Origin of the sequence: Rhizobium rhizogenes NBRC 13257 (assembly GCF_000696095.1) — a bacterium.
Taxonomy (GTDB): domain Bacteria; phylum Pseudomonadota; class Alphaproteobacteria; order Rhizobiales; family Rhizobiaceae; genus Rhizobium; species Rhizobium rhizogenes.
This window is the reverse complement of sequence record NZ_BAYX01000004.1, coordinates 229,174-285,135: the sequence shown is the minus strand read 5'-3', so window position 1 is coordinate 285,135 and position 55,962 is coordinate 229,174. Positions and strand designations below refer to the sequence as shown.

Below are 55,962 nucleotides of genomic sequence, written 5' to 3'. Positions count from 1 at the left end.
GATGATTTCGAACTGGTCAGCGAGTGTCATGGCAATCTCTACGCAATGTTGGGAAATTGCCTGCCTATCAGACACGCGTGAACCATCAATGAACACGGAGGCTCTTGCGAGCCAGCCATTTTTCAGGTGCTAATGACGACATGGACATGTCTCATGTATCGGAGCGAAGATGCCTGGCAGAACCGGAAAAAGCTTTCTCGAATTCCACGATCTGCCATCGGACATCATTCTTTCGCTTCTCGACCGCGCCAACGTCCTGGCCGGCGCATGGGCGGATCGCCGTATGCCGCAAAGCCTGGAGCGCAAGCATGTCGCGCTGATCGCCGATGACAGCGGCTGGCGGAACACCACGGCTTTCAGCCTTGGCGTCCAGGCGATGGGCGGCATCTGTGTGCAGGCGCCGATCAGCTTTAATGCGCGTGAGGAAACCGCCGACCTCGCCGGCTATCTCGACAATTGGTTCGATGTCCTGATTGTCCGCACAAAGCTGCTGACCGCCCTGCGCGAACTGGCGGCGACCGCGGACGCGCCTGTCATCAATGCCCGGACCAAATCGAACCACCCTTGCGAAACGCTGGGCGACCTCGCCTATGTCAAAAGCCGAAGGGGCAGTATCGGTGGCCTCAAGGTCGTCGGCGTCGCGCCCGATGCCAATATCCTACGGTCATGGGTCGAGGCTTCGCTCGCCTTGCCGATCAAGGTCACGCAGGTCTATCCGGAAAAATGGCACGTCCGCGACCGGGATCTTTCGAACGCGAATTTCAGCACCAGCATCGATATGAAGGAGTTGCTGGACGCCGACGTCATCATTACGGACTGTTGGTTGGATGATACCGCACAAGCCCAGCTACGCGACTACCGGATATCGGCCGCCACACTCGACCGGTGCCGCCCCGACACGATCTTCCTCCCCTGCCCGCCCGTCGCCAGGGGGCAGGAAGTCACCACGGACGCGATGACCCATCCGGCCTGCCAGAGCAGGGCGGCAAAGGCTTTTCTCCTGCATGCGCAGAATGCATTGCTGGAATGGATCGTCGTTTGAGGTCTTTTGACACCGACACCAAATTCGACATAGACAGCCACCTCTTGGCATTTAAGTCGCCCGGGGCGCCGCGCGCATAGCGAAAACCCGGAAAAGCCGCCTTCCGCGCACGAAATTCCCCGCCAAGGGGTGACAAAGGCGCAGCAATAGGGTATGTGCGCGCCCGGCATGGGAAATTTCCCATCAACCACCAAAGAAAAGCAGACGCATTCGCCCCTGCCTTTATAGGCATATATCCAAGGCGAGATCTTAAGGATCCAACCAAGGATAGAGCACTCAGGGCGCTCTGGCTGTTGAAGCAACAACGAGGTTGATAACATGAACATCATTCAGCAGTTGGAAGCCGAACAGGCTGCCAAGATCGAAGCCAAGCGCACGCTCCCCGACTTTTCCGCTGGCGACACCCTTCGCGTCAACGTGAAGGTCACGGAAGGCACCCGTACCCGCGTGCAGGCCTATGAAGGCGTCTGCATCGCTCGCTCCGGCGGCGGTCTGCAGGAAAATTTCACCGTTCGCAAGATCTCCTACGGCGAAGGCGTCGAGCGCGTATTCCCGGTTTACTCGCCGATGATCGAAAGCGTCGAAATCGTTCGCCGCGGTAAGGTCCGTCGCGCCAAGCTCTATTACCTGCGCGACCTGCGCGGCAAGGCTGCCCGTATCGTTGAAAACACCGGCACGCGCGCCCGCAAGCTCAACGACGCCGAGCGCCAGGCGCTTCTCGCTGAAAAGGCTCGCATCGAAGCCGAAAAGGTTGCTGCAGCCCAGGCTCTCGCAGCCGAAAAGGCAGCAGCTGAAGCCGCCGAAGCAAAGGCCGCAGCCGAAGCAGCAGCTGCTGCAGAAGCAGCCGCAGCCGCTGAACCGGCAGCAGAATAAGTCTCGATCCTTTCGGATTGTGGAAATCAAGGCGGCCTTCGGGTCGCCTTTTTTTGTTGGGGGCGACCAAGGGCGGCTGGGCGCGAAGAAAAATTCTCCATAAGCCGACGGCTTTGGAGCTGCTTTTCTGTTTTTATCGTGACGACCATGGCAATAGCCTTGCCATCGGCTTTAAAAATATGACAATTTTCCAACACACTATAAGGGGAATTTCCATGGCATTCCGTCGTTCTTTTCTTCTGGGTCTCACGGCCCTGGTGCTTGCACCTTTCGCCTCTTTCGCCGCCGACCTGCCGAACCTCAACGGCAAGACCGTCGTCGTCGTCACCGAGAATGCCTATCCGCCGCTGCAGTTCGTCGACCCCAAGTCCGGCAAGGCGATCGGCTGGGAATATGACGCGATGAACGAGATCGCCAAGCGACTGAACTTCAAGGTCGAGTACCAGAACACCAGCTGGGACGCGATGATCCAGGCCGTCTCCCAGGGCCAGTACAACATCGGCATGACCGGCATCACCATCAAGGAAGACCGGAAGCAGAAGGTCGACTTCTCCGACCCCTATATGCGCTCGCAGCAGTTCATGCTGGTGCGCAGCGACGAGAAGCGCTTTACCGACGCCAAGAGCTTCTCCGCCTTCAAGGACGGGCTGGTCGGCGCGCAGCCGGGCACGACCCCCTTCTACACCGCCGTCTACGAAGTACTCGACGGCAACGAGCAGAACCCGCGCATCAAGCTGTTCGAGACCTTTGGCGCCACCGTGCAGGCGTTGAAGACCGGCGACGTCGACACTGTTCTGACCGACGGCACCGCCGGCAAGGGCTATGTCGATGCTTCCAACGGCGGCCTGAAGATGATCGGCGGCCCGCTCGGCACCGAGGACTTCGGCTTCATCTTCCCGAAGGGCTCCGATCTCGTTGCCCCGATCAATGCCGCGATCGCCAGCCTGAAGGCCGACGGCACTTTCGAGGCGCTGAACAAGAAATGGTTCCTCGACTACAAGATGGGCCAGTAAGCCAGATGCGGTTTGAAACCGGAAGCCCGCTTTAATGGCGCTGCAAGCAGGCCCGAGCGGACACTATAGCAAGGACGACTTTCCCTGGTGGCTGGTCGTCCTTGTTCTCATCGGTATTGCCACCGCAATCGCCATCGTCACCAGCGATCTTTACGCCCAAGTCTTCAAGACCATCGTCCAGGGCATCGGCACCACCATCTTCGTCACGCTCGTCGCCTTCGCGCTGGCGATGGCGCTCGGCCTCGGCATTGCGCTGCTGGGCCTCTCCGACAGCCTGATCCTGCGCCAGATCGCCCGCTTCTATGTCGAAGTCATACGCGGCATCCCGATCCTGGTCCTGCTGTCCTACATCGCCTTCGTCGGCGCGCCGGCTTTCGTCGCGCTCTACAATACCGCCACATCGCCGCTCGCCTCCGCCGGCTGGACTGAGCCTCTGCTGGTGCGCGACGTGCCGCTGATGTGGCGGGCGATCGTGGCCTTGATGATCGCCTATGCCGCCTTCATCGCCGAGGTTTTTCGCGCCGGTATCCAGGCAGTCGATCCGGGCCAAATCGAAGCGGCGAAGGCGCTCGGCCTGTCGCGCTACCGGCGTTTCCGCCATGTCATCGCGCCGCAGGCGTTTCGCGTCATCTTCCCGCCGCTCTCCAACGATTTCATCGCGATGGTGAAGGACAGCTCGCTGGTCTCGGTGCTCGGCGTCGCCGATATCACCCAGCTTGCCAAGATCTATTCGTCCGGCTCCTTCCGCTACTTTGAAAGCTACTCGATCCTCGCCTATATCTACCTGATCCTGACGATTGGGCTGTCGCTGGTGCTGCGAAAGTTCGAAAAGCGGATGCGGGAGCGGCATATGCGCTGACGCGGGGTATCATCGCAATCCTTTGCGGCCAAACGTCAGCATTGCCGAGACTTCGGAAAATTGATATGAGCAACGCCATGACTAGGATCATGAGCAAAGACGGACAATTCGTCACGATTTTTGTGCTGCAGGACCACAAGCGCCTGCCGGCACGATTCTTTGCGATGATTTCGGGCGCGCTCAACAGCCGACTTCGCTGATCACACCCGAGGCCGGCGGTCCTGATCCGTCACCCCCTATTTCGACAATGCCAATATGGATCTGTAGCCATGAGCGCTCCACGTACCCTTTACGATAAAATCTGGGATGACCATCTCGTCGACAGCCAGGACGACGGCACCTGTCTTCTCTACATCGACCGTCACCTCGTCCATGAAGTGACGTCGCCGCAGGCATTCGAAGGCCTGCGCATGACCGGCCGCAAGGTCCGCGCCCCGGAAAAGACGCTTGCTGTCGTCGACCACAACGTTCCGACCTCACCCGATCGCCATCTCGGCATCAAGAACGAGGAAAGCCGCATCCAGGTCGAGGCGCTCGCCACCAACGCCGCCGAATTCGGCGTCGAATATTATTCGGCAAGCGACAAGCGCCAGGGCATCGTCCACATTATCGGCCCGGAACAGGGCTTCACCCTGCCCGGCATGACCATCGTCTGCGGCGACAGCCACACCTCGACCCACGGCGCCTTCGGCTCGCTGGCGCACGGCATCGGCACGTCTGAAGTGGAACACGTTCTGGCGACCCAGACGCTGATCCAGAAGAAGGCGAAGAACATGCTCGTGCGCGTTGACGGCCAGCTGCCGGCCGGCGTCACCGCCAAGGACATCATCCTTGCCATCATCGGCGAAATCGGCACTGCCGGCGGCACCGGCTACGTCATCGAATATGCGGGCGAAGCCATCCGCGCACTGTCGATGGAAGGCCGCATGACGATCTGCAACATGTCGATCGAAGGCGGTGCCCGCGCCGGCCTCATCGCCCCTGACGAGACCACCTTCGAATACATCAAGGGCAAGCCGCGCTCGCCGACGGGCGAAGCCCTGGAGCAGGCGATCGCCTACTGGAAGACGCTGCAGACAGATGAAGGCGCACATTACGACCGCGTCGTCGTGCTCGACGCCGCCGCCCTGCCGCCGATCGTCTCCTGGGGTTCCTCGCCCGAAGACGTCGTCTCCGTTCAGGGCATCGTTCCGAACCCGGACGAGATCCAGGACGAGAACAAGCGCACCTCCAAGTGGCGCGCGCTGGACTATATGGGCCTGAAGCCGGGCACGCCGATGACCGAGATCAACATCGACCGCGTCTTCATCGGCTCCTGCACCAACGGCCGCATCGAAGACCTGCGCGCCGTTGCCAAGGTCGTCGAAGGCAAGACCGTGGCATCCACCGTCGACGCGATGATCGTTCCGGGCTCCGGTCTGGTCAAGGAACAGGCGGAAGCCGAAGGCCTCGACAAGATCTTCAAGGCCGCCGGCTTCGACTGGCGCGAGCCTGGCTGTTCCATGTGCCTGGCCATGAATGACGACCGCCTGAAGCCGGGCGAACGCTGCGCCTCGACCTCGAACCGCAACTTTGAAGGCCGCCAGGGCTTCAAGGGCCGCACCCATCTGGTCTCGCCCGCCATGGCAGCGGCCGCGGCAATCGCCGGCCACTTCGTCGATATCCGCGAATGGAATTGATCGGTATTAACTGATCGACTGCAAAAGGCGGCCTCCGGGCCGCCTTTTTTGTTGGGCTTGAACAGACCTTATCGCTTCGACGTAAGTGTGGAAGGCTCGGTGACCACCGATCTTTCAACAGATGGAGCCAATTGCGCCCGCTGGCTGAGCCAGACGCTGCCAAGCACGACGACAATGCCGAATATCTGCATCGGGCTGAGCTGCTGGCCCAGCACCCACCAGCCGAGGATAACGGCAGTCGTCGGGCTCAGAAACCCGAGCGGCGAGACCACGGACGGCTCCAGCCGCGATAGACCGCGAAACCAGAGAATATAGGTGAGCGCGGCGCCGATCAGGCCGAGATAGGCAAAGCCCAGAATATTGGCGCCCGTCAGATGCGGAAGCGGCGGCTCCAGCATCAGGGCGAAAGGCAGCAACAGCAAGCCCCCGGCCGTCAATTGCCATGCGGTGAAGGTGAGCGGCGAGACGGGTGGCCGCCAGCGGCGGCTGAGCACCGTGCCCGCCGCCATGGAAAAAGCGCCGCCAATGCCCGCCGCAATGCCGATCGGATCGAGCGTTGCCTGCGGTGTAAGAATAAGAAGCGCGACACCGGCTATCCCGGCAATCGCCGCTATAACCGAAAGGCCACGGATCGGCGAACCGAGCAATAGCCGCGCCAGCACGATGACGATCAGCGGCTGGATCGCGCCGACGGTGGCCGCCACCCCGCCCGGCAACCGATAGGCCGAGATGAATAGCATCCACCAGAAAATCGAGAAGTTCAGCGCACCAAGAACGAGCGACCGCGGCCACCAGATCCCATCCGGCAGGCGCCGCACGATGGCGAGCAGCAGCAGCCCCGCCGGCAAGGCGCGCAGCATGGCGACCGTTAGCGGATAGCCGGCCGGCAAGAGTTCGGTCGTCACCAGATAGGTGCTACCCCAGATCGCCGGCGCGATCGCGGTCAGCAACAGGTCGGAATTGCGGGTCATGGCACGAGCCTCAAATTTATCTTGACTTCAAGATAGTTCAAAATACCTTGACGTCAAGATAATTCCATGGCGATGTCTGCGCATGGATCGTATCGACAAAATTCTCGCTCAATGGCACCGGGAACGGCCCGACCTCGACGTCGCTCCGATGGGGCTGATCGGCCGCATCGGAAACCTCGCCCATCACCTTAGCCGCGAGATGGGCAAGACCTTTGCGCAATTCGATCTGAACGGTCCGGCTTTCGATGTCCTGGCCACCCTGCGCCGCTCGGGCGCGCCTTACACCCTCTCCCCCAACGACCTGATGGCCACCATGATGGTGACCTCCGGCACGATGACCAATCGCATCGATCAACTGGAAAAGACAGGCCTCGTCACCCGCAGCCCCAATCCCGATGACGGCCGAAGCTTTCTGGTGTCGTTGACCGAAAATGGCTTTGCGCTGATCGACGCGGCCGTAACCGCCCATGTCGAGACACAGGCTCGGCTCGTATCGAGCCTCACGGAAGAGGAGAAGACGACGCTCGACGCCTTGCTCGGAAAATATTTAGCCGGCTTCGAAATGTTCGCGCCGGAAGAAAAGACTACGGCTGTAGCTTCGAATGAATAGCTTGAGCCAAGGCCACTCGAGGATGCGAGCAACGCCCTAACTAAGCTGATGCCTCCTTGCCGAATTCCGCGACCACGTAGTCAAGGAAACTGCGCAATTTCGGGGTGATGCGGCGATCAGGGGCGTAGAGAACATGCAACGGGCGTGTCGGTATCTTGTACTCCGGCAGGATAGGCACCAGTTGCCCCGATTCGATGCTCGCGCGGATCAGTTCGAGGGGCTGGAAAATGATCCCAAGCCCTGCCACCGCCGCCTGAAGCAAGGCTTCGCCGCTGTCGACCGTCAACCGCCCCGATATGGGAACATCGACATATCCGTCCGGTCCTTCGAAGGCCCAATGCGTTCTCAAACGCGTATGCGAAAAGATCAGGCACTCGTGATCTACGAGATCGCCTGGTGTACGGGGCGTTCCACGAGACTCAAGATAACGCGGGGCCGCACAAATAATGAGGCGGTAGGGATCCAGGCGCCGGGCGATCAATCCGCTGTCCGACAACTCCCCGACGCGGAAGATCGCATCATATCCCTCGTCTATCAGGTCAACCAATCGGTTCGACAGTGACAGGTCAATCGAGACCTCCGGATATGCCTTCAAATATTCGGGCAATTTGGGCGCAAGGGCGTTGATTCCGAAGGTCACGGGGGCACTGACCCTCAACCTGCCCCGAGGAACCGCGCGCGTTTCCGCCGCCAAAGCTTCCGCGGATTCGACTTCCGCCAGTATGTTGCGCGAACGCTCGTAGAACAGGCTGCCGACCTCGGTCAGGTGCTGCCGGCGGGTGGTTCGGTTCAGAAGCCGGACACCCAGATGATGCTCCAGGAATTGCACATGTTTACCGACAAGCTGCGGCGACATGTTCAAGGCGTCGGCAGCAGCACTGAACGACCCCAGCTCCACGGCTTTGACGAAGATGCTCATGCTGGAGAACCGGTCCATTAGAAACAATCCATTTCAAGTGCTGCGTAAAATCGACTATTTATCCCGATATGAGAATAATCCTATTCATTCCGTCAGCAATCACAAAGGAGCGACGGACATGAAAATCGCAATTATCGGCACTGGTAACATGGGAGCAGGCCTTGCTCACGCGCTGGCCGGAGCAGGTTGTGAACTGGTCATCGGTCACCGCGATCCAGCAAAGGCCGCCGAACTGGCCGCCGAACTGGGCGCCAATGTCGAAGGAGGCGGCATTGCAGCAGCCGTCAAGCTGGCGGATGTCGCCATTCTGGCTCTCCCCTATGGCGCGATAGGAGAGGCATTGAAGGCGGCGGGAGACCTCACGGGCAAGGTGCTCGTCGACATCTCGAACCCCATCACGGCCGATTACCGAGGATTGCTGGTCGGTCATTCGACGTCGGCGGCCGAGGAAATTCAGGCGCTGGTGCCGACGGCCACCGTGGTGAAGGCTTTCAACACGATATTCGCGACACTTCTGCCGATCGAGGCACGCAACGGAAAGACCCTGCAGGTGTTCGTCGCCGGCAATGACGAGCCGGCAAAGGAAACCGTATCGAACATCGCCAAGGCCATCGGCTTCGAGCCGGTCAATGCGGGAGAGCTGACCAATGCCCGCTTCATCGAACCCATCGGCGAGATGAACATCCACTTCGGCTTCTTCCTCGGCAAAGGCCCCTCCGTGGCGCCCGCCTGGGTTCAGGTCTGAGACCGGTGCAGCAGACTGAGCAATCAGCCCGCAAAAGGAGTTCCCGATGACAGACACGAACAACCACTTCATGAAGCGGTTCGTCGACTTCATAAATACGGCCGATGCCAAGATGGCCGAAGAGCTTGTATCTCCGAATGCGATCTTTTTCGTGCCGGGCCGTCCCGAGCCGATGAAGGGGCCGTCCGGTTACATGGCAATCATCGATATGATGCGAGGCGGTTTCCCGGACATACAGTGGACGCTTCAGGAAACTGTGACTGAACAGGACAAGATCGCCGTGCGCTTCATGATGCACGGGACGCACAAAGGAACCTTCTTCGGGGTTCCCGCCACCGGAAAGCAAATATCGGTTCAGGCTCTCAACATCTACCATCTGAGCGACGGTCAGATCGTGGAGGAATATGGCCAACCCGACCTTCTTGGGCTGATGCAACAAATCGGGGCTCTTCCGAAGTAATAATCTCCAAACTCAAAGAGGCCCGGAACGTAAGCTCCGGGCCTCTTTGACACAGGCGGAATTTCCGCCAATCCATCCACTCAGAACGTCGCCGTCACCGGGTCCGGTCCGATACGTCCGCCAGCCGAATCCAGCTTGGCGATCCCCGCCAGATCTTCGGCATCGAGCTTGAAATCAAACACCTTGAGGTTTTCCTCGATGCGGCTCGGGGTCACCGATTTCGGGATGACGATCAGGCCGTTGTCGATGTGCCAGCGGATGATCACCTGGGCCGGTGTGCGGCCGTGCTTGGCGGCGACCTTGCCGATCACAGCATTGCTAAGCAACTTGCCCTGGCCGAGCGGGCTCCAGGATTCCGTCTTGATGCCGAGCTTGTCATGCACCTCGCGCAGCGCCTTCTGCTGGAAGGTCGGATGCAGCTCGATCTGGTTCAGCACCGGCGTCACGCCGGTTTCGCCGATGATGCGGTCCAGATGCTCCTTGGCAAAGTTGGAAACGCCGATGGAGCGGGCGCGACCTTCTTCCTTGAGACGCAGGAAAGCCTTCCAGGTGTCGGCGTAGCGGTCGCGGCGCGGTGCCGGCCAGTGGATGAGATAGAGATCGACATAATCGGTGCCGAGCCGCTTCAGGCTCGCGTCGAAGGCCTTCAGGGTCGAGTCGAAGCCCTGCTCGTCGTTCCAGAGCTTGGTGGTGAGGAAGATGTCCTTGCGGGCGACGCCGGACTGGCGCATACCCTCGCCGACGCCATCTTCGTTCTCATAGATGGCAGCGGTGTCGACATGACGATAGCCGGCCTTCAATGCGGTGCTGACCGCCGAGGGCGCGACGTTTTCCGGCGTCTGCCAGACGCCGAGACCGACCTGCGGAATGGAATTGCCGTCGTTGAAAGTGATTGTCGATTGATTGGTCACAATATCTCTCCAAATGAATTGGGCGTGGATGGAGTGAAGGCGCGAACGAACTCGAACGACAAGCCTGGGATTTCCCCGCGCACCGCAACCGATGCGCCCTCCGAAAACCTATATAAGGCAGGGCCGCCCGATTATCACCCCGGCATGGCCGTCAAAGGACGCGAACTGTCGTGCCCTTCCTTAAGAAACCGATAATGCGCTGCATGTCCCTGAGACTGACGGCGATACAGCCGGCGGTCGGCTCGTAGCCGGGCTTGATCAGATGGAAGAAGATGGCGGAGCCCCGGTTACGCCGGCGCGAGCCTATGTTCCAGTCGAGCACCAGGCAGATATCATAGAGCCCGTCGCGCCGCCGCATCTCCTCATGGCTCGGCTTGAATGGGGCCTTGACGAGCCTGTTGTAATTGGCGTCCTCCGGCTGGTCGCACCAGAACATGTCCTCGCGGATCCGCCGCATCGGCAAAGGGGTGCGCAGGAAGCGGACATGATCGCCCCGCGTAAAGCCATGAAGCAGTTTCATGGCGGCAATCGGCGTCGCCCCGTCCCCCTCGCACTTCAGCACGCTGCGCCCGGAACGGCCGATCGCCGCGGGCACCGTCAACGGCCCAAGCTGCACCAGCGCCCGCGTCGGCTTTCCCGGCGCAGGACGCACGGTGATTGTGGAAGCGGCTCGATTACCGCCTACCCTTGTTTTTTCCATTTTTCTCACATGTTTTTGCTTTGCACGTGATTTGATTTGAAATCATAGCAGTTTCAACTGGACGACCAAGCCTGAGCCGCCTCCCGACTTGCTAAAAACGCAATTTGGCGTAGGACTTAGGAGGCAAACGAACGAGGACCGGAACGGCATGACCGCACGCACCATTCTACTGGTGGATGATGATAACGACCTGCGCGAAATGTTGGTCGAGCAATTGTCGCTATATGAGGAATTCACGGTTCTGCAGGAAGTAAACGCCGGCAAGGGCGTGCAGACCGCACGCGCCGCCCCCGTCGATCTCCTGATCATGGATGTCGGCCTACCCGATATGGATGGCCGCGAAGCCGTGAAGCTGCTGCGCAAGAACGGCTTCAAGTCGCCGATCATCATGCTCACCGGCCATGACACCGATTCCGACACCATCCTCGGCCTCGAAGCCGGCGCCAACGATTATGTCACCAAGCCGTTCCGCTTCGCCGTGCTGCTCGCCCGCATCCGCGCGCAGCTTCGCCAGCACGAGCAGAGCGAAGACGCGACCTTCACCGTCGGCCGCTATCTCTTCAAGCCGAGCCAGAAGCTGCTGACCACAGAAGACGGCCAGAAGATCCGCCTGACGGAAAAGGAAGCGGCGATCATCCGCTATCTTTACCGCGCCGACCAGAAGGTCGTGACCCGCGATATCCTTCTCGAAGAGGTCTGGGGCTACAATTCCGGCGTCACCACCCATACGCTCGAAACCCATGTCTATCGCCTGCGCCAGAAGATCGAGCGCGATCCTTCCAACGCCGAAATTCTGGTAACGGAAAACGGCGGCTACAAGATCATTCCATAGGCATTCAATATGGCGCTGACCGACGATATCCGCCTGCTGTCGCAACTGCCGCTGTTCCACGGCATGGGCGAAGAGCCGTTGCGGCTGATCGCCTTCGGCGCCGACCGTCGCCATGTCTCGCCGGGCCAGACGCTGTTCCGGGAAAAATCGCCGGCCGAATGCGCCTATGTCGTCGCCAACGGCAGCTTCGAGCTCACCACCGTAGATGCTGCCGGACAGTCGAACGTCGAAGCCACGGTGCAGGCCGGCACCATGCTCTCCGAATTGGCACTGGTCACCCTGGTGGAGCGCAAATACACGGCCGTGGCGCTGGAGGAATCCGATGTCATGCGTATCACGCGGGCGCTGTTTCACCGGCTGATCGAGGAATATCCCGACGCCGGCCTGCTGATCCAGAATCGCATCCGCGAAAACTTTGCCGCACTCGCGAGACAGACGGCAGCGCTGCTTGGCAGGTTTTCCTGACCGGACCCAAACGGGTCCGGCTTTGCGGATTCATTCTCAAAGATTGAAATGCGCAGTCACCGGCACATGGTCGGACGGGCGATCCCAGCCGCGCGCAGCCTTCAGGATATCGATGCGCTGCAAGAGCGGCCCGAGGTCGGATGACGACCAGATGTGGTCGAGACGCCGGCCGCGGTCGGCTGCTTCCCAATCCTTGGCGCGGTAGCTCCACCACGTATAGAGCTTCTCGTTCGCCGGCACATGCTGGCGCATCAGATCAAGCCAGGCGCCGCGCTTCATGACCTCAAGCAGGCCATCGGTTTCGATCGGTGTGTGGCTGACGATCTTCAGCAACTGCTTGTGCGACCAGACGTCGTGTTCGAGCGGCGCGATGTTGAGGTCGCCGACGAGGATGGCGGAGGTGTTCTGCTCGGCATTGGCATGCAGGTGCTTCATCTCCTCGATGAAGTCGAGCTTGTGGCCGAACTTCGGATTGATCGTCCGGTCGGGCTCGTCGCCGCCGGCCGGAACGTAGAAATTATGCACCCGGATGCGCCGGCCTCCGCGCTCGAAGATCGCCGAGATATGCCGGCTGTCGCCGACATTGCAATAATCCTGCCGATGATCCTCGGTCAGCGGAAAACGCGAGGCGATAGCGACGCCATGATAGCCCTTCTGACCATGAATGATGATGTGCTCATAGCCGAGCGCTCTCAGCGGCGCATAGGGGAAGAGCTCGTTCGGAACCTTGGTCTCCTGCAGGCAGAGAATATCGGGCCGGGACTGCATCAGGAATTGCTCGACGATCGGCATGCGCAACCGCACCGAGTTGATGTTCCAGGTCGCTATCGAAAATCCCATACCCAAGCCCTTTCCTCTAAGCAGGATAAGGCTTTAGACCGGCTTTGAGCGAAAGGAAAGCGCCATTCGGCGCTTCCTCTATTGCCAGGGACGGAGACAGCGATCAGCGCGTATAGTCGATGCGGAAGACACTGTCGTCGAAGGAGACATTGGTCTTCACATTGTTGATGATGACGTCGGTGGTCTTGCCCTGCGGGTCGATCACCGTCCACTGGCGCAGGTCGTAGGTCTTGGAATCGAAGATCATAGCGATGGTGGAATCGCCGAAGACGGTGCGGTTGCCGAGCGTAATCTTGGTGAGGTCCGGCTGCGCGTCGACACCGCGCACCATATCGGCGGAAAGATCGATCTTGTTGGCAAGCAGCAGGCTCAGCGGCGTCTTTGACAGCTGATACATGTTCTTCGTCCGCGTCTGGTCGTTAATGACCTGGACGTTGTTGCCGTCACAGATGACGCGCATGCGCGACGGCGGATCGTAGTTGAAGCGCATCTTGCCGGGACGCTGGATGAAAAAGCTGCCGCTCACCTGGTCGCCGCGCGGTCCGATCTGCAGGAAGCCGCCCTTCATGGTCTTGATCGACGAGAAATGATCGGCGATCTGCTGCGCTACGCTGGGATTGAGGGATGCGGCCTGCGCCTGCGCCAAGGCCGAAACGGGCAGAGCGCCTGCCGCACCGACCGCGACCACGGCGCCGAGGAAATGCCGGCGGGTCATGGAAAGTCGGTTGGACGGCTGCGCATCAAACTTTGTCATCGAATTCTCCTTCATGCTTTGTCCATGGCGCGCAAAATCGGCGTCTTCATGGCGCGGCGGCCCATGTCCGGTTGTGGGCCGCGATCAAATTTCCCTGAACATAGCCGGGATATACGACGCGAAAGGGGCCCGTGGCCTCAGCGATCCAGAATATCCGCCTTGGTAGGAACGAGAATTTCGCGCTTGCCGGCATGGTTGGCCGGGCCGATCACGCCTTCTTCCTCCATGCGCTCGATCAGCGAGGCGGCACGGTTATAGCCAATGCCAAGACGCCGCTGGATGTAGGAGGTCGAGGCCTTGCCGTCGCTGAGAACGATCGCCACCGCCTGATCGTAAGGGTCGTCCAAATCGGCAAGATTGGCCGTGCCCGCCGGGCCGTGACCATCCTCATCATCCTCATCGTCGGCGGTGATCGCGTCGAGATATTGCGGCGAGCCTTGCGTCTTCAGATAGGAGACGATGTCCTCGACCTCGCCATCGGCAACGAACGGGCCGTGGACGCGCTGAATACGCCCGCCGCCTGCCATATAGAGCATGTCGCCCATGCCGAGGAGCTGTTCGGCGCCCTGTTCGCCGAGGATCGTGCGGCTGTCGATCTTCGACGTCACCTGGAAGGAAATACGCGTCGGGAAGTTCGCCTTGATTGTGCCGGTGATGACGTCGACGGACGGACGCTGGGTTGCCATGATCACATGGATGCCGGCGGCCCGGGCCATCTGCGCCAGGCGCTGCACCGCGCCTTCGATATCCTTGCCGGCGACCATCATCAGGTCGGCCATTTCGTCGATGATGACGACGATATAGGGCATGGGCTTCAGATCGAATTCCTCGGTCTCGTAGATCGCCTCGCCGGTCTGCCGGTCGAAACCGGTCTGCACGGTACGGCTGATCGCTTCGCCCTTGGCAACGGCTTGCTCGACGCGGGTATTGAAGCCGTCGATGTTGCGCACGCCGATCTTCGACATCTTCTTGTAGCGCTCTTCCATCTCACGGACGGTCCATTTCAGCGCGACGACGGCCTTCTTCGGATCGGTGACGACGGGAGAGAGCAAATGCGGAATGCCGTCATAGACGGAAAGTTCCAGCATCTTCGGGTCGATCATGATCAGGCGGCACTGTTCCGGCGTCAGCCGGTAGAGCAGCGACAGGATCATCGTGTTGATGGCAACGGACTTGCCCGAGCCGGTGGTGCCGGCGACCAGCAGATGCGGCATCTTGGCGAGATCGGCGATGACGGGCTCGCCGCCGATGGTCTTGCCGAGCGCCATCGCAAGCTTGGCCTTAGAGCTTTCAAAATCGCGGCTGGCGACGAGCTCGCGCAGATAGACGGTTTCGCGCGTGGAATTCGGCAGTTCGATGCCGATGGCATTGCGGCCGGGCACGACGGCGACGCGGGCGGCAATCGCGCTCATCGAACGGGCAATATCATCGGCAAGACCGATGACACGTGAGGATTTGATGCCAGGTGCCGGCTCCAGTTCGTAGAGCGTTACCACCGGGCCGGGGCGGACATGGATGATCTCGCCCTTGACGCCGAAGTCCTCGAGCACGCCTTCCAGCATGCGGGCATTCTGCTCCAGCGCGTCGGAAGACAGCGTCGCATCCCGCACGATGGTCTTCGGCTCGGCAAGCAGGTGCACGGCCGGAAGCTGGAAGCCGTAGGAGCGGATGAAGGAGGTCTGCGCCTCGCGCTCGGCACGCGCGCCGGGCTTCGGCCGCGGAGCAGCGGGAATGACGCGCGGGCTGGCCGGAGCGCCGGAGGCTTTCGATGAAGCCGGGCGCAATGCCCATTCGTCTTCCTCGTCATCCGGCAGGATGCCGGCCGGACGCCGCGGCTCGCGTTCGTAGGATGCATCATCATCATCCTCGTCTTCGTCGTCGCCCATACTGATCGACGGAGGAGACACCACGCGGCGCTGGGCCGGGCCATCCAGCGACGGCTCGACGCGCTCGCCCCGGACAACCGGCGCCTTGGCGCGCGCCGGCTCGTTCAGCGTGCCGAATTCGTCATCGTTGAAGTCGTAGGGTGCATCGAAGGCATGATCGCGACGCTTGCGCGGACCCATGCCGAACAGGCGCCGAAGACGGGCCTGCGCATTGTACCAGGAATGCATGAGCGCGCCGAAGGCCATGAAACCGCCTCGGTCGTCATCCTCGTCGTCATCGCCAACGCTGCGGGCGCGGCTCTGCGTTTCCTCGTAGTCCTCTTCATTCTCCTCGTCTTCCGGCAGGCTGCGTCCGACCAGGCCGGCAGCAAACAGCATGAGCCAGGCAGCGGGGATGGCAAGGACGGTACCGAAGACGGTAGCAAAGACGCCGCTCGGATAGGTGCCGATGAAAAGCGCTGGAAAACGCAGGAGGATATCGCCGATGACGCCGCCGATACCGTTCGGGATCGGCCAGGTTGGAGGAGCGGGGAAACAGGCGATGGAACCGGCAGCAACGATGGAGCCGCCGACCCAGGCACCGAGACGGGCCGGCAGGCGATGGATCTTGCGGTTGGAAATCAGCGCGAAAGCCCAGGCGACGATGGGCAGCAGCACGACGATGCAGGCAAGGCCGAGCGCCTGCATCAGGATGTCAGCGAAGGCAGCGCCCGGAAAGCCCAGTATGTTCGTCGGCGCATTGCTCGTGGCGTAGGAATAGCTGGGGTCCATAACGTTCCAGGTCGCCAGGGCAGCGACCGCGAGCGCCAGCAGGAACAGCAGCGCGAAGCCGATGAGGCCCCTCACCTGCCGCCAAACCACTCCCGAAAGCGAGAAACGGTCGGGGGGACCGCCCAGCGCTGCCGAATTGCTTCTGCCCATGATATCCAGCCCGTTCGTTGTCGAAGGCACGCGCGAATCGGCGTCATGCCCACTCACCCAGTACGTCACCTCTACCTAATCAGAGGAGGGTTAATGGCATATTAACCATGCAGGCGGTGGCGGGCCTATCAACGAATTTATGGCTGTTTGGCCAACAGGCTGACCGGCACAAAAAAGGCCCGAACCAAGGTCCGGGCCAAGAGCGGCTTACTTTTGATGAAATAGGCCGCGACGGGATGTTCAGCGGCGCCGGGGAAACGTTGCCCCGGCGCCGCAAGCTTGTGATTAGGAATTGTGGTAGGCAGCTTCGCCGTGGGACGCGAGGTCGAGGCCTTCGCGTTCGGCTTCCGGCGCGACACGCAGGCCGATGATAACGTCAACGACCTTGTAGAGGATGGCCGAGCCGATACCGCACCACAGGATCGTGGTGATGACGGCAGTGGCCTGAACGGTGAGCTGGCTGCCCATGGTGACGCCTTCGGCATAGCCGACGCCGCCGAGCGATGCACTGGCGAAAATGCCGGTCGCGAGAGCACCGAAGATACCACCGACGCAGTGTACGCCAAAGACGTCAGCCGTATCGTCGTAGCCGAACTTGTTCTTCACCACGGAGACGAAGAAGTAGCACAGCGGGGAAACGATGAGACCGAGGGCAATCGCGCCCATCGGGCCGACGATGCCGGCAGCCGGTGTAACGGCAACGAGGCCGGCAACCATGCCGGAAGCGCCGCCGAGCATGGAGGCCTTACCGCGGGTGAAGGTTTCAACAATCGACCAGGAGATGATGGCCGCTGCCGTCGCGACGAAGGTGTTGACGGTAGCGAGCATCGCGCCGCCGGAAGCTTCGAGGTTCGAACCGGCATTGAAGCCGAACCAACCGACCCAGAGCATGGAAGCACCGACCATGGTCAGCGTCATGGAGTGCGGAGCCATCATGTCCTTGCCGAAGCCGACGCGCTTGCCGACCATGAGGGCACCCACGATACCGGCGATACCGGCATTGATGTGAACGACCGTGCCGCCTGCGAAATCAAGCGCGCCCATCTTGAAGAGGAAGCCATTCGAATCCCAGACCATGTGAGCGATCGGGAAGTAGACGAAGGTTGCCCAGAGCGCGCAGAAGAGAACGGCAGCGCCGAACTTGATGCGCTCAGCAAAGGCACCGATGATCAGGGCAGGCGTGATGGCTGCGAAGGTCATCTGGAACAGCATGAAGATGAATTCCGGAATGACGACGCCCTTCGAGAAGGTAGCCGCCGTCGTCGACGTCGAAACGCCGGACAGGAACATCTTCGCGGTGCCGCCCCAATACGGGCTCGTGCCGCCGCCGAAGGCGAAGGAATAACCGTAGAAGACCCAAAGAAGCATGACGACCGCACCGATCATCGTGCACTGCATCAGCACGGACAGCATGTTCTTGGCACGCACGAGGCCGCCATAGAAAAGGGCCAGACCCGGCACCAGCATGAAGAGGACGAGAATGGTGGAGATGAACATGAAGGCGGTGTCGCCCTTGTCCGGAACCGGCGCGGCAGCGGCGGCAGCAGTGGCTGTAGCATCCTGCGCAAAGGCGATCGCCGGCGCGAGCATGGCCGCAGAAAGCGTACCCACCCGTGCCAGAGTGGAGGAAAGCTTGGAAAACGTCATTGCAAATAACTCCCTGATCGGCCGTGTCTTACAGCGCTTCTGAATCGGTTTCGCCCGTACGGATGCGAACGGCATGGTCAATCGAAAAGACAAAAATCTTGCCGTCGCCGATTTGGCCGGTCTTGGCGGAGGATGCGATGGCCTCGACCGCCTTGTCGACGATTTCGGTTGCGACCGCGACTTCGATCTTCAGCTTCGGCAGGAAGCTGACGGCATATTCCGTGCCGCGATAGATTTCGGTATGCCCTTTCTGGCGCCCGTAACCCTTTACTTCGGTCACAGTCAGGCCCTGGATGCCGACAGCCGTGAGGGCCTCACGGACCTCATCGAGCTTGAACGGCTTGATAATGGCCATCACAATTTTCATCTGGTTTCCCATCCTTTGTTTACCCTCGGCGTGGAGCCGACTCTCCTTGCCGCTGACGAGCGTTTCAGCAGCGACCGGAGATACACATTCAAAGGACGTGCCAGATTCGTGACACAATTATAACCAATTGAAATATAAGGGAATTACTTTAAGAACCCAATAAAGCGGCAATTCGCGGCGCAGTTGCCGCACAAATAAAGTGCAAATTTAAAAAATTGCACTTTATTTAATCATTTGCCTTTTTACGAATCAGCCCCTCCTGCGCCACCGACGCAATCAGGACACCATCCCGCGTAAAAAGACTGCCGCGGGTGAAACCGCGCGCGCCTGAAGCGCTTGGGCTGTCCTGGCTGTAAAGCAACCAGTCGTCGAGCTTGCATGGGTGGTGAAACCACATGGCATGGTCGAGGCTCGCAACCTGCAGGCGCGGATCGAAGACCGAGGTTCCATGCACATGCAGTGCCGCATCGAGCAGCGTCATGTCCGAGAGATAGGCGAGCACCGCATTCTGGTAGAGCCGATCATCCGGCACCGGCCCCGTCAGGCGCACCCAGATATCTTGCCGCTGGCTGGGCCGCGAACGGGAAAAGTAATCCTCGATGGAGACAGGCCGGATTTCAATGGCGCGCTTGCGCTCCCAATAACGGCGCACAGCCTCCGGCGCATTGGCGATAAAGCGCTCCTTGATCTGCTGCTCGTCCATCAACTCCTCAGGAGCCGGCACCTTCGGCATTTCGCTCTGATGCTCGAAACCGGGCTCGTCGATCTGGAAGGAGGCCGTCAGCGCGAAGATCGCCTTGCCGTGCTGGATCGCCAGCACCCGGCGGGTGTTGAAGCTCGAACCGTCGCGTAGCCGGTCGACCTGATAGACGATCGGGACGCTCGGGTCGCCGGGAAGCATGAAATAGGCGTGCAGGGAATGGGCAAACCGGTCTTCCGCCACCGTCCGCTGTGCCGCCATCAGCGCCTGACCGATGACCTGGCCACCGAAGACGCGCTGCCAGCCGACCTGCGGGCTGTTGCCGCGAAACAGGTTCATCTCGATCGTTTCCAGATCCAGCGTCGCGAGCGTGACTTGCATGGCGGTCGGTTTCTCGTTGTCACGCGACATTTTGAATGAACTCCAACGGTAGGAACCACGAACGGGATGTTCTATATAGAACAGGAAGTGACAGTAGGACACAGGGAAGCGCTATGTTGGACATGCTGGTAGTGGGTGGCGGTTATGTGGGTATTGCCGCCGCGGTCGCCGTCAAGCAGGCAGCCCCCCATCTCGACGTCATGGTCGTCGAAGCAGCCCCGGAAACCGCCTGGAAGAAGGACATGCGCGCCTCGGCGATCATCGCCGCCGCCTCGAAGATGCTGGAGGTCTTCGGCATCTGGGACGAGATCGCACCGGAGGCGCAGCCGATCACCCGCATGATCGTCACTGATTCGCGCACCAGCGATCCGGTGCGCCCGGTCTTCCTCACTTTTGACGGCGAAGTGACCGAAGGCCAGCCCTTTGCCCATATGATCCCGAACGTCGCCATGGTCGGCGCGCTCCGCGGCGCCTGCGAGCGCCTCGGCATCACGATCCGCCACGGCGTCAGCGCAACGGACTTCAAGACGGAGGACGCCGGTGTCACGCTGACGCTCTCGGATGGCAGCGTGCTGGAAACGCGACTGCTGGTCGCCTGCGACGGCGTGCGCTCCAAGCTGCGCGACATGGCCGGCATCAAGACGGTGAACTGGAACTACGGCCAGTCCGGCATCGTCGTGACCGTCGAGCATGAGCGACCGCACAATGGCTGCGCAGAAGAACATTTCCTGCCCTCCGGCCCCTTCGCCATCCTGCCTTTGAAGAACAACCGCTCCTCACTGGTCTGGACTGAACGCACCGCCGATGCCGACCGGCTGGTTGCCTCTGACGATCTGCTGTTCGAGGAAGAGCTGGAGCGCCGTTTCGGCCACAAGCTCGGCGCACTGCGCACGGTCGGCGACCGCCGCGCCTTCCCGCTCGGCCTCACCCTTGCCCGCGCCTTCGTCGCGCCGCGCTTCGCGCTTGCCGGCGACGCCGCCCACGGCATCCACCCGATCTCCGGCCAGGGTCTCAATCTCGGCTTCAAGGATGTGGCGGCTCTTGCCGAAACCGTGGTCGAAGCCGACCGGCTCGGCCTCGACATCGGCTCGATCAACACTCTTGAGCGCTACCAGACCTGGCGGCGTTTCGACACCTTCCGCATGGGCGTGACCACCGACGTGCTGAACCGGCTGTTTTCCAACGACATCACGCCCGTACGCGTCGCCCGCGACTTCGGCCTCGGCCTCGTCGATCGTCTGCCGAAGCTGAAATCCTTCTTCATCGGTCAGGCTGCAGGCACGGATGCCAAGGACAATCCGCGACTGCTGGCGGGTGAGGCGATCTGAGCGGTTGGAGCCGAAAGAGGGGGCGATTCGGTAGCAGTCGGCCCTGGGCCGATAGCTGAAACATCAGCTTTGGCCCATAGCGGCCATCAAGGCAGACCCCTGCCCTAGCTATCAGGTGATGCAAGAGTTGTTTTTGTCGATCATCTCGACGATCGCTTAACCTTATGTGGCTTTCCGACCACGGGCGCCGGGTTTCACTGGAATGCTTTTTCCGTATTCACTCCACCAGGCTGTCAAAGCCTCCATGGTGGGGCCGAGTCCCCGCGCCTTTTGCGTGATTTCATATTCGACGCGCGGAGGAACCTCCGCAAAGACCGTGCGTGACACAAGTCCGTCGGCTTCGAGCTCGCGAAGTTGTGCCGTCAGCATGTGTTGGGTGATGCCGGGAATAGCCTTTCGCAGCTCTCCAAACCTGTACATCCGCTGATTGAGCAGCCACATGATTTCGAGCTTCCACTTGCCGGAAAGCAGTGCGAAGGCACGCCGCATTTCCTCGTGCATATTCACTTCTTCATAGACCATAGTCTGCTTTTCCATACTAACAGCAAGTAATTCATCCTACTTGCGAATATCGATCTTAGACGACATTTTCCATTCATGCACCGCGGAGCGCAGTAAAAGCGCCTCCAACACCAACGATATGCTCAACAAATGAGAATGTTGCTGCACACCCAGCGACAAGGATGAGATCATGATTGGATACTACGCATACTGGATCAGCACGGCACTTTTGTCCCTGCTTTATCTGACTTCAGCCTTTATGTACGCCACCAAAACAGGCTGGGTTCGCCGGGTTCTGGCGGAGCTTGGATACAACGCCGCTTACCTTGTGCCATTCATGATCGTTGTAAAGGTCCTCGGCCCTCTCGCAATCCTTTCACGCGTCAGCGTGCCGCTCAGCGATCTCGCTTATGCCGGCATCTTCTATCATCTGCTGCTATCCGGCCTGGCACATCTCGGTGTTCGCAAGCCTGCCGGCGCTGTGCCCGCGGCAATTGGCCTGGCGCTCCTGGCGATCTCGTTCGTTACGCAGAATGATGCCCGAGATGCGCCGTCCCCTTACGTCCACGCCGCGATGCGTTGACACAGCGACAATCACAAACCTCAACCAAATGGAGATGAATATGGGTCGACTCAATGGAAAAGTCGCGATCGTCACGGGCGCAAGCCGTGGCATAGGCCGCGCCACCGCAAAGCTGTTTGCAGCCGAAGGTGCCAAGGTCGCTGTTCTTTCGCGAACGTCCGAAAGCGTCGAACGCGTCGTTGCGGATATCGTTGAAGCGGGGGGTACAGCGCTCGGCGTCATCTGCGACGTTGGCGAGGCCAATCAGATTGAGACTGCGGTCGACAAGATCGTGGCCGCCTACGGTCGCATCGATATTCTCGTGAACAATGCATTCGATGGTTCTGCTGTCTTATCTTCGGTCATCGACCTGTCAGTGGAGCAACTACAGCGGAACTTCGATACCGGTCCGATCGCGTATCTGCGCTTCATGCAGGCCTGCTACCCTCACCTCAAGGAAAGTGGGGAGGGCCGGATCATCAACTTCGGCTCTATGGCTGGCACCATCGGGCTCGCTGGCTACGGCCCGTACAACATGGCAAAGGAGGCCGTACGTGCTCTTACCCGTACTGCCGCCCGCGAATGGGGCGCGGACAACATCACGGTGAACAATATTCTTCCGATAGCGGATACGTGGGGAGCGGCGGCAAAGGATATTCCTCCGCCGACCAACGCGCTCGCCCGTTTCGGCTCCCCGGAAGATGACATCGCACCGGTCGTCCTGTTCCTCGCCAGCAAGGACTCACAGTTTATCACGGGATACAGCCTTACGCCCGATGGCGGCGCAATCATCGACACTGCTCGGTAACCCTCAGTGATTGACGAGGCGTAGCGTATGGCCGCGCCTCTTCAGCCATTCCGGTCACATGCTAACTCCCATGGAGAGCGGACCTTAATCCTCGATACGCCGCGCTTCCGAGATCAGCATGATCGGAATGCCGTCGCGGATCGGATAGGCCAGCCGGGCCTTTTCCGAGACCAGCTCGTTCTTCTCGCGGTCATAGCTCAGCGACCCCTTGGTGAGCGGGCAGACGAGCAGATCGAGCAGTTTCGTGTCCACCTTGCTGACGGTGACGTCCATCGCAGATCCTATTGCAGCACGGAATCGGTGTCGCCAAAACGGGCAAGCACGATTTCGATGATGGCGATGAAGGTTTCAGCCCTGGTCTTCAGGTCGGGCGCCTCCAGGAGTGCCTGCTTCTCGGCGGGCTCAAAGGGCGCCATCATCGCCAGCGAATTCACCAATGTCATATTGCTGGCGCGCTCGACGCTCTGCCAATCCGCCTCCAGCTTGTTGGCGTCGAGATAGGCGTGGAAGGCCGACAGCAGCGCGGCGCGATCGACGTTATGCTCCTCGTCGGCCGACTTGAGATCGGCCATGAAGGGGGCAATACGGAAGCTGCGGTAGGGCTGATGACCGGTGACCTCGTTCATCAGCCGGAAGCGGCAGATGCCGGTGAGCGACGTGATGTAGCGACCATCGCCGGTCTCGGCGAAGGAGGTGATGCGCCCGAGGCAGCCGACATGCGAAAGATTGGGAGTTTCCGACGGCTCGCCGAGCGCCGGTTGCACGATGCCGACCAGCCGGTTGCCGGCGATGGCGGCGTCGAACATCGCGAGATAGCGCGGCTCGAAAATATTGAGCGGCAATTGCCCGGTGGGCAGAAGCAAGGCACCGGACAGAGGAAAGATGACCACCGATTCCGGCAGATCGCTCGGCTTCAGATATCTGGCATTACCGACTTGCATGATTTCCGTCCCGCTACATCACTGTGCCGCGCATCCCTTGAGATACACAGGAACGACACCCGGCGGCGATTGCTCCATCCCACGCCGCGCCACAGAACAATGTGGCCCCCTCTGGCGAAAACACAAGAGCCTTTCCGGACGAAAGGCCGAAGCGTTTCGCTTTCCCGTTCCATCGAGGCAGCGAAGGCACCTGAGAGGGTGCCCTCGCGTAAACCGCGCCTCAGGAAAACAGGATCGAGGACAGCTTGCGCCGCGCGGCGATCGTCGCCGGGTCCTTCGGACCCCAGACCTCGAAAAATTCCAGCAGCTGCCGGCGCGCGCCGTCGTCGTCGAAAGCGCGGTCGCGGCGCATAACCGTCAGAAGATGCTCGGCCGCTTCGTCGCGCTTGCCCTCGACATTACGGATCTTGGCGAGCTTGACGCGCTGCTCGTGATTGTCGGGATTGGCCGCCAGCTCCTGCTCGAGGGCTACGGGATCGCCGAGCTTGCGGGCTTCCTCGATCTGATCGAGCTTTTTCACTACGGCCTGGATGCCGGCATCGTTGGCAAGCGTTTCCGGCAGGTCCGTCAGCGCCTCGCGTGCGCGCTGGCTCTGGCCGGCGGCAATCATGCATTCGGCCATGCCGGCAAGCGCCTTGGCATTTTCCGGATCGGCCTGCAGCACCGCGCCGAACAGTTCGGCGGCGCCATTGATATCGCCCCCGGCGAGAAGGCCGGTTGCCTCCTCCAGAACCGCGGCAATCTCCGCCGCCGGATCGCCCGCGCCACCCGCCGGACCGCCAAGGCGATCGATGAACTCACGCACCTGGCTCTCAGGCACGGCGCCCATGAAGCCGTCGGCCGGACGGCCGTCGACGAAGGCGATGACCGCCGGGATCGACTGGATGCCGAGCTGGCCGGCAACGGACGGATGATCGTCGATGTTCATCTTGACCAGCTTGACGCGACCATTGGCCTCGTTAATGACCTTTTCTAGGACCGGCGTCAGCTGCTTGCACGGACCGCACCAGGGCGCCCAGAAATCCACCAGCACCGGCTGGTTGCGCGATTCCTCGATAACGTCCTTGGCGAAATTCGCCGTCGTGGTGTCCTTGATCGGCGAAGCGCCGCCCGAGGCCGCAGGCGCGGCGCCAAAGGACGCAGAAGCCGACATCTGGCCGCCGAAGGAAGCGTTATAGGGATTGTTGGAACCGCTCATAGATGTCTCCCGCCTACCGGCATTCCGGACTTTTAAAACATGAGCCCCAAAAACGGGGCGTCGCTTTGCATAAGATCATGCTCGATGAAATAGCCATAACGACAGCACACATCGAAGATATGTCATATCTATCGCATTGTAGCGCTAAAATCGTGCGTTAGCCCGTCACTTTCAAGACTAGCGGCGTGTGACCCGTCGCTTCCATGAAGCGCAAGAGATCGCCGCTGGCAATCGACGTCGTCGCATCGTTCGACAAGGGATGGCAATTGACGATGTCGTGTTCCATCAATTCGGCGTCGAGCACGAAGGTGACATTGCCGCCCTTATCGTTGATCGCGCCGAATGCCGTCACCGAACCGGGAATGACGCCCAGATATTCCATGAGCTTTTCCGGCTTGCCGAAAGAGACCTTGCTGGCCGCGCCGATCAGCGTGTGCACCGTCTTCAGATCGACGCTGGCGTTTTCTTCCACGGTCAACAGGAAGAAATTATCCTTCTTGTCCTTCACGAACAAGTTCTTCGTATGCCCGCCGGGAATCTCGTCGCGCAGCGACACCGATTCGGCAACGGTGAACACCGGCGCATGATCCTTGGTGCTATGGGGAATGCCCAACCCATCCAGAAAACGGAAAAGATCGTCGCGGGTTTTCGGGCTATTCTCGGTCATGGCGTCTCGCAAAGAAAATTTGACGCGCCCCTGATACGTCGCCCACAATTCCTTTGCAATCTTTGAGACGACAAAGCCCGGCGTTTCCGGGCTTTCCGGTAGGCATTGGAAAAAACCGCGAATTTTTCTTCGCGACCTCGTCATTTCCCTGTTGCATTTGAAAAACGATTGGGCCATATAGCGCCCGTCGCCGCAAGACGACGCCGAACGGTCCAACACACTACCCCGGACTGTTACGGATATGAGCGGGTGTAGCTCAGGGGTAGAGCACAACCTTGCCAAGGTTGGGGTCGAGGGTTCGAATCCCTTCGCCCGCTCCAGTTCTCTCAAGAAAATCAAATATCTAGTGATTTTGCTGAGAGAACTGCCATCTACATTTTCCAGCGAGATATCACCGATCCGGCAAGTGATCGGAGGGCTACTGCAACAGAACAATTGCATTAGGCGCGCACCCTGCACTTCACCAGCGTCGGAGGCTAACGCTCCAAGCTGGACCACCAAACCCAAGCACTTCAAGCCCAGCATATGCACTAACATTCAACCCGGATCATTCCGCGGGGGCATGCCACCCATGATGGGCTTCACTATTTTGAACCAACTACGGGTGATCGTGAAATGGCAAAAGGGGTGAGTTTCGTATAGAATTCAAAAGAGAGTCGTTGCTTACAGCTTCTTGCCAAGGTTTGACTGATCGGCAAATCGCTAGGAGGCTCAGCCCTCGGTAAACACCGTTCGGATGTCCTCGGATACACCGCAGACGTCAGCGCTCATGCAACGGTTTTGGCCATTGCGAGCAGTTTTGGGATGAAGAGGTGCTTTGGGTCATCAACTAAGGCGCTGGGAGTTGGCCTGAGTGCCCGCGCCGGTTTCGAAGCGGCAATCTTGGCCCAGTCCGGTCACACTGGTCCCTTCGGAATCCTTGAGGACACCAGAGGGCTCTTAACTTTGCGAAACGTGAACGCGTTTTCCGAGCCGGATTACGGCAGACAATGCCCCCCAATTAGCCGCCGGATCTCTCTTCGTGATTGCTTCGTACATTATATCGGTATGGGCTGTAACGGTTGCATCGGTGGCGCTCGTATCGGCGCTGAGAGAATCGAATATTCTTTTTGATCTTGTGATCGCCGTTACGATTCTCAAAGAAGCATTGAATCGGAGTAGGATCATAGGCAGCTTTGCAATATTGACAGCGCTGGTGTTGTTGCGATTGGCATAGAGCGCGTCTTCTGTCAGACTTGTTTTTAGCCTGGGTGCCATAAGCTCGGTTGTGGCGATGGCGAACATTCCAACTTGCCCGCTACACCTCTGCCTCACCGGTCAGGGCGCAGGTTTGGGTCACCGTGATGCGCTGAAGGTCTTGAAGGTATATTAACCGGTAGCACGTCGTTTGGCTGAGCTGCCGCACCAGAGATCTCTGCTAGTAATTTCAATCAGGCAGAAAAATCCGTAAAACTCTATCGACTTTATCTCTTGATATGTAGCCGTATTGCTGAGCGGAAATAGCGCCACATGGCCCCGCGATCAATCACACGAAGCTGTGCTCTTTCCCCGCAACGGGCGACGCAAACAGCGTTTCTCCGATAGAGACGGGGCTATCGCCATCTGCGCGCACCACCAGCGACGGCAGATCTGGCACGTCAAGGTGAAGTACCGTGTCGGCACCGAGCCGCTCAATGTGTCTGACTACACCTTGCCACTTACCCTGCGTGGTGGATAGCGCAACGTGCTCCGGGCGGACACCATAAATTCGACAACCCTCGCGCTCGGCGACCTCTCCTTCGAAGATGTTCATCTTGGGTGAGCCTATAAAGCCGGCGACGAATGGCGTTGCCGGATGGTTGTAAAGCGTCATCGGCGCACCGATCTGCTCGATCCTCCCGCCGTTTAGCACAACGATCTTGTCCGCCATGGTCATGGCCTCGACCTGGTCATGGGTCACATAGATCATCGTCGCGCCGAGCTTGGCATGCAATTCCGTGAGCTCGAAGCGCATCTGCGAACGCAAGGAAGCGTCGAGATTGGAAAGCGGCTCGTCGAACAGAAACACTTTCGGATTACGGATGATTGCCCTGCCGATGGCGACGCGCTGCCTTTGACCGCCGGAGAGTGCCTTGGGCTTGCGGTCGAGCAGATGCGAGAGTTGTAGAATATCGGCCGTCTGCTTCACCTTTTCCTCGATTTCAGTTTTCGGGCGCCTGGCAAGCGAGAGACCAAAGCCGATATTCTCGCGTACCGTCAGGTGCGGATAAAGCGCATAGGACTGGAACACCATTGCGATACCGCGCGCGGATGGCTCTACTCCGGTGACGTCCTTTCCATCGATGAAGATCTGACCGGCGCTCGATGTCTCAAGCCCCGAAATCATCCGCAGGAGCGTCGATTTTCCGCAGCCCGAGGGGCCAACGAACACGCAGAATTCGCCCGCCTCCACCGTAAGATCCACGCCCTTCATCACCTCCAGGCTACCAAAACTCTTGCCGATATTGCTGAGAACGACGCTAGACATGCGCTTATCCTTTCACGGCGCCGGCCGTCATGCCCGCCACGATCTGACGATTGAAGAATATGAAAACGATGAGTGGCGGAATGGTCACCAAAAGGATGTTCATGAACAAGAGATTGAACTGCGTCTGGAACTGGCTCTGGAAATTGTAGAGCGTCAGCTGCACGGTGACGTTTTCCCGGCCGGGAAGATAGTAAAGCGGATTGGTGAAATCGTTGAAGATGGCGATGGACTGGACCACGATGACCGTCACCGTCACCGGTTTCAGCAGCGGCAGGATGACCCGGAAAAAGATCTGTAGCGGTTTGGCGCCGTCGATGATCGCCGCTTCATCTAGATCCCTCGGGATAGTGGCGATGAAACTCTTGAACAGCAGGATGGAAAAGGCAAGGCCGTAAGCGATCTGGATGAGGATCATACCGGAGATGGTCTTGAACAGTCCCAGCGATTGCAGCACCCAGATGGTCGGGACCACCGCCGGCGGAATCATCAGGCCGGCGAGAACGCAAGCGTAAATCAGCTTGTTCCAAACCGAAGAGCGGCGTTGGAGCACATAACCGACCATTGCGCCGAAGAGGACGAGCAGAGCGACGGAAGCGACCGTGATGACGGTGGAATTGAAATAGGCGAGCAACAGCATGTAGTTGCGGGCCTCGACCACTTCCATGAGATTGCCCCAAAGCCGCCACTCCGCCGGCAGGGTGAAGGTAAGCCTTGCGGCATCCTGCTTGGTCTTGGCGGCCGTGATGAAGATGAACAGAAAGGGCAGAATGAAGATCACCGCAGAGGCTGCAAGTGCGGTCACGCCGGTATAGAGCTGTCGACGCGTCACAGATCCACCTCCTTGCGATTGAACCATGCGGTAAGCGGCAACACGATCAGCCCTATAAGGATGAAGAGGATGACATTGCCAGCGGTGGAAAGCCCGTAGAATCCCGCCTGGTATTGCTTGTAGATGACACTCGCGAGCACGTCAGAGGAAAAGCCGGGGCCGCCACGCGTCATCGCCCAGATCAGATCGAAGCTGCGCAGCCCGCCGATCAGCGACAACGTCACGACTGTGATCGTGGCCGGCTTTACCAGCGGAACCGTGACCCGGAAGAACATCTGCCGACGGGTAGCGCCGTCGATGCGGGCGGCTTCGTAATAATCGGGGCTGATGGAGGCAAGCCCGGCGATATAGATGACGGTGGCAAGCCCGATGCCTTTCCACAGATCGACGAGGACGATGGAATAGAGCGCTAGCGCCGGATCCGTTAACCAGCCGGGGCCATGAATGCCAAGGCCTGCCAAGGCGACGTTGATGAGTCCGCGCGTAGGATGCATGAGCACGGAGAACGTGATGCCGACGCCGATGGTCGACACCAGCACCGGAAAGAAAACGACGGTTCGCAGAAAGCCCTGTGCCCATATGCCCGAGGTCAACAGCACGGCAAGAAGTAGGCCAAGCACGGTCTTCGTACCGGAGGTCAGGACCGCATAGATGATGGTATTGACGAGGCCCTGGATCAGGAACGGCTCGCCGAAGAACTGGCGATAGTTCTCCACGCCAATGAACTCTGCATTGAAAAGGTCCCATCGGGTTAAACTGAACCAGAGGGACGCGAACGTCGGCACCATGAACAGCACGATGAAGATCACGGCCGCTGGCAGTACAAACCAATAGGGATAGGGTGATTTTCGCGTGGTCATGGAGGCTCCTTGAGCACTCCCCGCCCGGACGACGACCGGGCGGGGGATGGGCTGGGAGGTTACCAATTGGGCAGACCGAGCTGCTTGGCCTGCTTTTCGACATCCCGGTCGTAAAGGGCAGCCGCGTCCTTGGCCGAACGAATGCCTGAGCCGACTTCCACGGTGATTTGCTCGAGCGACGGCCCTTTCACCGGCGACAGGAACTCCAACGCCGGCGCGGTGCGGCCGTCGGTCTCGAAATAGGGCAGCATATCGGCGACAACAGGCGGGATATCTTTCGGCAATTCGCAGCCCTTGACCAGATAGGGACCGGATGGAACGGCTTTCGCCATGATATCGCAGGCTTCCTTGCTGCCGACCCAATCGAGGAACTTCTTGGCCTCTTCAAGATGCTCGGCCTTGGCGGGAATATAGAGAGCTGCCGGCATCCATATCGTCAGCCCGTTTTTCTGGGCATCCGTGCCGGGTTCCGCGAAGAAGCCGATATCCCGTAGATGGTCGGGCAGGTTCTGCTGCACATTGCCGATACCGAAGGTCAGCATCGGGTAATGGGCCGCCTCGCCAGTTGCGACCATGCGCATGCCGTCATCCAACGTAGCAGCACCGAAATCGGCGTTGAAGAGACCGGCTTTCGCCACCTCTTCGAGATGCTCGAAGCCACGCACGGCCGCCGGTGTCGTCGCATATTTCGCCTTGTTCGCCGTGTAGTCGGCCGCAAAGTTCGGCGTGTCGGCCTGCAGATTGTAATAGTCGGCAAGAATGAAGAGCTGCGAGGTCCAGGTATCGCCGTAGGTCTGTACAACAGCCACCTTGCCGGCGGCCTTGACCTTCGCATTGTTCGCCATGAACTCCGCCCAGGTTTTGGGCGGCGTGAGGCCTAGATCTGCGTAGATCTTTCGGTTGTAGAAAATTCCGCCGCCCATGGCCGGGCCGAATGGTATTCCGCGCACATGTCCATCGGCGCTGGTGACGACCTTCTTGAAGCTGTCCAGAATGCCGGCCTGCGAAGGCAGATCGGAAAGATCCGTGAGTGTCTGCTCGGGCTTCAGCGCCTGAAACAACGAACCGGTATTGTACTGGAAGATGTCGGCCATCTCACCGGTCGCCAGCCGTGTCTTGATGATATTGTCGCCTTCGGAACCGCCGACCCGCTGCTCCACATCGAAGCTCACATCGGGATGCTTTGCCGTATAGGCCTTGGAAAGCGCGTCGAACGAGGCGCTGGTTTCCGGGTTGGTGTCGATCACGATGCTGAGCTTCACATCGGCATGGGCGACACTGGCTGCAAGCACGCTGATGGCTCCGGCCAAAATGCTGCACGTCGTCATTCTCATGGTCGTCTCCTCCTCTGAAAGACCGGAATGATTGGGCTGCTTACGCCTGCGGTCCGCAGGCGCCTTCATCACATGACGAAAGTGATCGTATGCTCTCCCTTTCCGAGCACGATCTTTTGACCGGAAGCGACTGCAATCCCGTCTGCCGCCAGAGATTTACGACCCGCGCTCCCCTCCAGCCGCGCCGTCACCCCCTCCGGCAGCGTCAGCCGGCATGTCACTTCCCCCCTCTCGTCTATGCTCCAGCCTGCCTGTATGCGTCCGAAACGGGTATCGTGCCAGGCCGATACCGGCGACAGGCCGGGCAGGATTGCCGGGTCGAAAGCGATCTCCTCGAAGCCAGGCTTGTCTTCGAGCGGCCTGATGCCGGCAACATCCTCGAACAGCCATTGGCACACGGCGCCGTAGGCATAGTGGTTGTAGCTGTTCATATCGGGATCGTAGATCGTGCCGTCCTCCGCCAGCGCGTCCCAGCGTTCCCAGATCGAGGTCGCCCCGCGCTCCACCTGATAGAGCCAGCCGGGAACCTTGCGGTTGAGGAACGTCTTCTCGGCGAGATCCAGCATCCCAAGGCGCGTCATAGCTGGCAGCAGAGCGGGTGTTCCGATGAAGCCGGTCCCGATGACGCCATCGGTCTCCTCCACAACCCGCCGGAAATAGCCGCGCGCTGCAGCCTCGTACTCCTGCGGAACCAGGCCATAGAGGAACGCCAGGGACCATGATGTCTGGTCGTTATGGGCTATGCGGCCAGACGGGGCGAAGAATTCATGGCTGAAGGCCGTCCTGATATCTTCGGTGCGGGTATCGAGGCGCGCGGCCTCGTCATTCTTGCCGAGAATGCGAGCTATCTTTGCTGTCAGCTGCGTCGAGATGAAATGATAGAGCGTGGCAGCGCAATCGTCGGCCACGGTCGGGCGGGGCTTGCGATTGTCGCCGACCGGCTGCAGCCAGTCGCCGAAGGTGAAGCCTCGTTCGCCCCATACCGCCGGCGGGCGAATGATCGGCCCGTCGGAAATACCCCAGAGGTAGTCAAGCCAGCGCAACATGGCCGGGAAGCATTCCTGCAGGACCGAGACATCGCCATAATGCAGGTAGAGCTGCCAGGGTATGATGACGATGGCGTCGCCCCAGCCGGTGGAACCTGCCCAGTCGCCGCGGCTGTCGATCGGATGCAGACGCGTGGGATCGGGCGAGAAATGCGGAACCGCGCCATTCGCGCGCTGGTCATGCATCACGTCGCGTAGGTATTTGGTGAGAAAAGTCCGGCTGTCGGCCAACCAGCAGGCAGCACCGGCAAACACCTGCGCGTCGCCGGTCCAGCCCAATCGCTCATCACGCTGCGGGCAATCCGTCGGCACCTCGATGAAATTGGAGCGCTGCGACCAGATGGTGTTCTCGACCAGCCGGTTCACCGCATCGACGCCGCAGGTGAAGCCTGCGGCCCTGACCGGCACGGATGTCACCGGGATCATGGTGATGGAAATGAGCTCCGCCTTTCCCGTCACGGTCACCCGCGCATAGCGGAAACCCATGAAGGTGAAGAGCGGCGCATAGACTTCCTCGCCCTCACCCTTCAGCGTATACACGAGCTCGGCGCGGGCGCTTCGGTAGTTGCGATTGTCGAAGAGGCGGCCGGGACCGAGCACTTCGGAATGCTCGACGCGAACGCGGGCCCCCGCTTCGCCCTTGACGCAGATACGGATATAGGCGCCCGCGTTCTGCCCGAAATCATAGACGAACCCTCCATCGCTCTCAGCCCAGCTTTCAATGGGTGGGAGAGCATCGAGTTCCTTGACCGCCCCGGTCTCGTGGGGCACGAGAAGTGCCTTGTCAAAGGCCAGAACTTCGACGCCGTCGCCGTCTTCCACCTCGATACGGGCGTCATAGTCCTCACCGAAATAGATACCGTTGCGGACGACAGGCGTGTAGCCGCTCTTCCAGTTTTCATCGGTCTTCACAAGGATCGATCCGCCCGCACTCAACTCGGCGATCGCGCCGACCCGGTCGCCCCAACAATCATAGATCGGACTGGCTGCCCACATGAGCTGGCTCCTGTACCAACCATCGCCAAGCCAGATCTCGATGCGGTTTTCTCCCGGCTGCAGCAGATCCGTGACCTCATAGATCTGATAAGCGATGCGGTCGTCGTAACAGGTCCAGCCCGGCGTCAGCAGATCCTCGCCAACGCGGCGACCGTTGATGAAGGCGCGATAAAGGCCGAGCGCCGAGATGCGCAAGGTCGCTCCAGAAGGCACCTGCTCCAGCGAAAAGCGGCGCGAAACGAAAGTTCCGGCCGTTCCCTGTCCCGCATCACAGACAGGGGCAATCATGGATGCTGAGAACGCGAAAGCGGGATCGATAAGGCCTTCGGCCGCGGCGACGCCGTGGCGCTGGACAACGCTCATAATGCAACCTCCCCTGGCCACCTTATCCTCCAGCGGCCGAAAAACGAATTTGTGTGTATCGTTCTATGTATATCATTCTACATTACCGTTTGCCACGCAAGAGTTTCATGCGTATAATTTGAAAAAATTGATGAGCGTGAATTTTTAGATGAAATATCAAATCGTTAGTACACCCAAAGAGCGGATTACGATCCGCCATGTCGCTGAAGATGCCGGGGTGTCGGTGGCGGCCGTATCCAAAGTTCTTCGCAATGCCTATGGCGTCAGCGGCCCTCTGCGACAGAAGGTGGAAACCTCGATCGAGAAGCTGAACTACCGCCCATCCGTGGCGGCTCGCGCCATGCGAGGTCGCACGAATACAATCGGCGTCCTGGTGGTCGAATTATCGAACCCGTTCCTTGCCGGCGTGATCGAGGCGGCTAACGCCACTTTTTCACAGAGCAACTACAAGGCGCTGGTGGGGATCGGTCGCTCCAAGAGCCCGATCGAAGCCTCGATGATCGAATCCATGATCGACAACCGCATGGACGGCGTGCTGATCATTGCCCCGCGCATCTCCCGCAAGATGGTCGAACGCTATTCCCAGCAGATCCCGATCGTAGCGATCGCCCATCACGAGTCGCAAGCTTTGACCTACGACACGGCCAATTCCGATGACCACAAGGGGGCGGCGCTCGCTGTCGAGACCCTTCTTAGCCGCGGGTATGAGGATATTGCCATGCTGAGCTATACGTTATCGGACCCACGCCCATCGGAGGTCGCCGCCCAGCGAGAAATTGGCTATCGCGAACGAATGGAACAGGCGGGATTGGGGGCCAAAGCCCGGATCATACGACTACCGGCGCCGGGTGCCGACAGGAGTGAAGGCATCGCGGACTTCCTGCGTGCGAAGGATCGGCCCCGCGCCGTTTTCGTCTGGTCAGACCTGGACGCGGTGCCGCTGCTGAACGCTGCGCGCATGAGCGGTATCCGCGTGCCAGAGGATCTCGCCATCATCGGATATGACAACTCCCCACCGGCGGCCATTCCACTGGTCGGACTGACCAGCATCGACCAAAATCCTTCCCGGCTTGGCGGAATAGCAGGGCAAATGCTGCTCAGCCGGATTGACGGCCGCCAGGAGGCCCAGCACATCCTTATCGAACCCGACGTGGCGATACGGGGAAGTATCTGAATGGCTTCCCGTCTGGGGTTATCCGGCATGTTCAGTATGACGATACAAGGCCGCAAAGCATCGAAGAGATGTTCTTTCGTACCCTTGTCTTCAAAATTTTCAACAAATCAATAAGATTGAGACGTGAGAATACCTTGAACGCGTCACTGGACTTTTGTCGTGGGCGCACACTTCTCTTTCAAACGTCTCTGACGCTTTGGGTCGGATGATGGCTGCGGGTCACATGGTCTATTCAGCGGCTTACATCATGCCAGCACCAAAGTTGGGTTTCGTCAGGAAACACGCAAATCACCTTGCATTGATCAAAATGATGATGGACGACAGGCTGCAGCGCTCCGTCACGTCTTCGATCTGCTCGTTCTTTATCCCGGACTTGGCCGCTTCCTCGCATTTCAATATGCGATTGATTTGAACGACTCATCCATGCTCGACTTCGACGAGTCGGACTTTGTCATAGCTGGCCCAGGTGCACTTGACGGTGGTATAGCGAAATACTTCGTCGATACAGGCAGACCATCCGCTGAAGACATAATTTATGAGGTAACCGACAGGCAGGTAGCGGCATTCAAACGTCTGAAGCTCGACTTCAAAGGGTTGGGAAACCGACGTTTGCAACCAATAGACTGCCAAAATCTGTTTTGCGAGATATCCAAATATGCGCATGCTGCAGCATGACCAGCCCTGCCCCCTGCCCCCTGCCAACGGGCGAGCCCTCTCCTTGTCGCGACTGTAGAGTGGAAAGCCACCCCCGTGTCGCTTTCAGCTAAGGATTTCACTTGCGACCTAGAATTGCAGAAGCGATCGAGAGCCACGGACGATTGCTCATCTTCTCGCATCTTCATCAGCGAAAAACCGGTTTGTCTTTCCAGAGGGTTCCCGCGACGAATTCCGCATAGCCGAGATTGTAGACGGCCCGCATATAGTTGGTGTTGAACGGATCGAACATCGAATAAGGGACTTGAGCGTCGATCGACGCGAGGTGGAAACGTGCCCTGGTCAATTTGGAATAGTTGTAGAGGGCCGTCAGAGCGCTTTGCGTCTGCGATTTGACGAAGATGGAGTATGCCCTAACGATCACGGGCAACGTCTTGTCCGGCGTGGTGGCAAATTCCGGCATCAGGGCGTTGTTGACGATCACGTAGAAATTGACGGCCTGCCCCTTGGTGGGCAGAAGAGGGTGGGTGCTCGTCAGGAAAGCTTGCGGAATCATGAGGACCTGTGACGAGGAGCCGCCATCCGAATGCATTTCCTCGAATTGACGTCCTCCCGACTCCGCCTTGATCATCACTGCCGGATAAACACCCGGGATGCTTGCCGATGCCGTGAGAACGTCCTGGAATAGTTTGAGGGCGTCCGGTCGGCCGCTATTGGCGATGGCGCCCATGTTCCACACGACGGCACGCTGGGTGTCGAGATTGGTCGTCAGGATAAAGAGACGGCGGCCTTTGCGGTGTTCGGCGGCAACCTGCTGCAGGATCGCGGGCGTGATGAAGCGCTCGATCATTTGTCTCAGTGGCCCGGCCCTTAACAGGCTCGATCCGAATAGACCGACGACACCTTTGGTTCGCACCAGTTCCTGGGCGATGCCGCTGGTGTAGAGATCGATAAGGGTATCGTCATAGGCCGATCCGAGAAACGCGTAGGGTGCGATCAACGCGCCAGTGCTGACGCCGGTCACAACATCGAACCGTGGGCGGGTCTTGGCTGCGCTCCAGGCCGAAAGCACGCCGACGCTAAAGGCACCGCCTGCGCCGCCGCCCGAGATCATCAGTCCGTCGAGTCTATTCCGTTTGGTCGCCGGCGCCCAGTTCGAGACATCGCGTGGCGCTTCGTCGAACCGAGCATCAAGATAGGTCCGGATCTCGCCATAGCCGGTGATCGCGGCTTGGTCCGCCTCGCGCGCATCGGCAGCCCTGTCCAGCGTTTGCATGCATCCGGACAAGATAAATGCGAAAGGGAGCAAGACGATAAGCGCTCGCGTCAAGCTCCTCTTAAAGAGCCAGATTGATCGGAGGTGAGACATTAGCCTCTTCCCTGTTGGATGGCAGGACGCGCAGGCGGCGGGGCGGCGCCGCCTGCGAGGGTATACGTCCCGCGGTCTCGTTCCGGGGGAGGAAACTCGACCGAAGAGGTTGCATGAACGCCGCCAAGCATGGTCTCAGCTTGACAGGGGGCCATCTGACCCGTCGCGCGCCGATAGAGGATCATCTATGACCGTGCCCGTGCTTTGCATGGCCAGGCTTAAAGGCAATGGCTTCGCGATCATTGGACGCATCATGCGGTTCCTGGTCGGGGACTTCGTGACCGAAGCCCAGCCGGCGCAGGAGACGCTTGAGAAGCTCTTCCAGGTCATCCACGAAAGTGAAAATGACCGGGATAACGATGAGGCTAAGCAGGGTCGACATTATCACCCCGCCGATGACCACAATGGCCATTGGTTGCCGGAAGCTTGAATCGCCGCCCGTCAAACTAAGAGCGGCCGGAAGCATGCCCGATGCCATGGCAATGGTGGTCATGACGATAGGTCGCGCCCGCTTGTGGCAGGCATCCACCAAAGCATCGAGCCTGGGCATGCCCTGGCGGCGTGCCATGATTGCATATTCGATGAGCAGGATGGAGTTCTTCGTCACTACGCCCATCAGCATCAGCAAGCCGATGACGACCGACATCGAGAAACTGGTCCCGGTCACGACAAGCGGTACCAGCGCGCCACCGAGCGAGAGCGGCAGAGCCATCAGCAGGGTGAACGGCTGCAGGAAGTCATGGAAAAGCAGCACGAGGACCGCATAGATGCAAAACACCCCAATCGCCATTGCCAGGCCGAAACTCTGGAACAGTTCCGAACTGCGCTGAAGTTCGCCCTGTTCCACAAGGGTGACGCCCGGTGGCAGGCGCTGGAGCGCCGGAAGCGCCTTTGCCTCGCCATGGACGTCGCCCAGGATACGGCCGTTAAGTTCGACGGAAACCGTGACATTACGCATGCGATCGATGCGGTCGATCTGAGACGGGCTGCCGCCGATCCGGATGTCGGCGATGGATCCGAGATCGACGCTTCCATTGGTGCCGGCTACCCGCATGTTTTTGATGTCGTCGAGACTGGTCCGCGTCTCGGGCGAGAAGCGAACGACGATCGGGACCTGCCGTTGCGGCAGGTTGAGCTTCGGCAGGTCGGAGGAATATTCTCCATCTGTCGCCACGCGCACGGCGCTGGCGATGGCATTCGACGTTACCCCAAGCGCCGCCGCACGCGCAAAGTCGGGCGTGATCTGGATCTCAGGCGCCTGCCTGGACGCGGTCGACGTCACCGCTCCAATGCCACGCAGGGTGCGAAGCTGTTCCTCGAGCGCCGTGCCTGCACTGTCGAGCACTGTGGCGTCGTCGCTGGCCAGCGTAATCTCGAGCTTCGTTCCATTGCCACCGCTTCCGACTTCGATCCGCACGCCGGGGAGAACGGAGAGAGCTTGGCGAATATCGTTTTCGATTTCCGACTGCTTGCGATCGCGCTCACCGATGGGCGTCAGCACGACGACGATGGTGGCGGACCCGACGTCGCTTGTGGTGCTCACGTCAGGGCCGCCGCCTGAGGATACGGAACCGATCGAGGAAAAGACATGCGTCACATCGCGGAGCTTGCCGACGATATCGGCCGCTTTCCTGGTTGCCGCGTCCGTCTGCTCGATGGTGGCGCCGGGCTGCAGGGTCAGCGTGATCTGGGTGCGTGCGTCGTCGGAAGCCGGCAGAAAGCCCGATTTCAGGAAGGGGATGGTGGAAAGCGAAAGCGCCACCACGATAGCGGTGACGGCCACGGTGGTCTTTCTGTGGTTCAAGCCCGCCTTCGCGATCGCCATATAGGCGCGCATGATACGACCATCCTTCTCCTCGACCGGATGCGCCTTCATGAAATATGCGGCCATCATCGGCGTCAGCAGGCGGGCAACGACAAGCGAGACAAGGACGGCAACAGCGGCCGTGACGCCGAACTGGCGGAAGAGAAGGCCAGGTATGCCGCTCATGAAGGCCGTCGGCAGGAAGACCGCGACAAGCGTGAACGTGGTTGCGATGACGGCAAGTCCGATCTCATTGGCCGCTTCCATCGCGGCATCGAGCGGCCGCTTGCCCATTCGCAGGTGGCGGGCGATGTTCTCGATCTCGACAATGGCGTCGTCGACAAGGATGCCGACCACCAGCGACAGCGCCAGCAAGGTGACGATATTCAGGCTGAAGCCGGCCAGATACATGACGAGAAAGGTCGGTATGACGGACAAGGGCAGCGCCACGGCCGACAGGATCGTCGCGCGCCAATCGCGAAGAAACAGCCAGACGACGACGATCGCCAGGATCGCCCCCTCGTACAACATGTGCATCGAACCATTGTAGTTGTCGATGATCGGCCCGATCGTGCTGTAGGCCTCATCGATCCGCACATTGGGATGGGCGGCCGCGAACTTGCTGATCGCCGTGCTGATGTCCGCCGCGACGGTGCTGTCCGAAAACCCGTTCGAACGCTTGATCTCGACCGCGATCGCGGGCTTGCCGTCGAGATATGCCATCGAGGAGCGATCCGCGAAGCTGTCCGTGACGGACGCCACGTCGTCGAGACGAACCTGCTGCCCATTGGCCAGGGGAATTTTGAGCCCTTTCAATGCTTCGACCGACGGCATGGCGCCGAGTGTGCGCAACGTCTGACGGGTGCTGCCGATTTCCCCAAGACCACCCGACGTGTCGGCCTGGACGGCTTTCAACTGCGACGATACGGTGGCCGCCGTGACCCCGAGCGACGCCATCGTCGAGGGATCGAGGTCGACATGAACCTCGCGGTCGACCCCACCGATGCGATTGACCTGTCCGACGCCCGGCACCGATAGCAGCGCCTTGGTCAGATCATTGTCGATGAACCAGGAAAGCTCGGTCTCGTTGAGACCGGCCGAACGAACCGCATAGGTGAGCAGCGCGGAGTTCTGCACGGTGACCTTGGTAACGCTGGGCGTTTCCATTTGCGACGGCAGGTCGGCCTTGACGCTGTCCACCGCGTTGCGGACCTCGTTCAGAGCCGCTTCGCTGTCTTTCTCCAGCTTGAAGGAGACCTTGATCGAGACGGTACCGTCGGTGATCGTCGTGGTGATGTGGTCGAGATAGCTCAGCGAAGCGAGACTATCTTCGATGGTACGAGCGACCTCGGTCTCGAGCTGTGCCGGTGCCGCGCCGTCAAGCGTGGCGGTGACGCTGATGGTCGGGAGGTCCATATCGGGGAAATTCTGGACCGGCAGATACTTGAATGCCAACAGCCCGCCGACGGCAAGCATTGCAAACAGCAATATCGCCGGCACGGGGTTGCGGATCGAGAAAGCGGAGAAATTCATCTGTTTATCTCCGCGATCTTCACAAGGTCATTGTCCGACAGAAAGGCTCCGCCCGACGTCACGACCTTTGCCGACCGGTCCAGGCCGGAGATGATCTCGACCTCGCCATTGTTGCGACGGCCGGTTTCCACCCGGACCCGTCGCACCCGATCGTCTTCGCCGGCGATGAACAGGTAGCTGATGCCGTCCCGGAAGACGATTGCCGTCTCGGAAACGGTGAGCGCCGGCGTGGTCTGCAACTCGATATTGCCGGTGACATAGAGGCCGGTGCGTGGACGAATGTCGGCTGGCAGCGCGACATAGACGATCACCCGGCTGGTATCGGTGCTGACCGAGGGTCCGACAAGCCTCACCTTGCCCTGAATGGAGTGGCCATCCGCTCCGTTGATCTCGACGCTCAATCCTTCCGAAATCCGCGGGAGGTAGCGTGTTGAAACTTCTGCCTGCCACTCGACACGCTGCTGTCGGACCATGCGGAACAGCTCGGTGCCGGCGGAGACCACAGCACCAAGATCGGCGGAGCGCGACGTAATCAAGCCGTCGTCGGCGGCGGTGATGGTCGTCTGAGCGAGCTTGATCTTTTCGCTGTCGAGTGCGGCCTCCTCAGATGCCAGGGTTGCGGTCGCCGTCTGCTCATCGGCGAAATATTCGGTAATCTTCTCGTCGGATAGAGCCCCGGATGAACGAAGCTGCCGCGCCCGATCCGCATTCGCCTTGGCTTTGGCCAGGCTTGCCTGGGCGGTGACGACGGCAGCCTGTTGCTTGCGGAGGTCGGCAAGAGTGCTCTCTTGCGAAAGCCGGACAAGCGTCTGCCCCTTCGTGACCACGGAGCCGACATCGACCAGCACCTCGATGATGCGCAAGCCACCGGTCTCGGAGGCGACTATTGCTTCCTGCCAGGGCTTCAGCCAACCGCTCGCGGGAACGGTCTCCGGCCAGTCCCGCTGCGATGGCGGCGCCAGGGAGACGGTAAGGGCGGGTGCGGCCGCCTTTTCCGCCGTGGCAGTGCGGAATGGAAGCAAAAGCGCTGCCGCAACGAGTGCGGTGGCGAATATCATGGACGGCTTTCTCAACGATGCATTCCTTGCAGTTCTTGGCATCGCGCAGGCAATTCCTGAACCACAACCGATGCCGCCAAGCCGATCAGTAGCCGGACGAACGTTAAGTGCGGTCAAGTTAGTGTTAAGCTGGGTAAAACTTGGCCGTGCGCCCGCGTTTGTGCTGTAAGGATGGCGGATGTGATTGACGGACGAAGTGAATGAACAAGGTTCTCCTCATCGACGACGACGTCGAATTGACGACGCTTCTGCAGGAATATCTGGCGGAAGAAGGATATGACGTCTCAACTGATACGGACGGTCGCGCCGCCATTGCGGCAGCCGCCGGCAATGCGGTGGATATCATCGTGCTCGACATCATGATGCCCCGAATGAACGGGATCGAAGTTCTACAGAGAATCAGGAAGCTGAGCCTTGTTCCCGTATTGATGCTGACCGCAAGAGGCGATGACATCGACCGTATATCGGGCCTCAACCTCGGCGCGGACGACTATGTGCCGAAGCCCTGCTCGCCAGGTGAACTTGCGGCCAGGCTTCGCGCGATTTTGCGGCGCGCGGGCCAGCCTACGGCAGGCACGGCGACCGACACGCTAAGGGCAGGGCAACTCGTGATCCATCCGGGCAGCCGGACAGCCGAATGGCGCGGCGCGGCTTTGGATCTGACCGGCACGGAGTTCAGCCTGCTCGAAGTTCTCGCCCGCAGCGCCGGCCAGCTGGTATCGAAGCAGGACATATCAAAGCGGGCTTTCGGCAAGCCGCTCACGCCCTTCGATCGCCGCATCGACGTCCATATCAGCAGCGTTCGCCAGAAGCTCGGGCTCAGGGAGGACGGGCAATCCTGGATTCAGTCCGTTCGCGGCCAGGGCTACCAACTTCTGGTGGACTGACCATGCCCCGGCTTTTCTGGAAGTTCTTCACGATCATCTGGCTGACGCTTGCGGCGTCCGTCGCGGTTATCATCATTATCGTCAATCTCCTTCAGGCCGTTCCTTTTGCACGCGAGCTGGAGGCAGAACGGCGAGCGCTCATCCTGAACCTTGCCGCAAACGTGCTCGCGAAGGATGGCGAGGATGCCGCCAGACACTTTGTCGGCGCAAGCGAAGAGACGCTGCCGCTAGGTCTGACCATTTCGAAGGCAGCGGAAGCCGCCGCCTGTGCGGACGCGAATGCGGCCAACACAAGATCCGTCCTGAGGGACGGAGTTTGCTATCGGATTATCCTGTCGGCTCCAGCCGGTTCCATTTTGGAGAACTTTGCGCCGTTCATGCCGTGGCTCGCGATCCTAATCTCGAGCACGATCTCGGCAGGCGCGCTCGCCCAATACCTCATTCGTCCCGTCGTTCATCTGCGCGATGGATTGAGCGCGCTCGCTCACGGCCGCTTCGATTTCCGCATCGGTGACAAGATGGCCGGCCGAAAGGATGAGGTCACGGCACTTGCCCATGATTTCGATTCCAGCGCCGCGCGGCTGCAGGAGCTTCAGGATGCGCAGCAGCGGCTGTTTCATGACGTATCGCATGAGCTGCGCTCGCCCTTGTCCCGTCTGCAGGCCGCGGTGGGCGTGCTTCGGCAGAACCCGGCGAAACTCGATGTCATGCTGGATCGCATGGATCGCGAGGTCGAGCGGCTCGACGTCCTGGTGGGCGAGATCCTGACGCTGGCCAGACTGACCGCGGGCTCCAGTCTTCCGCTGAAAACGCAGTCCCTCGATGTCGTCGACCTCCTGAACGAGATCCTTGGTGATGCGACATTCGAAGCCCAGATACGGGCGATCGCGATCACGGCGAGCGTCGACGGTATGTTCCTAGCCGATGTCGAGGGCGAGCTGATCTACCGGGCGCTGGAAAACGTCATTCGCAACGCCATCAAATATACCGCCGAGCGCTCGCGAATATCTGTGCGTTGCGAGATGACAGCCGATCTCCTCAAGGTCCGCGTCACGGATCAGGGACCAGGCGTCAGGCATGACGAACTCGAGCGCATCTTCCAGCCGTTCTCACGCGGCAATGGCGCCGTACCGAGTGATGGATATGGCCTGGGTCTTGCAATCACCAGACAGGCTATCGAGCGTCATGGCGGGCGGGCATATGCATCCTTGCCAGCGGCCGGCGGCCTGACCATCACCCTCGAAATCCCCCGAAAGCCGACGACCTTTGGTCCGGCGAGCGATCACGCCTAATCTGGCTCAATCTTCCAAGATGTGCGGCGGGAAGGCGGCTCTCGTTGAAGCGGTTCAAAGTTGAAATTCAGGCAATGATTAGCACCTGATCTCGAAGTTTTACCCAACTTTACACTGCCTTTACGGCCATTAACGCAGGCATCGCTAAAATCTGAACCCACGATCCCGGTTCGGAAGATTTGCCACATGACCTTTAGCCTTCGGCTGCCTGAAATGCGTTCGCAGGGCGTGTTCTGCGTCGTTCTGCTCTTGTCGCTCTCCTCTTGTGCAAGCGTGCCACTGCATCAGGGTACGTCTCTCGGTTCCTACGCTGATATGACCGCATCGGGGGGCTCGCTGACGAAGGCGAAATTGCGGGTGGACCCGGCGCCAGTACTTGCCGCACAGACCGTGCGTATCGTACGGACGTCGGCGCAGATCGGTAACAGTGGCGCTTTCGATCCTAAAAACCTGGCGCTCGTCACCAATGCGATCGACCGGGCGCTCTGTACCGGCCTCAGCGACCGTTTCCAGGTCGTGGCTTCGAACCAGCCGGCCGATCTCGTCGTCCACGCAACTGTCACTGACATCGTCCCAACGAACCGGACGGCCGCAGCGACTTCCGCCGTGGCGTCCCTCGGCACGTCAGTGGCGCTCGCCGTACCAATTCCAAGGATTCCGATCGGTCTCGGCGGCCTGTCGGTCGAAGCCGAGGCGGTCGGTCTGGACGGAACCCAGAAGGCGGCCATGCTCTGGTCGCGCGGCGCAAACATGCTGACAACAAAGGCCAGGATCTCGACGGTCGGGGATGCCTATTCGCTTTCCTCCGCCTTCGGCGCCGACTTCAGCCGCATGCTGGTCAAGGGCCAGGACCCATTCAAGGGAACGTCGATGATACCGTCGGCACAAAAGATAAAGGCGTCGCTTGGCGGCGGCCCGAAATACGACGCTTGCAAGGCATTTGGCTCAGCACCCGGCATTACCGGAGCAGTTGCCGGCCAACTGGGTCTGCCGCCGGGCTGGAGCGACAAGGGCGCAGCGACCACTCAATAACCGCCGTACCGCACTGCACGCGCTCCGTGGCTGGGCGACCGCCATTCAGCTACTCGCAACCAGGCGCCAGCGGCGCCTCACGTAAATCTATAGAAAAGAGGACGATACGAAAATGCATCTAAGGTTCGCAGCGGCAGCCGTCGCAATTCTTGCCGCAAGCCCCATCTTTGCCGCGGAAAAGCAGGCCTATCTGCCACCGCAAAAGGCTGCTGCCATTCTCGCCGACGGGCTTCCCTGGCTGGCTGATGCACCTGACGGCAAGACCCTTAAGGTCACCCTGAATAAGGATGGCACTGGAAGCATACGTGGCCCACTGCCGTTTACGCTGTCCCTCACCTGGTCGGTCAAGGGCGATACGATGTGCATCCTCGGCAAGATGGGAACAAGGTGCCTTCGCTTTCGTGAGGCTCCCGGCGGGCTTCAGGGCTGGGACGGCGACAAGCCAGACCTGAAGTTCAGTCGCTAAAAGCTCTCGACGAGGTATCGGCCGCCCTGGGCTTGGGCGTGATGAGCACGGGGGACGCTGCTGCGATGCTGATGACAATGCTTATCATCGGCCTTGTGCTTGGCGGAACCCTTGCGCTGATGGCACTGGGTCTGACCATTCAGTATGGTGCGGCTCGGATCGTGAATCTGGCTTTCGATCGGAGCACGTTAACTTTACGGTGCCCTCCAGTTGCTTTTTGCAATTCCGATAAATCAGCTTCCACGAATGTTGGATTGACTCTATCGTATGCAATGCATAGATTTTTTTTGTAATATTCCTGCCGTGCGCCTGCGTTAAAAAATGACGGAAACTGGCTGACGAGGCATTTGATGGACATGACCCACCCATCTCGCGACGACTGTCCCGAGGAATTTAATCTCACACGTCGGAAATTGATGCTGGGCGGCGCCTTGTTCGCTGGAGGCATACTGCTGTCTCCGGAGATTTCGGCTCAAACTCTGGGTGCGGTCGCGCCGGAGGTTTCGTCAAACTTCATGGACGTATCGTCGCTCCTCATCGACCATCACTTGGATCCCGAGGTCGGGGCACGCATGGCTGCCGCCATGCTGCGGATAAATCCGGAGATGGCGCAGGATATCGGCGCAATTATTGACATTGCGAAGAAAAAAAACGCCAGGATCGTCGAGGATTTCTTTGCCGACATTCCGGAAGGGCGCGTGAAGGACACGGCCCTGGCCATCATTTCGGCCTGGTATACAGGCGTTGTGGAAAATTCCGCCAACGCGGAGGTCTTCGCCTTCGAGACGGCGCTTATGTACCAACCAACCCATGACGTCATGACAATCCCGACCTACGCGATATCCGGTCCGAATGGATGGAATGCGGAGGCTCCGGCTCTTGGCGATATGCCGACATTCTGACGAAAGCCGCCCCGTGCGCGAAGGCGCGTAGCGGGCGGCTTTCACACAAATCGAGCAAGACGCCCCGGAGGACGACTTTGTCATGGGATCGGCTTGCGGCGGGTTTTGACGTGCCTATTCGAGCCTTTGGATAGTTGGAATCGATAAGATGGCAAACGATTATAGTGCGGACGTCATTGTCGTTGGAACAGGCGTTGTCGGTTGCCTCGTCGCCGAGCAGGCGCTGGACGCGGGCCTGTCCGTTCTCATGCTGGAAGCCGGCCCTCGCGTGGAGCGCTGGCAGATCGTTGAAAATTATCGCAACGTACCGCCACGGTTCAAGCAAAACTGGAATGCGCCCTATCCGGCGAAGCCCTGGGCGCCGCATATTGAATCAGAATTGGTAGACGCCACGACCGACTACCTGCAGCTTGAAGGACCGAACGGGCGGGCATACCGTCAGGGTTATGTGCGTTACGCCGGCGGCGCTACCTGGCATTGGGCGGGCATCTGTTGGCGGCTGCATCCCGATGATATGCGGATGAAAAGCCTTTACGGCGTCGGCCGGGATTGGGCGTTTGATTACAACACGCTCGAACCATATTATACCCGCGCCGAATATGCGCTGGGTGTGTGCGGTCCGTCCGAGGTTGAGCTGCAATGGCCGCCATTGCCGCGCTCCAAGCCCTATCCCATGGGCCGTATTCCCTACGGCCCGGGCGAACAGCGTTTCACAGACGCCGCCGCACGGGTGGGCATCACCAATCTTCCCGCCCCTCAAGCTCGCAATAGCGGTGTTTCCTACGACGGACGACCGCCTTGTTGCGGCAACAACAACTGTTTTCCAGTCTGTCCGATCTCGGCGAAATACGATGCGGCATCGGCTCTGCCAAGGATCGAATCCAAGGGTGGCCGGATTCTCGCCAATGCGGTCGTCTACAGGGTGGAGACGGATGCAAAGCAGAACATTCAGGCGGTCCATTTCTTCAATCCCAACAAGGAATCGCAAAAGGTAACCGGCAGGCTTTTCGTCATTGCCTGCAATGCGATAGAGACGCCGAAACTGCTACTGATGTCCAAGGACGATCGCAACCCGAATGGCGTTGCCAATCATTCGGATCAGGTCGGACGCAATCTGATGGACCAGCCCAAGATCAGCGCGCAGATGGTGCTCTCAGAGCCGATGTGGACGGGCGTGGGCCCCGTGCAGGGCAGCAGCATTATGATGACCGGGCAAGGCGCTTTCCGAAGCGAACATGCCGGTGCCATGCTTCGCTGCGAAAATGCAGCTCTCAGCGCCGTTGGCGGTCTGGCGGCGCTCTCGAAGGGACTGGTCGGCAAAGCTTTGGACGCGGAGATACGCCGGCTCTCGGCCTGCACCGCGCGACTGACGATCGAGCACGAGATCCTGGCGGATCCCAATAACCGCCTGACATTGTCGGATAAGAAAGACTGGCTGGGCCTCAGCAAGCCGAACATCTATTATGATGTCGGCGACTATGTGCGCCGCAGCCACCAGGAATATACCCTGCCGCTGCTGAAGAAATTGATCGCGGAGCTTGGCGCCGTCGAAAGCAGCATCGCCACGACCTTCACCAATAGCGACCACATGATGGGGAGCTGCATCATGGGCACCGATCCCACCGACTCTGTCGTCGATGTCGACTGTCGCGCGCATGATCATCCGAATCTTTTTCTGCCCGGCGGCGCGGCGATGACGACGGGCGGCTGCGGCAACAGCACCATCACCATGGCGGCCTTGGCCGTGAAGGCCGCCGATGCCATCGTTGACCAATTAAAGCGGGGCTGAGCGTGGACACTTTCTTCCGTCTCTTCAGCGCTGCAATCTGTCTGATGTCCGTGAGCTCGACGGCCCTCGCCGCCGACGATGATGCGCAGGCGGCCTCCGTCAAGCGCGGCGCCTATATCGCCACCGCTTCGGACTGTTCCGCCTGCCACACGGCACCAGGTGGCAAGCCATTCGCGGGCGGACTTGGCATCGTCTCCCCGGTGGGCACGATTTACTCCACCAATATCACCCCTTCTGCGACGGCGGGCATTGGGCAATATACGGAAGAGCAATTTGCCCGGGCCGTGCGGGCGGGCGTTCGGGCCGATGGTGCGAACCTCTATCCGGCGATGCCCTACACGTCATATAACGTGCTGACGGACGCGGATATCCACGACCTCTACGCCTACTTTCAACACGGCGTGACACCCGTCGACACGGCGCCGACGCGTACCGCGCTGCCATTTCCGATGAATATTCGCCTGTCGATGATGGCGTGGAACCTCTTATTCCTCGGCAGCGGCCATAGCGAGGCCGACGCCACGCAATCGGCCGAGTGGAATCGCGGCAAATACCTTGTCGACGGGGCGGCGCATTGCAGCACCTGCCATACGCCGCGCGGCTTCCTGATGCAGGAATTGTCTTCCCACTATCTGGGTGGTGCGCAAGTCGGCCAGTGGTATGCGCCCAACATCACCTCGGATGCCAACAGCGGCATTGGGAGCTGGAGCAAGGACGAACTGGCTCGCTATCTGGCAACCGGCTCGCTGCCCGGCAAGGCGCAGGCCGCAGGCAGTATGGGAGAGGCCGTCGAGCACAGCTTTTCCCAGCTCACGCCGGACGATATCTCGGCGATATCAACCTACATCAAAACAGTGGCGCCGCTGCATGACGCGTCAGATGAGCAGTCGCGGTTTGGCTACGGTAAGCTCTTCTCGCAGCTTGCAAGTTTGCGTGGAGCAAACCCGATCCGCTCGGATACGGACGAGCAAGCCAACGGCGCGGTGCTGTTTTACGGCAATTGTGCCTCCTGCCATCAGGCTTCCGGCCAAGGCAGCAAAGATACCTATTATCCGAGCCTGTTCCACAATTCGGTGACAGGTGCGGCCAATCACAGCAATCTGATCGCCACTATTCTGAACGGCGTCAACCGGACGACACCCAAGGGCCAAGCCTTCATGCCCGGTTTCGGCGGCAAGGCGAACGACATCAATGCTCTGAACGACGCCCAGGTCGCCACGCTGGCGAATTACGTGATCGAGAACTACGGCCGCGCCGGCACTCCGGTCTCACCCGCCGATGTCGCCCAGGTGCGGGCCGGTGGCCCTGCGTCGTCGCTCCTGCTGCTCGCACGCATCGGCATTGCCGTGGCCGTCATTGTCGGCTTGGCGATCTTGCTGCTGCTTGTTGTTTGGCGGCAGCGGCAGGCCAGGGTGGTTTAGCTGGCTTCTCCGTGTCGGTTGGCGGCTACGCTCCCTTACGGATAGATGCTCCATCGCCGGAGCTGCCGGCCTCGTGAAACATCGCCATCTGTGAATCGGCGCGGCTGCCCCGATGCCGTTCGATGCCATAAGCAATTGCTTTTGCAGAGGTGACTTGGGTCGCTGCGCGATGCTTATTCACAAATCGGTGTTCAAACGCATCGAATGAAGGAACTCTAAGGCGCCCAATGCCGTTACAACTGAAGCGGCTCTCCCGATAGCCAACTTGGCGGTGGTGGAAAACTCTTAAATCAAAGCCGTTCTCATCGACAATGTTAGCCGTGCATTCAGGCATGACCCTGGTGAATATGGAGTGACATGTAATGTACAACGCGAAACGTGATGGACAAGGCGGCGGCGCCTCAAGCGCAATCCCGTCAATGGGTCTCATCGAGGGCCGGATCACCGTTCTCGAGGTTGTGGCTATGACTTCTCTCGGGCTCTTGCTTAAGGTTGGAGACAAACGCGCGGCTCAGCATGTGCTTTCGACCATTCGGAAAGCCATGCGGGCAAAATGCGATGATATTCATCTGGGTATATCGGATGCTGACTCAGCGATTGCCTATGCGCAGGAATTGCTCGATGCAACTTTGGACAGTACCGAGTTTCTGACGCCAAAATCGATAGCCGACGACCTTTTGATCGCCTGATGCCTGGCCGTCCATTCGATATTCAATGTGGGTGATGGCCCCTTGCGTGAGACGCTGGGGCTGGTGAACACGGCCCCCGCAAAGGTGCGGCGGCCGCTCAGGCATCGTCGTAACCGACGACGCCCTTGATCTCCGTGAATTCATGCAGGCCGAACTTGCCGTATTCGCGGCCGTTGCCCGACTGCTTGTAGCCGCCGAAAGGGGCCATGCCATCCCAGGCCGAATTGTTGAGACGGACCGTGCCCGCACGCAGCCGTCCGGCAAGCACTCGCGCCTCCTGCGGATCGCCCTGGATATAGGCGGCAAGGCCATAGGGCGTGTCGTTGGCGATCGCCACGGCCTCGTCCTCGCTCTCGTAGCCGATGATCGACAGCACCGGCCCGAAGATCTCCTCGCGGGCGATGGTCATGGAATTGGTCACGCGCGTGAACACCGTCGGACGCACATAATAACCTGCGTTGAGATGCGACGGCCGCCCGAGCCCGCCCGCCACCAACTCGGCACCCTCCTCGACCCCCTTGGCGATCAGCGCCTGGATCTTCTCGAACTGGAGCGCGCTGACGACCGGCCCGAGTGCCGTGCGCGGATCCGAGGGAGCGCCGACGACCAGGGACGCCGCTTCCCGCGCCGCGATCGCACCCGCTTCGTCCATACGTTCAGCCGGCACCAGCATGCGCGTCGGCGCATTGCAGGACTGGCCGGAATTGTTGAAGCAACGGCGCACGCCACCGCTGACCGCTGCCTCGAGATCGGCGCTGCGCAGCACGATATTGGGGGATTTTCCGCCGAGTTCCTGGTGGACACGCTTGACGGTCGGGGCGGCGGCCTGCGCAACGGCAATACCGGCGCGGGTCGAGCCGGTGAAGGACACCATGTCTATATCAGGATGGCTCGACAACACGGCGCCGACGGTCGGTCCGTCGCCCTGCACCAGGTTGAAGACACCTTTGGGCACGCCTGCTTCATCGAGAATCTCGGCAAAGATGATGGCGTTGAACGGCGCGATCTCGGAGGGCTTCAGTACCATGGTGCAGCCCGCCGCCAGCGCCGGCGCGACCTTGCAGGCAATCTGGTTCATCGGCCAGTTCCAGGGCGTGATCATGCCGACGACGCCGATCGGCTCGTGGACGATCCGGGTGGAACCCTGCATATAGTCGAACTGGAAAGCCTCGAAGGCTTCGATCGTCTTTTCGAAATGGGTGACGCCGATACCGGCCTGATCCGACCGCGCCATGGCGAGCGGTGCCCCCATCTCCCGCGAAATGACATCGCCGATCTCGTCGTTGCGGCGTCTCAGGATTTCAAGAATGCGCTTCAGCAGCGACAACCGCTCGTCCCGCGTCGTCCGCGAGAAGCTGTCGAAGGCAGCGCGGGCGGCCTTGATCGCCTTCTCGGCATCCGCGACCGAGCCCAAAGCGACGGTTCCAATCGACTGCTCTGTCGCCGGGTCGATGACCTCAAGGGTCTTCAACACCTCGGGATCGACCCATTTGCCGTCGATATAGAATTTGTGGGCGTTTTCCATGGCTGTCTCCATCGCTTGGCCGTCTCGCATTCCTCAGATCGAATAGCAGAATAGCCTGTCTATTCCGAGAGCGGTGCCGCATATCGGCCATCGCCAGCAGACGATTCCGTGAAGTCGCGGCTGCGCGGCTCATCATTCTCCCGGAAGTCACATTTCAGGGTCTCAAATCAGTCTCAATTGACGTTCAGGTCTGGTCGACCAAGCTGCGGACAGATCACGGTAGAGCCTGCATGAAACGACAAACAATCCTGCTGCTCGCGATGCTGTCGCTCCTGCCCGTCCCGGCTCTCGCTCATCCGCATATCTTCATCGACGCGAAATTCGAAGTTGTCGCCGCACCGGACGGCTCGATCAGCGAGCTGCGCAACATCTGGCACTTCGACGAGGTGTTTTCCTCCTCGGTCCTCATGGATTTCGACAAGGGCGACAATCAGACGCTGAGTGCAAGCGAACTGAAAGCAGTCGGCAAAACGGTCAGGGATTCGCTCGCGCAGTATAATTACTACACGAACGTCACCAGCAACGGCAAAGCGGTGCCGATGGCCAAGCCGGATGCGATCCAGGCCGATTACAAGGACAGTTCGCTAACCCTGACCTTTTCGCTGAAGCCCGAAGAAAAGACCTTCCTCAAGGGAACCACGATCTTCGGGATTTATGACAAGACGCTCTATACAGCGGTCGATTTCGCTACCGACGACGATATGACCATCTCGGGGGCGGCCTCCGGCCGCTGCAAGCGCAAGGTCGTGAGGCCCAATCCCAAGGAAGTCATGGCGGAGAACCAGGCGGCGCTGACCAGCATGTTCTTCAGCGATCCCAAGGGTACCGATTATTCGCTGCTCGTCGCAACCCGGCTGGAAGTCCAGTGTTGACCCCATGCGACTATTCAGGACGGCTGCGGCGAAAAAAACAATGGCGTCGTGTTTAGCGCCGGTTTTTCAGGTTCATGAAATGTTGTGACGTTATTCTCGCCCGTAGCCTTCGCAATCGCGGCGCTGGAAAGGATCAGTTCGTCCATGACCAGGCGCCTACAATTGCCAGCTCGCGAATACCACAATGTCTTTCAACGCCTCCATAGACCCATATGAAACCCGATAAATGTCACACCGCCTCTCCCCTAAACGTCGAAGAGCATATCGACCGCCAGCCGGAGGCAATGAGTGCTTTTAGACTTTTTGCCATTTTGGAAACCTTAAGCTGTGGTAGTAATGCCGCAGGGGCGTCCAGGGATCGGGTGTTGTCAGAGTGTTAGTAGTCGAGACATCTTTCTCCGCCCGGTTGCTGGCGCTAACCGGGATTGGTCTGGTGACCATATTCGCAATCGGCGCGTTTCCCGCATCATCGATGGCGCAGGAAACCACAACAAAGTCCACCTCCGACACCTGGGTCGTGACGCTCGGCGCCACGGTGGAATACGGTCCCAATTATGAAGGCTCGAAGCATTATTCCTTCAGCGCCTTGCCGTCCTTCGACTTCTATCGCTTCGGTGACACCCCTGAATACAGCGCCCCGGACGACAATTTCGACTATACGCTCTTCGACCTCGGCAACCTTGAAATCGGCCCCGTCGTCGGCTTGAGGGATGACCGCCTGGATCTCAACAATCTGCATCTGCAGAGCGAGCGCAGGGTGCGCTGGAACTTCGATGCCGGCGGTTTCGCACAATACTGGCTGATGGAAAATCAGCTTCGGCTGCGGACGGAAGTGCGCCAGTCCCTTTGGGGCGGCGATGGCCTTGTCGCCGATCTGGCGCTCGATTGGTTTCAGCCGGTTGGCGACAAATTGGTCCTGTCCGCCGGACCGCGCATGTCGCTGGCCAACTCGACCTACATGCGCAGCAACTTCGGCATCTCTGCCGGCCAAGCCGCGAGAAACGGTCATGTCAGGACCTTCGACGCCGGCGGCGGCCTGAAATCGGTCGGCTTCACGGTGGCTGCGACCTATACGATCACGCCCCAATGGAGCGTGCAGGTCTATGAGAAATATAACCGCCTGGTGGGCGACGCCGCCGACAGCCCGATCACCTCGCAGTTCGGCTCACCCAACCAGAATATTATCGGCTTTACCCTCAATAGAACCTTCAACATCGACTTTTGAGGCGCTGCGCGCTTCATGATCGGCGATGTAGTTCCGCGTCAGCGGCAGGACGTCGTTGCGTTTGGTGATCTGGATCTGGAAGACGACGAGATCCTCGTAGCGGAACGCGGCTTCGGCGGTCGAAAGATAATATTCCCACATGCGGCAGAAGCGCTCGTCATAGAGCTTCGCCACCTCGTCCCAGCGCGCCATGAAACGCTCGCGCCAGCTTTCGAGCGTGTAGGCATAATGCAGGCGCAGCACCTCGACATCGGTGATCGACAGGCCGGCCGCCTCGATCTCGGGCACGATCTCCGAAAGTGCCGGAATATAGCCGCCGGGGAAGATATATTTGTCGAGCCAGGGGGTGGTGAAGCCGGGCGTCGCCGAGCAGCCGATTGTGTGAAGAACCATGACGCCATCGTCCTCCAGCAGTTCCGCGCATTTGCGGAAGAAGGTCCGGTAGGATGACAGGCCGACATGCTCGAACATGCCGACGGAGACGATCCTGTCGAAACGGCCCGTCAGGCTGCGATAGTCCCTGAGTGCGAATTGCACTTCCGCCGGCGCTCTACTGAGGCTAACCGGCACCCGTTTCGCGGCATAATCATGCTGCTCTTCCGACAGAGTGACCCCGAGGACATAGCCGCCAGGCGCCTGCTCGGCCAGATGCAGCGCGAGACCACCCCAGCCGCAGCCGATGTCGAGAATGCTGTTGTCCGGCTCGATCAGGAGCTTGGCCGCGAGGTGCCGCTTCTTGGCGAGCTGCGCGTCTTCCAGCGATTGATCTGCATGCTCGAAATAGGCGCAGGAATATTGCCGGTCCGGGTCGAGGAACAGCTCATAGAGCCGACCATCGAGATCGTAATGATGCGCAACATTAGTCTTCGAACGTCTCGGCAGGTTGCGATGACGGAAGATCCGCAGCTTCGTGCGGATATGATCGATGATGCGGGCGATCAGCGGATGCGTGCTGTTCTGCGCCTCCCGCAGCATCATCGCCACGAAATCATAGAGCGAGCCGTTTTCGACAAGGAAACGGCCGTCCATGTAAAGCTCACCAAGCCTTGCATCGGCATCGATGAGAAAAGCCCATTGCGCCCGATTGTCGGTAAAGCGGACACAGACGAGGTCGCCGGTGCCATCGCCGAACGTCAGCGCGCGACCGCCCGCCGTCATCACGACCAGCGATCCCCGCGACACGATGCTCGAGAGCGCTCGCTTCAGGCTCCAATCCGCGAGGCTGAATGCCAATGTATTGTGACGATGGTCTTCCGCTGGCAATCCGGACATTATCGATCCTCACCGCTGTGGGGGCGCAGCGAACCGCGCTTCTCGTGCCAGTCGCCCCCGCTCGTCGCCTCGCCGGAAGCACCCGCAATCAGCCAGACGCCCGTCAGGATCAGGCCGCTGCCGATCACCTGTAGGCCGACAACCGGCTCACCGAAGACGAGCCAGCCGGTGGCGATGATCAGCACGTAGCTGATGCCGGAAAGCGGGAAGGCTCGGCTGAGGTCGAGTTCGGACAGCACGTTCATCCAGATGAAGAAGCAGGCGATCTCGACGGCGATCGCCGCCAGGATCCAATGCGAACCGAGCGCCTGCCACAGCCAGCCGACCCCGGTCGCATCGCCCAATTGTTCGGCGCCGTGCTTGACGAAAAACTGGAAAAGCGTGTTCAACACCGGTACCGCAAGCCAGGATAGGCGCATCGACGACATCACTGTTCCGCCTCATCTGTGGAAAGCAGTGGCGAAACCAGCCGCAATATCTTCTGAAGAACCGGATTGCGATGGCGGAAGAACATCGTGTTGGCGGTCAGCTGGCTGCCGAGCCGCACCTTGTTTTCATAATAGGCTTGGCCGCTTTGATAACGGCCGATGCCGTGGTCGAGGCAATAGCGCAGATTGGTGAACCAGCTCAGGAAATAGAGATTGTAGGGCCGCCCCGCCTCGCCATCCATGCAGAAGAACTTGTCGATGGCGATGTTTTCGTCATGTACGATCAGGTTGGCGGCCAAGAGCCGGTCTTCGACGAAATAGAAGGCGCAGAAGGAGCGGCCGCGCATACGGGCAAGGATGCCCTCGAAATAGGCGGGAGTCAGCTCCTCGAACTGCCATTCGCTACGATTGCGCGTGTCATGGTAGAGCGCCATGACCTCGGGCAGAAAATCGCCGAAATCCGTCCGCATTTCGACCCTGACCTGCTCGAAGGATTTCAGCTTGCGGCGCATGTCCTTGCGCGTGCCGGAGGAAAGCCTTGCGAGATATTCATCGATCGTCTTGAAATCCATATCGAGCCAGGCGGTCGGCAGGCCGCCGATCGAGGCATAGCCCCGGCCCGAGAGCAAGCCGCCGAACTCGGCGGTCACTGGCGCGGGAATATCCTTGATGCCCATCAACGAGCACTCTTCCGTGGCCGCAAGCTCCTCGAAGAACGACAACAGCTCGGCAAACAGCACCGCGCGGCGTTCCGGCGGCACGTCGGGGTGAAAACCGACCGCGCCCGTTTCGGTGCAGGGAGAACCGAGGCAGGCAAGACGCAGCGTCAGGAATCCGGAGAAACGTTGACGTATGCGGCGTACCGCCTTGCGGAGCCGGCCATCCTCCAGCGTGGTGTCCAGGGCATAGGGGCAGAGGAAGACCGGCATGGCGGCACTCACGCGTCCATCCTCCACGATGGTGATGTAGCGCCATTCGAAGCCATCGATATCGGCTTCCTCGATAGCCAGCAGGCAATCATAATCCTCGACCTGACCGCGAAAGCAGGCATTCCAG

General features: G+C 59.9%; 56 protein-coding genes, 1 tRNA gene and 1 pseudogene (2 of these 58 cut by a window edge). 28 read left to right on the top strand and 30 right to left on the bottom strand.

Features of this window, described 5'->3' with window-relative positions:
* Window positions 1–30: the 5' portion of a sugar O-acetyltransferase gene (locus RRH01S_RS10805; RefSeq protein ID WP_012652723.1), read on the bottom strand. Its footprint begins 558 nt before the window's first position; 30 of the gene's 588 nt are visible here — the first part of the coding sequence; it begins with the start codon at window positions 28–30; its stop codon lies beyond the left edge, outside the window.
* 139 nt (window positions 31–169) lie between these two features.
* On the opposite strand from RRH01S_RS10805, the gene RRH01S_RS10800 reads away from it, so the two are divergent.
* The 6 genes from RRH01S_RS10800 to leuC all read left to right on the top strand — a co-directional run bounded on the left by RRH01S_RS10800 (window position 170) and on the right by leuC (window position 5,466).
* Complete coding sequence (locus RRH01S_RS10800; RefSeq protein WP_012652724.1) at window positions 170–1,042, top strand: ornithine carbamoyltransferase; 873 nt, start codon at window positions 170–172, stop codon at window positions 1,040–1,042.
* Window positions 1,043–1,360: 318 nt separating this feature from the next.
* The gene (gene rplS, locus RRH01S_RS10795; protein ID WP_012652725.1) at window positions 1,361–1,915 is read left to right on the top strand and encodes a 50S ribosomal protein L19; all 555 of its coding nucleotides are present in this window, start codon (window positions 1,361–1,363) and stop codon (window positions 1,913–1,915) included.
* 215 nt (window positions 1,916–2,130) lie between these two features.
* Window positions 2,131–2,928, top strand: coding sequence for a basic amino acid ABC transporter substrate-binding protein (locus tag RRH01S_RS10790; protein ID WP_012652726.1), 798 nt, complete (start codon window positions 2,131–2,133; stop codon window positions 2,926–2,928).
* Between the two features lie 34 nt (window positions 2,929–2,962).
* Window positions 2,963–3,787, top strand: a complete 825-nt coding sequence (locus RRH01S_RS10785) for an amino acid ABC transporter permease (protein ID WP_012652727.1) — start codon at window positions 2,963–2,965, stop codon at window positions 3,785–3,787.
* A gap of 65 nt (window positions 3,788–3,852) precedes the next feature.
* Entirely contained in the window at window positions 3,853–3,987 is a 135-nt protein-coding gene (locus tag RRH01S_RS35100) for a hypothetical protein (protein WP_007693803.1), read from the top strand.
* Between the two features lie 69 nt (window positions 3,988–4,056).
* Entirely contained in the window at window positions 4,057–5,466 is a 1,410-nt protein-coding gene (leuC, locus tag RRH01S_RS10780) for a 3-isopropylmalate dehydratase large subunit (RefSeq protein ID WP_007693806.1), read from the top strand.
* Window positions 5,467–5,534: 68 nt separating this feature from the next.
* On the opposite strand, the gene RRH01S_RS10775 is transcribed toward leuC, so the two are convergent.
* Entirely contained in the window at window positions 5,535–6,437 is a 903-nt protein-coding gene (locus RRH01S_RS10775) for an EamA family transporter (RefSeq protein WP_034521728.1), read from the bottom strand.
* A gap of 82 nt (window positions 6,438–6,519) precedes the next feature.
* Here RRH01S_RS10775 and RRH01S_RS10770 point away from each other — a divergent pair, with 82 nt between their 5' ends.
* On the top strand, window positions 6,520–7,047 hold the full coding sequence (locus RRH01S_RS10770; RefSeq protein WP_034521729.1) for a MarR family winged helix-turn-helix transcriptional regulator: 528 nt from the start codon (window positions 6,520–6,522) through the stop codon (window positions 7,045–7,047).
* 40 nt (window positions 7,048–7,087) lie between these two features.
* On the opposite strand, the gene RRH01S_RS10765 is transcribed toward RRH01S_RS10770, so the two are convergent.
* Window positions 7,088–7,984 (bottom strand): LysR family transcriptional regulator, encoded by an 897-nt coding sequence (locus tag RRH01S_RS10765; RefSeq protein WP_034521730.1) that lies wholly within the window; start codon window positions 7,982–7,984, stop codon window positions 7,088–7,090.
* Window positions 7,985–8,084: 100 nt separating this feature from the next.
* Between RRH01S_RS10765 and RRH01S_RS10760 the strand changes: the two genes are divergently transcribed.
* Both RRH01S_RS10760 and RRH01S_RS10755 read left to right on the top strand, forming a co-directional pair.
* Window positions 8,085–8,711 carry an NADPH-dependent F420 reductase gene (locus tag RRH01S_RS10760; protein ID WP_034521731.1) on the top strand — a complete coding sequence of 209 codons (627 nt, stop codon included), beginning with the start codon at window positions 8,085–8,087 and terminating at the stop codon, window positions 8,709–8,711.
* A gap of 46 nt (window positions 8,712–8,757) precedes the next feature.
* Window positions 8,758–9,171 (top strand): ester cyclase, encoded by a 414-nt coding sequence (locus RRH01S_RS10755; protein ID WP_007694558.1) that lies wholly within the window; start codon window positions 8,758–8,760, stop codon window positions 9,169–9,171.
* Between the two features lie 80 nt (window positions 9,172–9,251).
* Here RRH01S_RS10755 and RRH01S_RS10750 read toward each other — a convergent pair whose 3' ends face one another.
* A complete protein-coding gene (locus RRH01S_RS10750) occupies window positions 9,252–10,082 on the bottom strand; it encodes an aldo/keto reductase (RefSeq protein WP_034521732.1) in 831 nt (276 codons plus the stop codon).
* A 151-nt stretch (window positions 10,083–10,233) separates the two neighbouring features.
* Entirely contained in the window at window positions 10,234–10,782 is a 549-nt protein-coding gene (locus RRH01S_RS10745) for a L,D-transpeptidase family protein (RefSeq protein ID WP_034521733.1), read from the bottom strand.
* Between the two features lie 148 nt (window positions 10,783–10,930).
* Here RRH01S_RS10745 and RRH01S_RS10740 point away from each other — a divergent pair, with 148 nt between their 5' ends.
* Together RRH01S_RS10740 and RRH01S_RS10735 are read left to right on the top strand one after the other, a co-directional pair.
* Window positions 10,931–11,614, top strand: a complete 684-nt coding sequence (locus RRH01S_RS10740) for a response regulator transcription factor (RefSeq protein WP_007694554.1) — start codon at window positions 10,931–10,933, stop codon at window positions 11,612–11,614.
* Between the two features lie 9 nt (window positions 11,615–11,623).
* Window positions 11,624–12,079 (top strand): cyclic nucleotide-binding domain-containing protein, encoded by a 456-nt coding sequence (locus tag RRH01S_RS10735; RefSeq protein WP_007694553.1) that lies wholly within the window; start codon window positions 11,624–11,626, stop codon window positions 12,077–12,079.
* Window positions 12,080–12,115: 36 nt separating this feature from the next.
* On the opposite strand, the gene RRH01S_RS10730 is transcribed toward RRH01S_RS10735, so the two are convergent.
* The 6 genes from RRH01S_RS10730 to tesB form a co-directional block, all read right to left on the bottom strand.
* A complete protein-coding gene (locus tag RRH01S_RS10730; RefSeq protein ID WP_034521735.1) occupies window positions 12,116–12,919 on the bottom strand; it encodes an exodeoxyribonuclease III in 804 nt (267 codons plus the stop codon).
* Window positions 12,920–13,022: 103 nt separating this feature from the next.
* Window positions 13,023–13,673 (bottom strand): outer-membrane lipoprotein carrier protein LolA, encoded by a 651-nt coding sequence (locus RRH01S_RS10725; RefSeq protein WP_007694548.1) that lies wholly within the window; start codon window positions 13,671–13,673, stop codon window positions 13,023–13,025.
* 137 nt (window positions 13,674–13,810) lie between these two features.
* Window positions 13,811–16,480 carry an FtsK/SpoIIIE family DNA translocase gene (locus tag RRH01S_RS10720; RefSeq protein WP_042471583.1) on the bottom strand — a complete coding sequence of 890 codons (2,670 nt, stop codon included), beginning with the start codon at window positions 16,478–16,480 and terminating at the stop codon, window positions 13,811–13,813.
* A 285-nt stretch (window positions 16,481–16,765) separates the two neighbouring features.
* A complete protein-coding gene (locus tag RRH01S_RS10715) occupies window positions 16,766–18,127 on the bottom strand; it encodes an ammonium transporter (RefSeq protein WP_034521738.1) in 1,362 nt (453 codons plus the stop codon).
* Window positions 18,128–18,155: 28 nt separating this feature from the next.
* Window positions 18,156–18,506, bottom strand: coding sequence for a P-II family nitrogen regulator (locus RRH01S_RS10710; protein WP_012652738.1), 351 nt, complete (start codon window positions 18,504–18,506; stop codon window positions 18,156–18,158).
* A 214-nt stretch (window positions 18,507–18,720) separates the two neighbouring features.
* Complete coding sequence (gene tesB, locus RRH01S_RS10705) at window positions 18,721–19,605, bottom strand: acyl-CoA thioesterase II (RefSeq protein WP_034521739.1); 885 nt, start codon at window positions 19,603–19,605, stop codon at window positions 18,721–18,723.
* A gap of 83 nt (window positions 19,606–19,688) precedes the next feature.
* Between tesB and RRH01S_RS10700 the strand changes: the two genes are divergently transcribed.
* Entirely contained in the window at window positions 19,689–20,903 is a 1,215-nt protein-coding gene (locus RRH01S_RS10700; protein ID WP_034521740.1) for a ubiquinone biosynthesis hydroxylase, read from the top strand.
* A 162-nt stretch (window positions 20,904–21,065) separates the two neighbouring features.
* On the opposite strand, the gene RRH01S_RS10695 is transcribed toward RRH01S_RS10700, so the two are convergent.
* On the bottom strand, window positions 21,066–21,440 hold the full coding sequence (locus RRH01S_RS10695) for a winged helix-turn-helix transcriptional regulator (RefSeq protein ID WP_034521741.1): 375 nt from the start codon (window positions 21,438–21,440) through the stop codon (window positions 21,066–21,068).
* 154 nt (window positions 21,441–21,594) lie between these two features.
* On the opposite strand from RRH01S_RS10695, the gene RRH01S_RS10690 reads away from it, so the two are divergent.
* Window positions 21,595–21,987 (top strand): DoxX family protein, encoded by a 393-nt coding sequence (locus tag RRH01S_RS10690; RefSeq protein ID WP_034521742.1) that lies wholly within the window; start codon window positions 21,595–21,597, stop codon window positions 21,985–21,987.
* A 40-nt stretch (window positions 21,988–22,027) separates the two neighbouring features.
* On the top strand, window positions 22,028–22,774 hold the full coding sequence (locus RRH01S_RS10685; RefSeq protein ID WP_034521743.1) for an SDR family NAD(P)-dependent oxidoreductase: 747 nt from the start codon (window positions 22,028–22,030) through the stop codon (window positions 22,772–22,774).
* Between the two features lie 84 nt (window positions 22,775–22,858).
* On the opposite strand, the gene RRH01S_RS10680 is transcribed toward RRH01S_RS10685, so the two are convergent.
* From RRH01S_RS10680 to RRH01S_RS10665, 4 genes are all read right to left on the bottom strand, one after another.
* Entirely contained in the window at window positions 22,859–23,047 is a 189-nt protein-coding gene (locus RRH01S_RS10680) for a Trm112 family protein (RefSeq protein WP_007694528.1), read from the bottom strand.
* Window positions 23,048–23,055: 8 nt separating this feature from the next.
* Window positions 23,056–23,715, bottom strand: a complete 660-nt coding sequence (locus tag RRH01S_RS10675; RefSeq protein ID WP_042471578.1) for an LON peptidase substrate-binding domain-containing protein — start codon at window positions 23,713–23,715, stop codon at window positions 23,056–23,058.
* 220 nt (window positions 23,716–23,935) lie between these two features.
* The gene (gene trxA, locus RRH01S_RS10670; RefSeq protein ID WP_034521745.1) at window positions 23,936–24,913 is read right to left on the bottom strand and encodes a thioredoxin; all 978 of its coding nucleotides are present in this window, start codon (window positions 24,911–24,913) and stop codon (window positions 23,936–23,938) included.
* A gap of 157 nt (window positions 24,914–25,070) precedes the next feature.
* The gene (locus RRH01S_RS10665; RefSeq protein WP_034522122.1) at window positions 25,071–25,580 is read right to left on the bottom strand and encodes a prolyl-tRNA synthetase associated domain-containing protein; all 510 of its coding nucleotides are present in this window, start codon (window positions 25,578–25,580) and stop codon (window positions 25,071–25,073) included.
* A 245-nt stretch (window positions 25,581–25,825) separates the two neighbouring features.
* Here RRH01S_RS10665 and RRH01S_RS10660 point away from each other — a divergent pair.
* Window positions 25,826–25,900, top strand: a tRNA-Gly gene (locus RRH01S_RS10660).
* A gap of 619 nt (window positions 25,901–26,519) precedes the next feature.
* Here the strand turns inward: RRH01S_RS10660 and RRH01S_RS34780 are convergent.
* From RRH01S_RS34780 to RRH01S_RS10630, 6 genes are all read right to left on the bottom strand, one after another.
* The gene (locus tag RRH01S_RS34780) at window positions 26,520–26,864 is read right to left on the bottom strand and encodes a hypothetical protein (RefSeq protein WP_042471575.1); all 345 of its coding nucleotides are present in this window, start codon (window positions 26,862–26,864) and stop codon (window positions 26,520–26,522) included.
* A 241-nt stretch (window positions 26,865–27,105) separates the two neighbouring features.
* Window positions 27,106–28,086, bottom strand: coding sequence for an ABC transporter ATP-binding protein (locus RRH01S_RS10650; protein WP_037218992.1), 981 nt, complete (start codon window positions 28,084–28,086; stop codon window positions 27,106–27,108).
* A 4-nt stretch (window positions 28,087–28,090) separates the two neighbouring features.
* Entirely contained in the window at window positions 28,091–28,942 is an 852-nt protein-coding gene (locus RRH01S_RS10645; RefSeq protein WP_153510534.1) for a carbohydrate ABC transporter permease, read from the bottom strand.
* Window positions 28,912–29,775 carry a carbohydrate ABC transporter permease gene (locus RRH01S_RS10640; protein ID WP_034521750.1) on the bottom strand — a complete coding sequence of 288 codons (864 nt, stop codon included), beginning with the start codon at window positions 29,773–29,775 and terminating at the stop codon, window positions 28,912–28,914. The genes RRH01S_RS10645 and RRH01S_RS10640 overlap by 31 nt, the downstream gene beginning before the upstream one ends.
* A gap of 59 nt (window positions 29,776–29,834) precedes the next feature.
* A complete protein-coding gene (locus RRH01S_RS10635) occupies window positions 29,835–31,109 on the bottom strand; it encodes an ABC transporter substrate-binding protein (protein ID WP_037219415.1) in 1,275 nt (424 codons plus the stop codon).
* A gap of 68 nt (window positions 31,110–31,177) precedes the next feature.
* Window positions 31,178–33,514, bottom strand: coding sequence for a family 78 glycoside hydrolase catalytic domain (locus RRH01S_RS10630; RefSeq protein WP_037218997.1), 2,337 nt, complete (start codon window positions 33,512–33,514; stop codon window positions 31,178–31,180).
* Between the two features lie 148 nt (window positions 33,515–33,662).
* Here RRH01S_RS10630 and RRH01S_RS10625 point away from each other — a divergent pair, with 148 nt between their 5' ends.
* Entirely contained in the window at window positions 33,663–34,688 is a 1,026-nt protein-coding gene (locus RRH01S_RS10625; RefSeq protein ID WP_037218998.1) for a LacI family DNA-binding transcriptional regulator, read from the top strand.
* Window positions 34,689–34,827: 139 nt separating this feature from the next.
* A pseudogene (locus RRH01S_RS35225) lies at window positions 34,828–35,363 on the top strand (nucleotide kinase domain-containing protein); the annotation flags it as partial.
* Window positions 35,364–35,529: 166 nt separating this feature from the next.
* Here RRH01S_RS35225 and RRH01S_RS10615 read toward each other — a convergent pair.
* The 3 genes from RRH01S_RS10615 to RRH01S_RS10605 form a co-directional block, all read right to left on the bottom strand.
* Window positions 35,530–36,711, bottom strand: coding sequence for a patatin-like phospholipase family protein (locus tag RRH01S_RS10615; RefSeq protein WP_037219000.1), 1,182 nt, complete (start codon window positions 36,709–36,711; stop codon window positions 35,530–35,532).
* Between the two features lie 181 nt (window positions 36,712–36,892).
* Entirely contained in the window at window positions 36,893–40,048 is a 3,156-nt protein-coding gene (locus tag RRH01S_RS10610) for an efflux RND transporter permease subunit (protein ID WP_034521756.1), read from the bottom strand.
* Window positions 40,045–41,148 (bottom strand): efflux RND transporter periplasmic adaptor subunit, encoded by a 1,104-nt coding sequence (locus RRH01S_RS10605; RefSeq protein WP_174010117.1) that lies wholly within the window; start codon window positions 41,146–41,148, stop codon window positions 40,045–40,047. The genes RRH01S_RS10610 and RRH01S_RS10605 overlap by 4 nt, the downstream gene beginning before the upstream one ends.
* On the opposite strand from RRH01S_RS10605, the gene RRH01S_RS34375 reads away from it, so the two are divergent.
* The 9 genes from RRH01S_RS34375 to RRH01S_RS10565 all read left to right on the top strand — a co-directional run bounded on the left by RRH01S_RS34375 (window position 41,105) and on the right by RRH01S_RS10565 (window position 49,584).
* Window positions 41,105–41,275 (top strand): hypothetical protein, encoded by a 171-nt coding sequence (locus tag RRH01S_RS34375; RefSeq protein ID WP_153510532.1) that lies wholly within the window; start codon window positions 41,105–41,107, stop codon window positions 41,273–41,275. The two genes, RRH01S_RS10605 and RRH01S_RS34375, sit on opposite strands and share 44 nt — an antisense overlap.
* A gap of 31 nt (window positions 41,276–41,306) precedes the next feature.
* A complete protein-coding gene (locus RRH01S_RS10600; protein ID WP_042471565.1) occupies window positions 41,307–41,993 on the top strand; it encodes a response regulator in 687 nt (228 codons plus the stop codon).
* A 2-nt stretch (window positions 41,994–41,995) separates the two neighbouring features.
* Window positions 41,996–43,285, top strand: a complete 1,290-nt coding sequence (locus tag RRH01S_RS10595) for a HAMP domain-containing sensor histidine kinase (protein ID WP_034521759.1) — start codon at window positions 41,996–41,998, stop codon at window positions 43,283–43,285.
* 186 nt (window positions 43,286–43,471) lie between these two features.
* Window positions 43,472–44,317, top strand: coding sequence for a DUF3313 domain-containing protein (locus RRH01S_RS10590; protein ID WP_034521760.1), 846 nt, complete (start codon window positions 43,472–43,474; stop codon window positions 44,315–44,317).
* Between the two features lie 112 nt (window positions 44,318–44,429).
* On the top strand, window positions 44,430–44,783 hold the full coding sequence (locus tag RRH01S_RS10585; RefSeq protein ID WP_034521761.1) for a hypothetical protein: 354 nt from the start codon (window positions 44,430–44,432) through the stop codon (window positions 44,781–44,783).
* 350 nt (window positions 44,784–45,133) lie between these two features.
* The gene (locus RRH01S_RS10580) at window positions 45,134–45,685 is read left to right on the top strand and encodes a sorbitol dehydrogenase family protein (RefSeq protein ID WP_034521762.1); all 552 of its coding nucleotides are present in this window, start codon (window positions 45,134–45,136) and stop codon (window positions 45,683–45,685) included.
* Window positions 45,686–45,833: 148 nt separating this feature from the next.
* Window positions 45,834–47,474: a GMC family oxidoreductase gene (locus RRH01S_RS10575; protein WP_012652756.1), complete on the top strand. Its 1,641-nt coding sequence runs from the start codon at window positions 45,834–45,836 to the stop codon at window positions 47,472–47,474.
* A gap of 2 nt (window positions 47,475–47,476) precedes the next feature.
* A complete protein-coding gene (locus tag RRH01S_RS10570) occupies window positions 47,477–48,895 on the top strand; it encodes a cytochrome c (RefSeq protein WP_034521764.1) in 1,419 nt (472 codons plus the stop codon).
* Between the two features lie 362 nt (window positions 48,896–49,257).
* Entirely contained in the window at window positions 49,258–49,584 is a 327-nt protein-coding gene (locus RRH01S_RS10565; RefSeq protein ID WP_037219006.1) for a hypothetical protein, read from the top strand.
* A 97-nt stretch (window positions 49,585–49,681) separates the two neighbouring features.
* On the opposite strand, the gene RRH01S_RS10560 is transcribed toward RRH01S_RS10565, so the two are convergent.
* Window positions 49,682–51,109 (bottom strand): aldehyde dehydrogenase family protein, encoded by a 1,428-nt coding sequence (locus RRH01S_RS10560; protein WP_034521766.1) that lies wholly within the window; start codon window positions 51,107–51,109, stop codon window positions 49,682–49,684.
* Window positions 51,110–51,339: 230 nt separating this feature from the next.
* Here RRH01S_RS10560 and RRH01S_RS10555 point away from each other — a divergent pair, with 230 nt between their 5' ends.
* A complete protein-coding gene (locus RRH01S_RS10555; RefSeq protein WP_034521768.1) occupies window positions 51,340–51,981 on the top strand; it encodes a DUF1007 family protein in 642 nt (213 codons plus the stop codon).
* Window positions 51,982–51,995: 14 nt separating this feature from the next.
* Here the strand turns inward: RRH01S_RS10555 and RRH01S_RS35095 are convergent, their stop codons facing one another.
* The gene (locus tag RRH01S_RS35095) at window positions 51,996–52,127 is read right to left on the bottom strand and encodes a hypothetical protein (protein WP_258719660.1); all 132 of its coding nucleotides are present in this window, start codon (window positions 52,125–52,127) and stop codon (window positions 51,996–51,998) included.
* Between the two features lie 326 nt (window positions 52,128–52,453).
* Here RRH01S_RS35095 and RRH01S_RS10550 point away from each other — a divergent pair, with 326 nt between their 5' ends.
* On the top strand, window positions 52,454–53,206 hold the full coding sequence (locus tag RRH01S_RS10550) for a MipA/OmpV family protein (RefSeq protein WP_153510569.1): 753 nt from the start codon (window positions 52,454–52,456) through the stop codon (window positions 53,204–53,206).
* On the opposite strand, the gene RRH01S_RS10545 is transcribed toward RRH01S_RS10550, so the two are convergent.
* The 3 genes in view from RRH01S_RS10545 to RRH01S_RS10535 are tightly spaced (each overlapping or abutting the next) and all read right to left on the bottom strand, a layout consistent with a single transcriptional unit that may run on beyond the window.
* Window positions 53,147–54,478, bottom strand: a complete 1,332-nt coding sequence (locus RRH01S_RS10545) for an SAM-dependent methyltransferase (protein WP_042471557.1) — start codon at window positions 54,476–54,478, stop codon at window positions 53,147–53,149. The genes RRH01S_RS10550 and RRH01S_RS10545 overlap by 60 nt on opposite strands.
* Window positions 54,478–54,906, bottom strand: coding sequence for an EamA family transporter (locus tag RRH01S_RS10540; protein ID WP_034521772.1), 429 nt, complete (start codon window positions 54,904–54,906; stop codon window positions 54,478–54,480). Before RRH01S_RS10540 ends, RRH01S_RS10545 begins: the two co-directional genes overlap by 1 nt.
* Window positions 54,906–55,962: the 3' portion of a GNAT family N-acetyltransferase gene (locus tag RRH01S_RS10535; RefSeq protein WP_042471554.1), read on the bottom strand. 92 nt of this gene lie beyond the right edge of the window; only the last 1,057 of its 1,149 coding nucleotides appear in the window; its start codon lies off the right edge, out of view — the gene reads right to left on this strand; the stop codon is at window positions 54,906–54,908. The genes RRH01S_RS10540 and RRH01S_RS10535 overlap by 1 nt, the downstream gene beginning before the upstream one ends.

Coding starts and splice junctions, on each gene's coding strand:
- RRH01S_RS10800 (WP_012652724.1), top strand. CDS start 170: ATGCCTGGCAGAACCGGAAAAAGCTTTCTCGAATTCCACGATCTGCCA.
- rplS (WP_012652725.1), top strand. CDS start 1,361: ATGAACATCATTCAGCAGTTGGAAGCCGAACAGGCTGCCAAGATCGAA.
- RRH01S_RS10790 (WP_012652726.1), top strand. CDS start 2,131: ATGGCATTCCGTCGTTCTTTTCTTCTGGGTCTCACGGCCCTGGTGCTT.
- RRH01S_RS10785 (WP_012652727.1), top strand. CDS start 2,963: ATGGCGCTGCAAGCAGGCCCGAGCGGACACTATAGCAAGGACGACTTT.
- RRH01S_RS35100 (WP_007693803.1), top strand. CDS start 3,853: ATGAGCAACGCCATGACTAGGATCATGAGCAAAGACGGACAATTCGTC.
- leuC (WP_007693806.1), top strand. CDS start 4,057: ATGAGCGCTCCACGTACCCTTTACGATAAAATCTGGGATGACCATCTC.
- RRH01S_RS10775 (WP_034521728.1), bottom strand. CDS start 6,437: ATGACCCGCAATTCCGACCTGTTGCTGACCGCGATCGCGCCGGCGATC.
- RRH01S_RS10770 (WP_034521729.1), top strand. CDS start 6,520: ATGGATCGTATCGACAAAATTCTCGCTCAATGGCACCGGGAACGGCCC.
- RRH01S_RS10765 (WP_034521730.1), bottom strand. CDS start 7,984: ATGGACCGGTTCTCCAGCATGAGCATCTTCGTCAAAGCCGTGGAGCTG.
- RRH01S_RS10760 (WP_034521731.1), top strand. CDS start 8,085: ATGAAAATCGCAATTATCGGCACTGGTAACATGGGAGCAGGCCTTGCT.
- RRH01S_RS10755 (WP_007694558.1), top strand. CDS start 8,758: ATGACAGACACGAACAACCACTTCATGAAGCGGTTCGTCGACTTCATA.
- RRH01S_RS10745 (WP_034521733.1), bottom strand. CDS start 10,782: ATGGAAAAAACAAGGGTAGGCGGTAATCGAGCCGCTTCCACAATCACC.
- RRH01S_RS10740 (WP_007694554.1), top strand. CDS start 10,931: ATGACCGCACGCACCATTCTACTGGTGGATGATGATAACGACCTGCGC.
- RRH01S_RS10735 (WP_007694553.1), top strand. CDS start 11,624: ATGGCGCTGACCGACGATATCCGCCTGCTGTCGCAACTGCCGCTGTTC.
- RRH01S_RS10730 (WP_034521735.1), bottom strand. CDS start 12,919: ATGGGATTTTCGATAGCGACCTGGAACATCAACTCGGTGCGGTTGCGC.
- RRH01S_RS10725 (WP_007694548.1), bottom strand. CDS start 13,673: ATGACAAAGTTTGATGCGCAGCCGTCCAACCGACTTTCCATGACCCGC.
- RRH01S_RS10720 (WP_042471583.1), bottom strand. CDS start 16,480: ATGGGCAGAAGCAATTCGGCAGCGCTGGGCGGTCCCCCCGACCGTTTC.
- RRH01S_RS10715 (WP_034521738.1), bottom strand. CDS start 18,127: ATGACGTTTTCCAAGCTTTCCTCCACTCTGGCACGGGTGGGTACGCTT.
- RRH01S_RS10710 (WP_012652738.1), bottom strand. CDS start 18,506: ATGGGAAACCAGATGAAAATTGTGATGGCCATTATCAAGCCGTTCAAG.
- tesB (WP_034521739.1), bottom strand. CDS start 19,605: ATGTCGCGTGACAACGAGAAACCGACCGCCATGCAAGTCACGCTCGCG.
- RRH01S_RS10700 (WP_034521740.1), top strand. CDS start 19,689: ATGTTGGACATGCTGGTAGTGGGTGGCGGTTATGTGGGTATTGCCGCC.
- RRH01S_RS10695 (WP_034521741.1), bottom strand. CDS start 21,440: ATGGAAAAGCAGACTATGGTCTATGAAGAAGTGAATATGCACGAGGAA.
- RRH01S_RS10690 (WP_034521742.1), top strand. CDS start 21,595: ATGATTGGATACTACGCATACTGGATCAGCACGGCACTTTTGTCCCTG.
- RRH01S_RS10685 (WP_034521743.1), top strand. CDS start 22,028: ATGGGTCGACTCAATGGAAAAGTCGCGATCGTCACGGGCGCAAGCCGT.
- RRH01S_RS10680 (WP_007694528.1), bottom strand. CDS start 23,047: ATGGACGTCACCGTCAGCAAGGTGGACACGAAACTGCTCGATCTGCTC.
- RRH01S_RS10675 (WP_042471578.1), bottom strand. CDS start 23,715: ATGCAAGTCGGTAATGCCAGATATCTGAAGCCGAGCGATCTGCCGGAA.
- trxA (WP_034521745.1), bottom strand. CDS start 24,913: ATGAGCGGTTCCAACAATCCCTATAACGCTTCCTTCGGCGGCCAGATG.
- RRH01S_RS10665 (WP_034522122.1), bottom strand. CDS start 25,580: ATGACCGAGAATAGCCCGAAAACCCGCGACGATCTTTTCCGTTTTCTG.
- RRH01S_RS34780 (WP_042471575.1), bottom strand. CDS start 26,864: ATGTTCGCCATCGCCACAACCGAGCTTATGGCACCCAGGCTAAAAACA.
- RRH01S_RS10650 (WP_037218992.1), bottom strand. CDS start 28,086: ATGTCTAGCGTCGTTCTCAGCAATATCGGCAAGAGTTTTGGTAGCCTG.
- RRH01S_RS10645 (WP_153510534.1), bottom strand. CDS start 28,942: ATGGTTCAATCGCAAGGAGGTGGATCTGTGACGCGTCGACAGCTCTAT.
- RRH01S_RS10640 (WP_034521750.1), bottom strand. CDS start 29,775: ATGACCACGCGAAAATCACCCTATCCCTATTGGTTTGTACTGCCAGCG.
- RRH01S_RS10635 (WP_037219415.1), bottom strand. CDS start 31,109: ATGAGAATGACGACGTGCAGCATTTTGGCCGGAGCCATCAGCGTGCTT.
- RRH01S_RS10630 (WP_037218997.1), bottom strand. CDS start 33,514: ATGAGCGTTGTCCAGCGCCACGGCGTCGCCGCGGCCGAAGGCCTTATC.
- RRH01S_RS10625 (WP_037218998.1), top strand. CDS start 33,663: ATGAAATATCAAATCGTTAGTACACCCAAAGAGCGGATTACGATCCGC.
- RRH01S_RS10615 (WP_037219000.1), bottom strand. CDS start 36,711: ATGTCTCACCTCCGATCAATCTGGCTCTTTAAGAGGAGCTTGACGCGA.
- RRH01S_RS10610 (WP_034521756.1), bottom strand. CDS start 40,048: ATGAATTTCTCCGCTTTCTCGATCCGCAACCCCGTGCCGGCGATATTG.
- RRH01S_RS34375 (WP_153510532.1), top strand. CDS start 41,105: ATGGACGGCTTTCTCAACGATGCATTCCTTGCAGTTCTTGGCATCGCG.
- RRH01S_RS10605 (WP_174010117.1), bottom strand. CDS start 41,148: ATGCCAAGAACTGCAAGGAATGCATCGTTGAGAAAGCCGTCCATGATA.
- RRH01S_RS10600 (WP_042471565.1), top strand. CDS start 41,307: ATGAACAAGGTTCTCCTCATCGACGACGACGTCGAATTGACGACGCTT.
- RRH01S_RS10595 (WP_034521759.1), top strand. CDS start 41,996: ATGCCCCGGCTTTTCTGGAAGTTCTTCACGATCATCTGGCTGACGCTT.
- RRH01S_RS10590 (WP_034521760.1), top strand. CDS start 43,472: ATGACCTTTAGCCTTCGGCTGCCTGAAATGCGTTCGCAGGGCGTGTTC.
- RRH01S_RS10585 (WP_034521761.1), top strand. CDS start 44,430: ATGCATCTAAGGTTCGCAGCGGCAGCCGTCGCAATTCTTGCCGCAAGC.
- RRH01S_RS10580 (WP_034521762.1), top strand. CDS start 45,134: ATGGACATGACCCACCCATCTCGCGACGACTGTCCCGAGGAATTTAAT.
- RRH01S_RS10575 (WP_012652756.1), top strand. CDS start 45,834: ATGGCAAACGATTATAGTGCGGACGTCATTGTCGTTGGAACAGGCGTT.
- RRH01S_RS10565 (WP_037219006.1), top strand. CDS start 49,258: ATGTACAACGCGAAACGTGATGGACAAGGCGGCGGCGCCTCAAGCGCA.
- RRH01S_RS10560 (WP_034521766.1), bottom strand. CDS start 51,109: ATGGAAAACGCCCACAAATTCTATATCGACGGCAAATGGGTCGATCCC.
- RRH01S_RS10555 (WP_034521768.1), top strand. CDS start 51,340: ATGAAACGACAAACAATCCTGCTGCTCGCGATGCTGTCGCTCCTGCCC.
- RRH01S_RS35095 (WP_258719660.1), bottom strand. CDS start 52,127: ATGGACGAACTGATCCTTTCCAGCGCCGCGATTGCGAAGGCTACGGGC.
- RRH01S_RS10550 (WP_153510569.1), top strand. CDS start 52,454: ATGGCGCAGGAAACCACAACAAAGTCCACCTCCGACACCTGGGTCGTG.
- RRH01S_RS10545 (WP_042471557.1), bottom strand. CDS start 54,478: ATGTCCGGATTGCCAGCGGAAGACCATCGTCACAATACATTGGCATTC.
- RRH01S_RS10540 (WP_034521772.1), bottom strand. CDS start 54,906: ATGTCGTCGATGCGCCTATCCTGGCTTGCGGTACCGGTGTTGAACACG.